Raw genomic sequence first — 57671 nt, 5'->3', positions numbered from 1 at the left:
TGGTCGAACCGCCCGAGTAATAAAGCAGCGCACTGTGGATAAACAGGTCGAACGCCAGTTGCACGGAGTACTCTTGTTCAGTCACTGGCAACGACGTGCGCAACCGAACTGCCGTCACCGCGCACCAGATCGTCGAGAACCCGAGAGTGATCGCCAGTTGCATCCAGGGCAGCGGCAATAAATGAAACAGGTACGCAATACCCACCGAACCAGCCTGAGCAGCCAGTACCAGCGTGCGGATAAAGGTCAGACGCCAGAGATTCTGGCGCGTAGCGGACAACAATTGGACGGGGGCGAGCATGAGCTCTCCTGATGAGTGCTCCAGGCGAATCGATGCGAGTATAACCAAGCAACAACAAAAACTGCGCAAACTGCGGCAAACCACCACAGGTTTCATGAATAATTTACCTTTCGTTTCGGCGATCGATAGCCCGGCAACCCTGAAGCTGCCGGAACCACACCCCTCCACTCACAGTCTTATGGCTTTGCGCCCTGTCGACGTCTGTCGCAGGCCTGTCTGCTATACGCATGCTTCATAACAAGGAGTTTCCAATGTTCAGCCTTCGCCCTACTGCCGCCCTGCTCGCCCTCGGCGCTGCTGCGCTGACCAGCGTTCCAGCGCTGGCAGACACCGTTAACTACAACCAGGTCTCCGTACGTGCCGAGGTCAACCAGGAAGTCTCCCGCGACCTGATGAACGTCACGTTGTACAGCGAAGCGCAGAACACTGACCCTGCCAAACTGGCTGCTGAAGTCACCGAGACCTTGAATAAAGCCCTTGGTCAGGCGCGTCAGGTCAAAGGTGTCACGATTCGCCAGGGCAACCGCAACAGCTACCCGATCTACGATGATAAAGGCCAAAAGATCACCGGCTGGCGCGAACGTGCAGAACTTCGCCTGGAAAGCGCCGACTTCGCGGCCCTGTCCAAATTGACTGGCGAACTACTGGGCGACATGAAAATGGGCGGAATGGACTTCTCGATTTCCAAACCGACACGTAAGGCCAGTGAAGACACGTTGCTGAAAGAAGCCGTGACTGCGTTCCGCGCCCGCGCCCAACTGGTCACCGAAGCTCTGGGTGGTACCGGCTACAAAGTGGTCAATCTGAACTTCAACACGTCTGGTTACCCGCAGCCGTACCTGCGCGCGCCAGCCATGATGATGAAATCCTCAATGGCGGACAGCGCACCGACACCGGATGTTGAAGCCGGCACCAGCGACGTGACCGTTACCGCAGATGGCGTGATTGAGGTCGCTATCCCTTGATGGCCGTTTCTTGATAAGCAAGCGGCAACCCCAGGTTGCCGCAACCTCGCAGGATCATCGTTCTACTCTTACTCCGCTTGAATCCCCCGCCTACAGCAATTGAAAGCCTCTCCTGCTTTTTCGGTCAGGACTCGTCCGTAAACTCCATTCGGCCTCACCCAAAACATTTCTATGCGACGCGGGCCTCTGCGTTTGCACACTTTCAAGGACTCACGGATGAATCCTCAAACTGCCTCACCGAAAAAAAATACCCGCTATATCAACCATCTGATGCATCGCGCTAAAACCGGTAGCAGAAACACAGACGCATTTTTCTCCAGTAAACACCGGCCACGACTGGACAGTACCGTTGCCCTTAGTCTGCTGAACCGTTTGGCCCGCACGCACGCTGCGCCTCACTTCATAATGGAAATGGCGACGATTTTCGGCGTGGACATCCACCCCAGAGTTTATCTGGAACTGCAAAAGGCCCTGATCGCAGAAACCATCCCCCTGCCTCGCTACGAGGTCGTCTCGTCTGGAACCTATCCGGCTGATTACAACAACCGCGACCGGACTATCAGGATTCATGTGGCGGCAATGCAGCACATCGTCAAGCACCCCGACGCCACCTGGGAGCTACTGGCCGTGTTGCTTCATGAATTCGGCCACCACATTGACGAAGTAATCCGCCGGGACCTTGCCCCCCGTCACGCGGCAGACACACCGCCCCTGCACCCGGATTCCGCCGGAGAGGAAGGCGCCCGCTTTGCGTTGCACATGGCAGGGAACGGGCTGCAGGACGAAGACGATCTGATCCTTGGCCTCTACGTGGATGGGGATAAAACCGAACACGTCATCAAAATCAACTACACCTTGGGCATGCGAGCGGTACGGGAAAGGCAGAGCGACATCGTTCGACTGGACGGCGAAACGATGGACCCCGACCGAGAAGCATTTGAAGCAGATGGCAGCGGCAACGGCCTTTTCAGCCACGAACGAATCGAAGCAGGCCTGGAGGCGATCGGCTTTGCCAAAGAAGACCTGCAAGCCATGTATTTCGGTAACTGGCTTCGGGATCACGCGCAATTACTGGATCCCAAGGTTGTCCGGGGTAAAAATCAAAAGAAGGACTTTCCCGCTGTCATGTCGCGCGAAGCACTGACAGCGGTGGTCGATGTGATGGCCGCCAGAAAATTTCACGAGTTAAGGGCCAAAGACAGTTCCAGCTACAAAGTGACCGAGCAGAAGCTGGGGGTCTACCGTCCGAGCCATCACATTGACAACCCGAGAGTCGAAAATCCCACCCCGGCGGATCTCGCTGAACGCGATCCGGAGTTCGAAGCCTGGGTGCTGGAAGATGATCCGCTGCTGGAAGTGGCTAAAGACTCGTCGATGAAGTCCTACATACATCGCTCGGCCGCGAAGATGTGCATAGAGCTATTCGCCGCCATGAAAGAGGGTTACACCCCGGAAGGTTTACGCAAGCTGGGCGGAGCACTGCATATACTTGAAGACTTTTTTGCTCACTCCAATTTTGTTGAATTGAACCTCATTGCCCTGAATCACAAAAACGTCTTGCCCTGGACAGGCCCGGCCGACTGCAAGCACAAACTCCCCGTAGTAACCGGCACATTTGGAGGCACTGACATAATCGCCAGCCTGGCAGGCCCCATCGCCAAACTGCTGGCTCCGGACTCAATATGGGATTTCAACCCGACCAGGCCCGGCGCTCGCTCCGACTCGGAACGGATGCTGTTGATCCTGCTCAGCGAACATGAGGAGGCGTGGCTGCTGGAGACGTTTCAAGACTTCCTTGCCACCCGTGACAAGGCCAGCGCCATTCCCGGCTTCAAGCTGTTTGAGCTCTATAACTGGGTCATTTCCAGCCCGTTACGTTTAGCGGGCAACGCCTACAACACGATCTTTCAGGGAATGCTGCAAATCATCGGCAACAGTATTGACGATATACAGACCCATACCGGGGCCGATCCCCATCAAACTGGATCTACAGATCCCACGCACTCCCAGTTATCCAAAGATCATGCCGATCATCCGCTGCACAAACTGGCGGCGAGCTGCGCGTCGAGCGCTATCAGGGAAGTGGCGGGCGCCATGCTCAACTACTGGAGATTTGGCTCGGGTATCAGGCCGACAGATATCGCATTCAGCTATTTTGTACACCCGGAAGACACCTACCTGCTGGACGATATCTTCCTTGACTGGGCGAGCAAAAACCCCGAGCAGATCAAACGCGCCAGCTCTTTAACCGAGCTCTCACGACTGCATCAGGAACTGCTGGAAGTCACTCACAAACGATTCCAGGCGTTTGCGAAAGAAAGCCTCGACGTGTGGGACTATCTGAAGAAACTCGGTGGCGCCATCGGGCTCAAAGATGTAGCTGACATAAAGCAGCGTCAAAACCTCAAGACGACGGGCAGCAAAGAGGTTTAGACAAAGCGCATCGATCGAGCGGATTCAGGAACGGCGACATACCCCTTGTGAGCGACCCGACAGTGCGACATCCTGCGCTGTCCAACTGCCTGATGAGCGTCAGGCAGCCACTGCCGCAGTCGCGAGGGTTCCATGGGAAAAAACGTATTCAAACCACTGCTCCTGACCACCGCCCTTCTGGCCTGCATGCCCATGGCTCAGGCAGCCAGCACGCTGGTGTACTGCTCCGAAGCCAGCCCGGCAGGTTTTGATCCAAGCCAGTACACCAGCGGAACAGATTTCGATGCCTCGGCTGAAACGGTATTCAACCGCCTGACGCAGTTCAAGCGCGGCGGTACCGAAGTAGAGCCTGGGCTGGCCACAAAATGGGATGTTTCAAGCGACGGCTTGACGTACACCTTCCACCTGCGCCCAGGCGTGAAGTTTCATACCACTGATTACTTCACGCCGACCCGGGACTTCAATGCAGACGATGTGCTGTTCACGTTCCAGCGACTGCTGGACGCCAACCATCCGTTTCGCAAGGCATACCCTTCGGAGTCTCCGTACTTCACTGACATGGGCATGAACACCACGATCAAGAGTGTCGAAAAAGTCGACGACCAGACCGTGAAATTCAACCTGAACAATGTCGACGCGGCGTTCGTGCAGAACCTGGCCATGAGCTTTGCCTCTATCCAGTCGGACGAATACGCGAATCAGTTGCTCAAGCAGGGCAAAGCCGAAGAGCTCAATCAGAAGCCGATCGGCACCGGACCGTTCGTGTTCAAGCGCTACCAGAAAGACGCGCAGATTCGTTACGACGCGAACACGGCGTACTGGAAACCCGAGGATGTGAAGCTCGATCACCTGATCTTTTCCATCAACAGCGATGCGGCTGTGAGAATGCAGAAGCTCAAGGCGGGTGAGTGTCAGGTCAGCGGCTATCCGCGGCCGCAAGACATCGAACTGATGCAGAAAGACCCGAATATCAAAGTAATCAGCCAGCCCGGATTCAACCTCGGCTTCCTGGCCTATAACGTAACGCATCCACCACTGGATCAGCTCAAGGTACGCCAGGCGCTGGACATGGCCATCGATAAACCGGCGATCATCAAAGCGGTTTACCAAAGCGCCGGGCAACTGGCCCAGAACGCTATTCCTCCAGGCCAGTGGAGCTATGACCCGAGCATCAAGGACGCACCGCACGACCCGGTAAAGGCCAAACAGTTGCTCAAGGAAGCAGGTGTTGCACCGGGTACCCAGATCAACCTGTGGGCCATGACCGTGCAACGCGCTTCCAATCCGAACGCCCGCATGTCAGCGCAGATGATTCAGGCCGACTGGGCCAAGGTTGGCATCAAGGCCAACATCGTCAGTTACGAATGGGGCGAGTACATCAAGCGCGCCAAGGCCGGTGAGCACGACGCGATGATCTATGGCTGGACCGGCGACAATGGCGATCCCGACAACTGGCTTGGCGTGCTGTACAGCTGCGCAGCGGTGAAAGGCAGCAACTACGCAAAATGGTGTGATCCTGTCTACGACAAGCTTGTCCAGAAAGCCAAGCTGACCACGGATCGCGACGAGCGCATCAAGCTTTACCAGCAGGCACAGCAGATCCTCAAAGCGCAGGTGCCGATCACTCCGATTGCTAACTCCAAGGTCTTCCAGCCGGTGCGCAAGGAAGTCCAGGACTTCAAGCTAAGCCCCTTCGGCCTCACGCCTTTTTACGGTGTAAGCCTGACCAAATAAACGAACCATTAGAAAAATTGGTAACACTGCCGCGCCAATCGAGTGCATTCAACACAAATGACTGCTCGCGATTGGTGCGCAAAACCTTTCCAGATACGACGCGCAAACGATCAAATGCGTCAAAAATTACACTGATGCGACATTCCTGTACGCTCGTGCCACTCTTTGATACTTCTCTGACACCAACGTCTTGCTTTGGGTATGGCCCCTGCATAAGTATCGGCAAGATCGGCTCACAAGGTCAGATCCTCAAAATTAAAAATGACAACAACTGAGGCCATCATGCTCAAACACGCGGTCATTCCGTTTCTACTCAGTGCAGGCTTGATCACTGCAGCTCCTTTCGCTCAAGCGGCATCGAACCTCGTGTTCTGCTCCGAAGGCAGCCCGGCCGGTTTCGACCCAGGCCAATACACCACTGGCACCGATTTCGATGCATCGTCCGAAACCGTTTTCAACCGACTGACCCAGTTCGAACGTGGCGGTACCGCTGTAGTACCAGGCCTGGCGACCAGCTGGGACGTTTCCCCGGATGGCCTGACTTACACCTTCCACCTGCGTGAAGGCGTCAAGTTCCACACGACGCCGTATTTCAAGCCGACCCGTGAATTCAATGCCGATGACGTGTTGTTCACGTTCAATCGCATGATCGACAAGGACATGCCATTCCGTAAGGCTTATCCGACCGAGTTCCCTTACTTCACCGATATGGCGATGGACACCAACATCACCAAAGTGGAGAAGGTTGACCCTCACACCGTGAAATTCACCTTGGCCACGGTTGACGCTGCGTTCATTCAGAACCTAGCCATGCCGTTCCCATCGATTCAGTCCGCTGAATACGCCGACAAGCTGCTCAAGGAAGGCAAACCCGAACTGATCAACCAGCAGCCAATCGGCACTGGCCCGTTCGTGTTCAAGAGCTACCAGAAAGATTCCAACATCCGTTACACCGGCAACAAGGATTACTGGAAGCCTGAAGACGTCAAAGTCGATAACCTGATCTTCGCCATCACCACCGATGCTTCGGTGCGGATGCAAAAGCTCAAGAAAAATGAATGCCAGATCACCGCCTACCCACGCCCTGCCGACCTTGCTCCACTCAAGGCTGACAAGGACCTGAAGATGCCGGATCAGGCAGGCTTCAACCTGGGTTACATCGCCTACAACACGATGGACAAGATCAAGGGTAGCGATCAGCCAAACCCTCTGGCCATCAAGGAAGTTCGTCAGGCGCTGGACATGGCCGTGAACAAGCAAGGCATCATTGATGCGGTGTATCAGGGCGCAGGCCAACTGGCCGTTAACGCCATGCCGCCAACCCAGTGGTCCTACGACACCACCATCAAAGACGCACCGTTCGACGTTGAAAAAGCCAAGGCTCTGCTCAAGCAGGCCGGCATCAAGGAAGGCACCGAAATCACCCTGTGGGCGATGCCGGTTCAGCGTCCTTACAACCCGAACGCCAAGTTGATGGCCGAGATGCTTCAGTCTGACTGGAAGAAAATCGGCATCAACGTCAAGATCGTCAGCTACGAATGGGGCGAGTACATCAAGCGCGCCAAAGCGGGCGAGAACGGCGCCATGCTGATTGGCTGGAGCGGCGACAACGGTGACCCGGACAACTGGCTCGGCACCCTGTTTGGCTGTGATGCCCTTGAGGGTAACAACTTTGCCAAATGGTGCGACAAGCCGTTCGATACCTTGATCCACCAGGCCAAGGAAACAACGGATCAGGCCAAGCGCACTGAGCTGTATAAGCAGGCACAACACCTCCTCAAAGACGCCGTTCCGATGACGCCTATCGCGCACTCAACGGTTTACCAACCGATGCGCACTAGCGTTCAGGACTTCAAGATCAGCCCGTTTGGTCTGAACTCGTTCTACGGAGTTAGCGTTACCGGCAAGTAAGGGTCAAATAACTGCGCTGTACTACAGCGCAGTTATTTCCTTTTGTCGGATATATAAGGTTTCGTATTTCCCTGTAGGAGCTGCCGAAGGCTGCGAATTGCGGTGCGTCAGATATAACGCCCTCGCAGCCTTCGGCAGCGCCTACAGAGGAATTAGCTAACTACATACAGAAGTTTCCTACGCACTTTTAGGCATCCGGTACTACATACAGTCTTGCCCGACGGACATACCTTCGTGTGCGTGGAGCAAGCTATTTCATTTTGTTACCGATCGGTCACTAAGGCTTCCTGCTTGCAGGCAGTGCTTTGCCTGGCACTTGTTGGGCACTTACTACTCATTTCAAGGATAAGGATCATCATGCGTAAAACCATTGCCATGTCGTCGTTGTTCAGCCTTGGCTTGCTGGCACTGACGCCTGCTGCACAGGCCGCCAGCAATCTGGTGTTTTGCTCGGAAGGAAGCCCGGCCGGTTTCGATATTGCCCAATACACAGCAGGCACCGACAACGATGCCGCTGAACCGATCTACAACCGCCTTACCGAATTCGAACAAGGCAGCACCGCCGTTATTCCGGCACTTGCAACCAAGTGGGATGTTTCCGAAGACGGCCTGATCTACACGTTCCATCTGCGCGAAGGCGTTAAATTCCACACCACGCCTTACTTCAAGCCAACGCGTGAATTCAACGCCGATGACGTGCTGTTCACGTTCAACCGCATGCTCAAGCAGGACCACCCGTTTCGTGTCGCTTACCCGACCGAATTTCCGTACTTCAACGGCATGGGCCTGAATAAGAACATCAAGTCAGTGGAGAAAACCGGTCCGTTGACCGTGGTATTTACCCTGAACAAAGTCGATGCCGCATTCATTCAAAACGTTGCGATGAACTTCGCTTCGATTCTGTCCGCTGAGTACGCAGACCAGTTGATGAAATCCGGCAACCTGCACGACATCAACCAGAAGCCAATCGGCACTGGCGCCTTTGTTTTCCAGCGTTATCAGAAAGACTCGCAGATTCGCTACAAGGGCAACAAAGACTTCTGGGACCCGAGCCGCGTCAAAATCGATAACCTGATTTTCGCCATCAATACCGATGCTTCGGTACGGATGCAGAAACTCAAGGCCAACGAGTGTCAGGTCTCGCTCAACCCACGCCCTGCCGACCTTCAGAAACTCAAGGAAGACAAAGACCTCAAGGTGATTGAACAGGCTGGCTTCAACCTGGGCTACATCTCCTACAACGTACGCCATGAGCCATTGGGCAAACTGGAAGTCCGTCAGGCGCTGGACATGGCCGTCAACAAACAAGCCATCATCAACGCTGTGTATCAGGGCGCCGGTCAACTGGCCGTCAACGCCATGCCGCCGACCCAATGGTCTTACGACGACACCATCAAGGACACGCCGTACAACCCGGAAAAAGCCAAAGAGATGCTGCGCGCAGCGGGCATCAAAGAAGGCACCGAACTGACCCTGTGGGCGATGCCGGTTCAACGCCCCTATAACCCCAACGCCAAGCTGATGGCTGAAATGCTGCAGTCCGACTGGGCCAAGGTAGGCATCAAGGTCAAGATCGTCAGCTACGAGTGGGGGGAATACCTCAAGCGCACCAAGAACGGCGAGCACGATATCTCGCTGATTGGCTGGACAGGTGACAATGGGGACCCGGACAACTGGTTGGGCACGCTTTATAGCTGTGCGGCTATTGGCGGTAACAACTACTCGATGTGGTGTGACGAGAAATACGACGCACTGGTCAAGGCCGCAGTTGCGACTTCCGACCGCGCCCAGCGTACTGACCTCTACAAACAGGCCCAGCAGTACCTGAAACAGCAAGTACCTATCACGCCAATCGCGCACTCCACGGTTAATCAGCCGCTGCGTAAAGAAGTGCAGGGTTTCAAAGTCAGCCCGTTCGGGCGTAATACTTTCACCAACGTAAGCGTCGCCGACTAAGCCAGATAAAACAGGTAACTCGCTGCCCTTGACCAAGGGCGGCGAGTATCACCGTTCCAGAAATTCGTTTTGTTAGCAGATGTATCAAAAAAGAACGGGGCAAAAAAAGCCTCACACCACCAGAGCCAGACCAAAAAAACTGGCAACTATAAAGTAGTAAAGGGAGCTTCAATCGTGAGAAAAGTCAGTACCGCAGCAGTCGCTTTTTCCATTGCTTCTCTGAGCGCAATGGCACAGGCAGAACCGGTCAGCCAGGCATTCGTGCCAACCCAGTTGAGTTCCAAAAGCGCGCAAGGCGAAGCCGGGGGCTTCATCGAAGATTCACACCTGACCGGTACGACTCGTAACTGGTATGCCAACGAACTGCTGCGCCGCGGTGGTACTTTCGGCTACAACGATCACGGCGTTGATAAAACGACCTCGCGTCGCATCAACTGGCAACAAGGCACCATCATCAACTACACCTCTGGTTTCACTCAGGGCGTTGTTGGCTTCTCCACCGAACTGGCGCTGTACAACGCCATTGCGCTAGACCGCGACACTGACGACTTCGCTGGTAAATCCAACCGGACTCTGGCTGACAGCGATGGCGATGCCGTCGGTCAGTGGAGCAAGATGGGTCTAGGCAACGTCAAGGCTCGCATCTCCAACACCACACTGACCATGGGTCGCCAGTCGGTGAACACCCCGGTTATTGCCTTCATCGGCAACCGTGCACTGCCCTCCAGCTTCCAGGGTGTTGCCGTGCAAAGCGACGAGCTCAACAACCTGTCTTTCCAGGCCGGTAGCTTCGACCGTGTGTCGCCACGTATGGAACAAAGCCTGGACAAGTTCCGCTCTGAGTACGGTGATCGCAGCCAGACCGCTGATCGTCTCGATATGTTCGGTGCCGACTACAAGCCGTTCGAAAGCCTGACTACCAGCTTCTACGCCTCCAACCTCGAAGACTTCTGGCACCAGTACTATGTCGGCTTCACCCATGAAATGGGCGACACCGACGTAGTGGGCCTGAGCACCAACCTGAACTACTACAAAACCAAAGATTCGGGCCAGCGCAAACAGGGCCCGATCGACAACGATACCTACAGCCTTTCCTTCACCGGTACGCACAAGGCTCACAGCCTGAGCGTCGCCTATCAGGAAGTCGCCGGTAACGAATACTTCGATTACGCCCACGACACCAACGCGATCTTCCTGGCCAACTCCCTGCTCTCGGACTTCAACGGCCCGAACGAGAAGTCACTGCAGGTTGCTTATGTACTGAACATGGCCGAATACGGCGTGCCCGGCCTGAAATTCAACATCTACCAGGCCCGCGGCTGGGGCATCGACGGTACTCACTACAAAGGCAATACATACGGTGGTATCGACGCAAGCGGCGCTGCGACCGGCGTTCGGGCAATGGACGGCGAAACCCACTACGAGTACGGCATCGGCACTTCATACGCTGTACAGTCCGGCCCACTCAAGGCCACAGCGATCCGCGCGACCTACACCACGCACCGCGCCAGCGAAAATCAGTCTGATGGCAGCATCAACGAATTCCGTCTGGTAACCACCATTCCATTCAACATCCTGTAACTCGCACCATGACTGATCCGGCGCGGGGGCCAACACCGCGCCGGATCAGTCGCACAGGCGTTACATCAACGGAGGGTTCACATTGAAACTGTTATCGCTACGCAACTCGATCGCCCTGGCTCTGTTCAGCGCGGCGCTGAGCGTCTCCGCCAAGCCCCTGGTGGTTTGCACCGAAGCCAGCCCGGAAGGCTTCGATATCGTTCAATACACCACCGCGGTCACGGCTGATGCCACGGCAGAAACCTTCCTCGACAAACTGGTCGCCTTCAAGCCCGGTACCACCGAGACTGAACCCAACCTGGCCGAAAGCTGGGACGTCAGCGACGACGGTCTGACGTACACGTTCCACCTGCGTAAAGGCGTCAAGTTCCAGACCACCGATTACTTCAAACCAAGCCGCGAGATGAACGCCGACGACGTTCTTTGGAGCTTTCAGCGTCAGCTGGACCCGAAGCACGCGTGGCACGACAAATCTCTGACCGGCTATCCGTATTTCGAAAGCATGGGCTTCAATGACCTGCTTAAAAGCATCGAAAAAGTCGACGACCATACCGTCAAGTTCACCTTGACGCGTCCCGAGTCGCCGTTCCTGCGTGACCTGGCCATGCCGTTCACGTCGATCTACTCCGCAGAGTATGCCGATCAACTGCTCAAGGCCGGTAAAACCGCTGAACTGAACAGCAAACCCATCGGCACAGGCCCGTTCATCCTGACTCGCTATGCCAAGGACGCCCAAGTTCGCTATAAAGCCAACCCGGATTACTGGAAGGGTGCAGTGCCCAGCGAAACATTGATTTTTGCGATCACGCTGGACAGCAATGTGCGCCTGCAAAAGCTCAAGGCCAACGAGTGTCAGGTCGCGCTTTATCCAAAACCGGACGACATCGCAACCATCAAGGCAGACCCCAAGCTCAAGATTGAAGAGATGGAAGCCATGATGACCAGCTACATCGCCATCAACACTTCGCACAAGTACTTGAGCGATGTGCGTGTGCGGGAAGCGATCAACCTGGCGTTCGACAAAAAGGCTTATATAAAGGCGCTGTTCGGCGAAGGCAAAGCGACTGAAGGGGTAAACCCGTATCCGCCAACGCTGCTCGGCTACGCTCAAGACATCAAGAACCCCGCACACGATCAGGAAAAAGCCCGGGCACTGCTTAAAGAAGCAGGCGTTCCGGAAGGTCAGGAGTTCAGCCTGTTCCTGCGTAACGGCGGTGCAGTAACTAACCCGAACCCGGCGCTGGGTGCGCAAATGCTGCAAGCGGACCTGGCCAAAATCGGTTTGAAGTTGAACCTGCGCGTCATGGAATGGGGCGAGATGCTTAAACGGGCCAAGGCCGGTGAGCACGACATGGTGTTTGCAGGCTGGGCTGGCGACAATGGCGACCCGGATAACTTCCTTACACCTAACCTGAGTTGCGAAGCAGCGAAGAATGGTGAAAATTACGCCCGCTGGTGTAACAAGGCGTTTGAAGACGCAATCTCCAAGGCCCGTGAAAAGACCGATCCCGCTGAACGGGCTGCGCTTTATGAACAAGCTCAGCAAATATTTGCCAAAGACGTACCTTGGCTGAGTCTTGCTTATCCAAAACTGTTTACTGCAATGCGTAGCAACGTCGAAGGCTATCAAATTAGCCCGCTGACCAATAACAACTTCGCCACTACCAGGGTGAAGTAGAAAAATAATCCGGCGGGCTCTAACCAGGGCCCCGTCGGAGTACGCCTAACCGGCCGATGAGGAACACACCACGATGTTTAGTTTTATCGCCCGCCGAGTGGGGTTGTTAATACCCACGTTTTTCGGCATCACTTTACTGACCTTTGCCCTGATCCGCCTGATTCCGGGCGATCCGGTTGAAGTCATGATGGGTGAACGCCGGGTCGATCCGGAAATGCACGCTCAGGCCATGGAACGTCTGGGGCTGAACAAACCTTTATATGCGCAATACCTGGATTACGTCGGCAAGCTCGCCCAGGGCGACCTTGGCGAATCGTTGCGCACGCGAACCAGTGTGTGGACCGAATTCACCGCACTGTTCCCTGCAACTCTGGAGCTGTCGATTGCGGCGCTGATCTTTGCGGGCATTCTCGGACTGCTGGCCGGTGTCATCGCGGCGCTCAAACGGGGCTCGTTATTCGATCACGGGGTGATGGGCATTTCCCTGGCGGGCTATTCGATGCCGATCTTCTGGTGGGGCCTGATCCTCATCATGTTCTTCTCGGTCACGCTGGGCTGGACGCCGGTCTCCGGCCGTATCGACCTGCTGTATGACATCCCGCCAAAAACCGGCTTCATGCTGATCGACACCTTGCTCAGCGATGAAGAAGGCGCTTTCCTCGACGCCCTGCATCACCTGATTCTGCCTGCCATCGTGCTCGGCACTATTCCGCTTGCAGTGATCGCGCGGATGACCCGTTCGTCGATGCTGGAAGTGCTGCGTGAAGACTACGTGCGGACCGCTCGCGCCAAAGGCCTGTCGCCTGCCCGCGTGGTGTTCGTTCATGGCCTGCGTAACGCGCTGATCCCGGTATTGACCGTGTTCGGCCTGCAAGTCGGCGCCCTGCTCGCCGGAGCGGTACTGACCGAAACGATCTTCTCCTGGCCGGGCATCGGCAAGTGGCTGATCGAGGCCATCGGTGCGCGTGACTACCCTGTGGTGCAAAACGGCATTCTGCTGATCGCCTGCCTGGTGATCCTGGTCAACTTCGTGGTGGACATCCTCTACGGTTTTGCCAACCCACGCATCCGTCACCAGCGCTGAGATCATTACCTATGAGCACACCTACTCCTTCGGTAGCAGTCGATCAAAGCCTGCTTTACCCCTCGCCGTACAAAGAATTCTGGCAAGCCTTTGCGAAAAACAAAGGTGCAGTTGCCGGTCTGATGTTCATGACCCTGATCGTGTTCTGCGCACTGTTCGCCCCATGGGTTGCGCCGCACGACCCGACCCACCAATACCGCGACTTCCTGCTAACCCCACCGTCCTGGCTCGAAGGCGGCCAATGGCAATTCCTGCTGGGCACCGACGAACTGGGCCGTGACCTGCTCTCGCGCCTGATCGAAGGTTCACAACTGTCGCTGCTGATCGGTTTGTCGTCTGTCGTCATGTCGTTGATTCCGGGCATCCTCCTGGGCCTGATCGCCGGGTTCTTCCCACGCATTCTCGGCCCGTTGATCATGCGCCTGATGGACATCATGCTCGCCCTGCCTTCGCTGCTGCTGGCAGTGGCCATTGTCGCAATCCTCGGCCCTGGCCTGATGAACACCGTGATTGCTATCGCCGTCGTTTCGCTGCCTGCGTATGTGCGTCTGACCCGCGCGGCGGTCATGGGCGAACTGAACCGTGATTACGTGACGGCTGCGCGTCTGGCGGGCGCTACCCTGCCGCGCCTGATGTTCATCACCGTGCTGCCTAACTGCATGGCGCCGCTGATCGTTCAGGCCACCCTGAGTTTCTCCTCGGCAATCCTCGACGCCGCGGCGCTGGGCTTCCTCGGTCTGGGCGTACAACCGCCAACGCCTGAATGGGGCACCATGCTCGCTTCTGCGCGGGACTACATCGAACGCGCCTGGTGGGTAGTGAGCCTGCCTGGCTTGACCATTTTGCTCAGCGTGCTGGCAATCAACCTGATGGGCGACGGGCTGCGCGATGCGCTGGACCCGAAACTCAAAAATGCCGCCTGAGGAGATTCGCATGTCACTTTTGGAAATCAAGAATCTCAGCGTCCGCTTCGGCGACACCAGCGCCGTGCCGGTTGTCGATGGCCTGTCGTTGAGCGTCGAGAAAGGCGAAGTCATGGCTATCGTCGGCGAGTCGGGTTCGGGTAAATCCGTGACCATGATGGCGTTGATGGGCCTGATCGATCACCCAGGCGTGATCACCGCCGACTCGCTGAACTTTGACGGTCACGAGTTGCTCAAGCTCAGCTCGCGTCAACGTCGCAAAATCATCGGTAAAGACATGGCGATGGTCTTCCAGGACCCAATGACCGCGCTGAACCCGAGTTACACCGTTGGCTTCCAGATCGAAGAAGTTCTGCGTCAGCACTTGAACCTGTCCGGCAAAGCGGCGCGTCAACGTGCCCTAGAATTGCTCCAGAAAGTTGAAATCCCGGGTGCGGCCTCGCGTCTGAATGCCTATCCGCATCAATTGTCGGGTGGCATGAGCCAGCGCGTGGCGATTGCCATGGCGATTGCTGGCGAACCGAAGCTGCTGATCGCGGACGAACCGACCACTGCACTGGACGTGACGATTCAGGCGCAGATCATGGACCTGCTGCTAAGCCTGCAAAAAGAGCAGGACATGGCACTGGTACTGATTACTCACGACCTGGCGGTTGTGGCTGAAACTGCCCAGCGCGTCTGTGTGATGTACGCAGGCCAGGCCGTTGAAGTGGGTCAGGTACCCGGCTTGTTCGACGTGCCAGCACACCCGTACAGCGAAGCACTGCTGGCGGCGATTCCGGAGCACAGCATGGGCGCCGAACGTCTGGCGACCCTGCCAGGCATGGTTCCGGGCCGTTATGACCGCCCTCAGGGCTGCCTGCTTTCACCGCGCTGCCCTTACGTGCAGGAAAACTGCCGCACCCAGCGCCCGGGCCTTGACCCGAAAGCCCACAGCCTGGCGCGTTGCTTCTATCCCTTGAATCAGGAGGTGGCGTAATGAGCGTCGTTCTTACCGCCCGCGACCTTACCCGTCACTACGAAGTCTCCCGTGGCCTGTTTAAGGGCCACGCGTTGGTGCGCGCCCTGAACGGCGTGTCGTTCGAACTGGAAGCCGGTAAAACCCTGGCTGTGGTTGGCGAGTCCGGCTGTGGCAAGTCGACCCTGGCCCGCGCCTTGACCCTGATTGAAGAGCCCTCTTCCGGTTCGCTGAAAATCGCCGGTCAGGAAGTCACCGGTGCCAGCAAGGAACAACGCAAACAACTGCGCAAAGACGTGCAGATGGTTTTCCAGAGCCCGTATGCGTCGCTCAATCCCCGGCAGAAAATTGGTGATCAGCTCGGCGAACCGTTGCTGATCAATACCAGTCTGTCCGCCAAGGAGCGTCGCGAGAAAGTGCAGGCGATGATGGCTCAGGTCGGTTTGCGTCCTGAACACTATCAGCGTTATCCGCACATGTTCTCCGGTGGTCAGCGTCAGCGTATCGCCCTGGCACGCGCCATGATGCTGCAACCGAAAGTGCTGGTGGCAGACGAACCGACTTCCGCGCTGGACGTATCGATTCAGGCACAGGTGCTGAACCTGTTCATGGACCTGCAGCAGGAATTCAACACGGCTTACGTGTTCATCTCCCACAACCTGTCGGTGGTGCGTCATGTCGCTGACACGGTGTTGGTGATGTATCTGGGTCGTCCGGCGGAAATGGGTCCCAAGGAGGAGATCTACAACCGTCCGCTGCACCCGTACACCCAGGCTTTGCTGTCGGCGACTCCGACGATTCATCCGGACCCGCTGAAGCCGAAGATCAAGATCGTCGGCGAGCTGCCTAACCCGCTCGACCCGCCAAGCGGCTGCGCCTTCCACAAGCGTTGCCCGTACGCGACCGAGCGCTGCTCTACCGAAGAACCGGCCCTGCGTCTGGTCGACAACCGCCAGGTTGCCTGCCATTACGCTGAGCAGTTTGTGGCGGCGTAAATTCAAAGGTTGATGATAGACCTGTAGGAGCCGAGCTTGCTCGCGATGAACGATTACGCGGTGTGGCTTATGGCTGCGTCTCATGCATCGCGGGCAAGCCCGGCTCCCACAGTCACTATCTGAGTCCACGCAGAACCTGTGGGAGCTGAGCTTGCTCGCGATGAACGATGACGCGGTGTGGCTACTGCCTGCGTCTCATGCATCGCGGGCAAGCCCGGCTCCCACAGGTCCTCACTCCGGCCATAAATCTCTAATAAACATCCCTTCGATACCGTCCTTCCTCGATCAACTCTCCCACCGCCTGCTCACCCAGGATTTTGATCAACGCCGCGTCCACTCCCGCCGCCATGCCTTCCAGGCTGCCGCAGATGTAAATAGAGGCACCGTCGGCGAGCCACGCTTTTAACTCGCCAGCGGCCTGAAGCATGCGATCCTGCACATAAATCTTCTCAGCCTGATCACGAGAAAACGCCAGATCCAGCCGCGCCAGTTGCCCTGCTTCCAGCCACGACTGTAATTCGTACCCACAAAGAAAGTCATAGGCCTGATTCCGCTCGCCAAACAACAACCAATTGCGCAACTGCCCCTGCGCGATGCGCGCCTTGAGCAAGCTGCGCAATCCGGCCAGCCCGGTGCCATTACCTAACAGGATCAAAGGACGTGAATCATCCGGCAGGTGGAAGCTACTGTTACGTCTAAACCTCAAACTGACCACTTCATTAAGCTCAACATGCTCCGTCAGCCAACCGGAGCCCAACCCGAGACTGCCATCGGGATGCAGTTCCTGACGCACGATCAATTCCAGCACACCATCCTCGGCGATAGACGCGATGGAGTACTCACGCGGGGCCAACGGCACCAGCGCATCAATCAATGCCTGAGCATGCAGCCCGACAAGATGTGCCCGATGATGAGGCAGTTGGCGACTGGCCAATGCCACTTCGATGGGTTCTTCCAGCCCGCCGATATTCACGTGTGTGCTCACCGCAATACCCAGCCCGGCGAGGAAATCTTCCACGGCTCGCGGGCTGTTGCGTGGCATCACCTCAACCAGATCGCCGGCCTCCCACGTGATCGACGGCGGAGGTGTCAGGCGGAGCAGAAACACTTTCGAACCGCTGCTACCTGGGTTGAGCCATTCGCGCCGTGACAGCGTCCAGTTGTCATAAGTCGGAGCCTGCCAGAGCGCAGCCGATGTATTGCCAGTGAGCTGCGCCAACTGGTGCTGCCAATGCTGCAAGGCCAGTGGGTCTGCGCTGTCCACTTCCACGGACGCGAACAACGACTGGCCGCCCCGCTCTCTCAGCCAGTCCTGCAAGCGATGGGCAAACGCACAGAAATGTTGATACTGCCGATCGCCAAGCCCCAGCACGGCGAAACTGAGTTTATCCAGTGATAGCTCTGCGCCGAGTAGCTTGCGCTCGAAAGCCCGGGCGCTGTCCGGCGCTTCACCGTCGCCGAACGTGCTGACCACAAACAGCGCGTTACGGCTTTGGCACAAATCCTGTTCGGTGACATCAGCCAGGCGCTGAACATTCACCGGCATCCCGGCCGCCTGTAATTGCCCGGCAGTCTGCCAGGCCAACTGTTCGGCAAACCCGCTCTGGCTGGCAAAACCGATCAGCCATGCAGGCCCTTCAATATTACTGGCGACTCCTGCACGGGCATTGCGCACATCACGCTTCTTGCGCCGACGGTCGAGATACAGCAGCCAGCCCGTGATAAAGAACAGCGGCATCATCAGTGATGCGACGGTCATGATGATGCGCCCGGGCATGCCGAAATAACTGCCCACATGCAGGCTGTAATTGCTGACAAGCAACTGCGCACCGAAGCTTTTTTCGCTGTAACGGGACACCGCACTGACGTTGCCTGTCGCAGGATCGAGGGTGATCTGGTTGAGCGCCCGCGGATGTGGCGAATCCTTGAGCAGGTAGAAAATCGTTGCGGGCTGACCGGCCGCGTTAGGCAAACGGATATTGTATGAAGCCAATCCTGGACCTGCCGCCGACTGAATGCTGCTCCAGATAGCGACATAATCCGCCTTGGGGGCTGGCTCGTTTTTACCTGCCGGACGCATGCCACCGCCCCGCCGCTGCTCGCCGATGGGCGCATCGCCGAGCAAGGCGTGCATGCCATTACTGAACCAGTCGTAAGACCAGTTCAAACCGGTGATGGCGAACAGCATATAAAACAGCAGGCACCAGGTGCCAAATACCGAATGCAGGTCCCAGTTGAAGCTGCGTCCCTTTTTGGCCCAGTCCATGGTCAGCCAGATACGCCAGTTCAGAGCCTTGCGCGGCCAGCGCAGATAGAGCCCGGACAGACAGAAAAAAATCAGAATCAGCGTGCAGGCAGCCGTGACCTGCTTGCCGTATTCCCCCATGGCCAGAAAGCGATGCAGCTTCAACACGAAATCAAAAAAACCGGCACCAGCGGCGTCGCCAGTGACTTCGCCGGTGTATGGATTGAAGTTGCGCATCGGCCCACGCCGCTCGCCGGGGGCCGGGGTGAAATAAACCTGTGCAGCTTTGTCGCCGACGGTCTGTACGCGCAGGATGGCCACCGTCAGCCCCGTTTCGGCTTCCAGTTTGCGAACCAGCTCCACCGGTGGCAATGGGGTACCACGCGCCTCAATAATCAGAGCATCCGGGTTGATCCATTCAAGAATCTCATCCTCGAACGAATAAAGAGCGCCGGTTATGCCCATCAACGCCAGCACCAACCCGGCCGTGATGCCGAAGAACCAGTGGACTTGAAACAGAATCTTCTTCAGCACCCTTACGACCTCATGGACCCGCAATGCGGCGCATTATGCGCCTAAAAGGGATGAATTCTCATCTGTATCTGGTTCCTGAAGACGCAAGGGCGATTGTATTCACCCGCTGCCGCGCTGCAGAAGACACATCGTGTAGGAGACAACGTGTAGACAAGGTGACCGTTGAGACAAATGGGGTAAGACGCTTCGCCAAAAACTAAGCGCCTGGATAATACAAAAGGGCGTTGACTCAGGAACTGCAACGGCGAGGTCAATACGAGCGCCAAGAAACTGCCAAAGGTTGAAATATGAAAATTTCAACTCACTACAAATCCAGACTTACTTCCTGTTTTGACCAACCTTCAACCCGCACCTAGCCTAGCGAGTGTGCAGGAGGAAACTGCACACCTGAAAGCACCTACACACTGTCAGTACTCTATTCATTAAAGGATTAATGAAATGACTTATCAAGATGATACGGCTGCGGATGATGACACCCTCGCCGAAGCCGCCAGTAAAGCCCCAGAAGTCTTAATGGACGGGTCCCTCGGCCTACTTCCAGATTCAACTCGTCCCCCTGGATTAACGCTGACAAAAGAACAGATCAAGAGTATCAAGCGCTATGAAATGGCAGGCCTTGCGCTTCCAATAACCCTGGGTGATGTGATTGGCTACCTTGGCTACAACGAAGGTGAAGGTGCGGGCAAATACCTGGAACCAAGGGAGTTTCTGAAAAGCTTCGAGAAAATCAACGCACATGCCCGCACCTGGAACCCATTACGTACCAGGTTGATCGGAATGACCAGCAAGCTGGAGATATTTGCCGATGAAATAGCGAACAATGGTGTCACCATGTCATTGATTTTCAATGACGTGGACGCCCTGAAGAAACTCCCTGCGTACAACATCAAGACACTGGCAGATATTCGCAAGCTTAAAGATGAACTCGGCGATCGCCTCAAGGAATTCAATCTTGACGCAGAGGATAAATCGACCGTCAGCCAATTCAGCATTTTCTTGAACAACATTCTGGACGCGGTGCGGCGTCAACAATCCGAAGCGCACGATATCAAGAAAGACCTTGGTAAATTCAGCGAAGAGTTGGCCCAAAAAGTGCTCCCCGAGATTAAGTTCAAGGTAAGGACGATCAATAACAGCAATCTGGAAACGCTCATAAAAGACCTCAGTACCGACATTGAACAACGGGCTGACCTTATCGAAAAACTCAACGATGCCTACAAAAAAACGGTGAAAGATGCTTTGAGCGCGGCGTCTACAATGAACATTGCTGGCCTCGGCATAGCCATTTACAACGGCATTAACGCAGAGAAAATTCGAAGTGATCTCAAGAAACAACGCGACATACAGAAAAATAAAATCGAAGAAATGCGCACGAAAAACAAAGTTCTCGCCTCATTGCATCGAGTAAGAGCCGACTTATTGGACCTGGACATTATCGTCGTTGATGCAGATATTGCCACCAAAAACCTGGAGAGCGTGTGGCTCAATATTACAAACTACCTCGATGCGTCCGTCGAGGGCGTAGACAGGATTAATGATGCACTCGGTTTGTATGCGTTCTTCCACGAATTTAATTCCGTGATCAACCCTTGGAAAAGAATTGGCCGTGACGCAGTGTTACTGTACGAGGTCTTCGACCAGGCTGATAAAGAATTTCGTGATGAGTACAATTCTAATTTTAATATGCGCGCTCGGAGCCCGATGCCTATGAACACCCCTGTGTATTTTGATGCGCCTGATACGACCATCATTCGAAACTCGAAAGACGCCTGTAATTCGACAATGATAGATGCCAAAGTGTACCACACTGCGACAGACTATTTACCGAATGTCTTTGCCAAGTTCACAGGCCTGAACGAAGGACTGAATGCTGCTCACACTGACTTGTCTGCGTCACTGCAGCGCATCTATGTTTTTCTGGAGATCCCTCTCGAGGAAATCGATAAGTTTCATAAAGATATCAAGGAGCAAGACCTTGATGACGAAGCACTGGAATATATTTCCCAACGCATATCGAAAGCTCGGGATAATGCAATAAGCAAAACGGGCGAATTGACAAAAATACTGGCCGGTCATCTGCGCTCTTTACGCGATACGTTCAACCGTCAGTCAACCCTGAGGTCCCTTGCAGAACTCCAGACCCAGGCGACTGGCCTGCCTTTGGAAATAGACGGGTTTGTAGAACGTAAAGCCGTGTTAAGTGGCGAACTACTTGCCTTGGATAATGGGATCAAGGCGCTCGAAAACAAAGGCCTGGCTGAGATTGGTGAAGAAACCATCTTGAATGCCGAAGCACTCGCAGCGCTTCAACTGGGCGGTCCACCCGCCGCCGCGCTCAAGGTCGCCCTCGATCTATTGCAGAAGTCGCTCGTGGTCCTTGAGGCTTCATTGAACTATCAAGGGCTGCTAAGCCTGCGCACAAGCCTATATACGCGAATAGATGCCGAACAGCAGAAAATCAGAGCTAAAAATGATGACCTCTGGCGGGTCGGACAGCACACCAAGCTCATTGAATCCTTCCACCACTTTGACGATGAGCGGGTGCTTTACGCTCAGGAATACTCGAAAATCGTCAATTCTTTAGAGTCGTTCGTGAATAAGCACACGTCAACTCCAAGCGACGACGATGAATCTGTCCAGCAATGGATTCAGGACGCCAGGGCAGCGATGAATTATTTGCCAACCCTCCGCTAAAGCGACTCAGAAGATAGTCTGAGGGGAGGGCTTTGCTCTCCCTGTTAGTGACTGGTCGTGTCCAGAATCACAAGAATGAGCGAGCAAAACAATGACTTCAATTAATGAAAATGATGTCGCTGGGCTTAATAACTTCAAACTCTATCTTGAACGTTTTCCAGCGTCCATCGACAGCTTCTTGACCAATCTTGCCCTGCCGCTACTGGGTAGCGGCCAACACCCAGCAATGAATGATACCGCTGCACGCGCCAAACGCGATATCCAGTTATGGCCTGATAACGCAAAAGCGCTACGTCTGGTACATCAGGGCGTTACCCCGCTGATCTGCGACACCAATGAGTTGCTTACGCAGGTCACGCTCTACGAAAAACCAGAGGGTACCGACCCTATTCGTGAAAATCTGAATACGTTAGTGCTGCATACGGAGCCATTCAACATGAACGGTAAGCTCGGCATCAGCCCTTCCAGTAAAACCTACGATGTCACGTATTTCCTGTCGCAAAAGCTCATTCACTTTGAAGACTCGCTTTATGATGCGATTCAAGACATGGAACAGATTCAGAAAACTGCCAGTGACGTTATCCCGCGCACTGTTGACTTCATGAAGGTCAAGATTGCAGAGCATGAAGCCCGGCATCGCAAGCCTGATTCCACGTTTGCAGGGCCTGTGCAAAAACAACTGGATCTGGCCAATCGCAGCCTTGACGCCTCACGAGCTGAATATACCTGGGCCTTGGAAGCCGCCGGGAATGTGCTTGGTTACTGCACTCGCTTGCGCGGCATGCTGTACGACTCCAGAACACAGATGATGCTCATCAGTGACAAGAGCAATGTGAGGACCTTCATTCTCCAGATGAATCTGATGGGCTCTCGCCTGACCCAGGCCGAACGCATGATTAATAAAGCTCAAGCGGTGTTGTAAACAGTCAGAATGCTGAGCCTGTGCACGTGCGTACAAAACAAACCTGCGCTCATAAAAAAACCCGCGATCGCTCGCGGGTTTTTGTTATCCAGCTTTAACAGCCGTGACGCTTAAACGTAGAACGATTTCAGCGGCGGGAAGCCATTGAACTCTACGGCGCTGTAGCTGGTGGTGTATGCGCCGGTGGACAGCCAGTACAGGCGGTCACCGATGGCCAGGTTCAGCGGCAGACCATACTTGTAGTTCTCGTACATGATGTCGGCGCTGTCGCAGGTGGGACCGGCGATGACCACTTCTTCCATCTCGCCTTTCTTCTCGGTCCAGATCGGGAACTTGATGGCTTCGTCCATGGTTTCGATCAGGCCGGAGAACTTGCCCACATCCGTGTACACCCAACGCTCTACTGCGGTGCGGGATTTACGCGAGACCAGCACTACTTCGCTGACCAGAATACCGGCGTTGGCGATCAGCGAACGACCCGGCTCCAGAATGATTTCCGGCAGGTCATCACCGAAGTCTTCTTTCAGGTAGCGAATGATTTCTTCAGCGTAGGTTTCCAGGCTGTTGGTGCGGGTGATGTAGTTAGCCGGGAAGCCACCGCCCATGTTGATCAGCTTGAGGACGATGCCGTCTTCTTCTTTGAGACGCTCGAAGATCACTTTGACCTTGGCGATCGCTGCGTCCCAGACGCTGATGTCGCGCTGTTGCGAACCAACGTGGAACGAAAGACCGTAAGGCACCAGACCCAGGTCACGAGCCAGAATCAGCAGATCCATGGCCATGTCGGTCTGGCAGCCAAATTTACGCGACAAAGGCCAGTCAGCCGTGGTCGAGCCTTCGGTCAGGATACGCACATAGACTTTCGAACCCGGTGCAGCCTTGGCGATGTTGCGCAAGTCGGCTTCGGAGTCAGTGGAGAACAGACGCACGCCCTTCTCGTAGAAGTAGCGGATGTCCTTGGACTTCTTGATGGTGTTGCCGTAGCTGATGCGGTCGGGAGTGACACCGCGCTCCATGACCTTGTCCAGCTCATAGATAGAGGCGATGTCGAAGCTCGAGCCTTTATCCTTGAGCAGGTCGATGATTTCGACCGCCGGGTTGGCTTTGACGGCGTAGTACACCTTGGCGAATTCGAAACCTGCGCGCAGGTCATCGTAAGCCTGGCTGATCATCGCGGTATCAATAACCACGAACGGGGTTTCTTGCTTGTCGGCAAACGCCTTCATTTTGTTGAAGGTGTCGCGCTGGAAATAGTCTTCGACCTGGATCGGCATGCGGAAACTCCTACTGGCAAACTGCATTAATCAATGGGTGCAAATGAACGCCCTCCGTATCCCCACTTTGGTTCGCCTACTTCCCAAGGCATGTCCGCCGAAAGCAAAAAAGGCCATCTGGAGGTCGCCTCCCGTGGCCTTGCTGTCTCGTCGTCAGTACTTGAGCCGGATGGATCGTTTCCAGCTTGGACGTTCGGCGCGAACTGTAGGACCTGAGGGGTTAGAGATCAACAAAAAATGTCGCATTTGCAGACGTTTCTGCCGGATCGGCTCGTGTGCCCCATTGTAGTAACGGACCTGTGTGACAGCTTGATGTTCATTCTGGACACGATTTGATCGTGAATATCACATGGCCCTGTAGGAGTGACCGGGGTGGCGATCCACATTGCTCGCGATGGCGTCTGAGCAGGAACATCCTTTTTTATAGATGTACCGCTATCGCGAGCAAGCTCACTCCTACAGGGGCCAGGTTTCCTACAAAAAATGTGACGATTGCGAAGGCTTTGTCCCTATCTCTTGAGTGAAGAGTCCTAGAAACTCAAACCCGCTTGCGCCTGCCATTTCCCGGAACTAGCCTGCGCTCCGCCACTGTAAATCAGTGGTCGGGTGTGAGAGCCCGGTTGCAAAAAAGGGTGCATCAGTCCATCAGATATGGCGGCTGTGTGCAGGCAGACTTCGGTCTGGCCGGTTTCCCTTTGACTGGTCTCTCACCCTGCACATAGCTGCCACCCACTTCCGTGTGAGAGCGACAAGTGATGGCTCCAATCTAAAGGGATACATCATGACGAAAACCACCCTGGAACAAGACCTCCAACGCGCCAGCGACCTACTCCGCTGCGCCGCCGCCACCGCCTACGAATCCAGCGACCAACTCACCGGCCAGAAACGCGACCTTGCGTTTTCCACGGTGCATTTGGTCGAGATTGCGCAGGGCTTGGTTGAGCGATCTTTAATAACAGTCGAGCCGCGATAAAGCGCACACCCACTCTCACAGAGACGGCGCAATCCCGTAGGACTGGCTTTAGCCGGGAGAACGTTGTTCCTGACGAAGGATATCTAGCGAATGTACCGACACTCTCGCGGCTACGCCGCTCCTACGAATGTCCTTACAGGATTGGGCAGCCCCACGCCTTTGCAGCGCGGGGCTTCTACATTAAGCCTGCGCTTCATCCGCCACTCCAAGCGGCAAAAAGACTCGTCTTGCGCCACGAGACAGCAGAAGAGCAAGGATAAGAGATATGGCGATGACGTTTATCAGCGTACAACAAACCGTAACATAAACAGTTACGCCAAAGTCCTTTTTTTCAGAAAATGGGAAATGGTGCTTAGCGCAATAAACTTAACGTTTAAAACCCATAAAATTTATTGCAAGACTTATTACTTATCGAAAGTAAAACCCCAGAACCCTTTCTCGAATTAAACACCAACCCCACAGCACTTAAACAAAAAAGATAGATATTTCAAAATGTAAATTAATCTTGATTTAGGGCTTACGACCGCCTAGCGTTATGGAAGTCCGATATGGACTAACGAAAGCACCGGAGGTATACATATGAATGAAAATACTGAAAGCAAGCTCGAAGACATGGACCTCATTGAGGAAAACGCAAGTCCATTACCCGCTTATAACTCGGTAATACTTACCGACTATGAAGCTGTTGCGGGAAAAACAGCACCGGAGTTTTAAATACCATGGAGGCCCGACGTGGTCGGGCCCGCTCATATCGCGGTAGTCTCTTATGAATTATCAAAAAGTCAGACCTGGAACCTGGGTATTAGATGATCTGGGATTACTATTTTTTCATAATGGAAATGGATGTTTAAAACTTAACAAATCGTGGTATCTGTCTTCATTTTCAGAGCAAGAAATTGCAATTGATATCCTGAAAAAATTTCCTGAATTCTTTGAGCCAGCGACCAATGCGGAAGGGCTTGAAAGCTATGAAAAAAGTAAAATCAGCTTCATCGCGGCACCACGATCCTAGTCAAGGTACCGAATCAGTAAGGATCAAATTAGCGCTGGTTGCTCTTCCCTATGGTGAAGGGCCCCAGAAAGTCATGCCATTAGGACTTCAAAACATCTCTGCATACCTGAACAAAAAAAACTCTGATGTTGACGTCAGAATATTTGACTATTCCGAGTTGCAGCTACTAGATACAGATAGATTATCTGGATTAATAAGTTGGGACCCGACAATGGTTGGTTTCTCAGTCTATAGCAGCAATGTCATGGCCGCAAAGCAGTGGGCGGAACAGGTTAAACTATATCTACCGAGCTCTTTTATATTTTGTGGCGGGCCTCATATCAGCTTAGCCGCGGAAGCTTTCTTAAGGTATACAGGCGAAACATTTCATGTCGCATTGGTGGGCGAAGGAGAATACTCCACGCTATTATTGATCGAAGAGTTCTTAATAAAACAAAAGCAAGATTTACCAAAGAAAACAAAGCAAGGTCAGGCCTATGAATTAAACTTTGAAGCAGTTCCAAATGCTGTTTGGTTAGATAATTATGGCGTATCCCATACGAGTCAAAAATGTAAAAATCAACTTCCCGCAAACGAATGGGAAAATCCGCTTCTTGATTACGCAACCAGTGATATTCAGGGTCTTTATTACACTGACAGACGGGATGGTGTACGCAGGAAAGCCATAGCATTTACGAGTAGCAGAGGCTGTCCGTTGGCCTGTTCGTTCTGCGCTATCGTTGCAGCCGACAAAGACGGGCCCAAATGGCGTGCCGCTGAAGCTAGCACGCTACTGGCATGGCTTGAGGAAGCAGCCCAAACCTACAACTTCGAACATGTCTACATGATGGATGCGAATTTTTTTGTTCGAAAAGACCGAGTATTAGAGTTCTCCGATGGGTTATATCGCCTATTTAAAGGACGTGTCACATGGAGCAGCTCTTCGACTGTCGGCTATCTCTTAAAAGTGCAGGACGCACTTCCTACCTTAGTCACTCAAGGGTTAAGGCTCGTAGAATTGGGCATCGAGTCGGGATCTCAGAGCCAACTAGACTACATGAACAAAAAGGTAACTGTCGAAAAAAACATATCTGCGGTTCGGGCGCTTCAAGAAAACGGTGTTGCGCTGGGACTAGACTTTATAATGTTTTATCACGACCAAACCCCTAGGGAAATACTGGAGAATCTGTTATTCATTCTTCGCGCTGGCCTCACGGAGCACGAATCTTTAGATCACTATTTTAATATCATGATGCTTTACCCCGGTACTCCTGTAAGAGAAACGCTGGAGTTAAGGCTAGGATACACGCTACCTCTGTATGAGCTGCCAGACTCCCGACTTTTCATACAAAACCATGAAGTCTCGCTAATCTACAACTCTTTCATCGATGGTTTTGCCAAAAAATACCTGACTCGATTGGAAGCTGCGATATCAAAAAACCTTCTTAAGATCAGAAGCGGCACCGACGAATACACTCGGGCGTATTACTCGCTTCTCAATGTGTACTTACTTCACCTACCTTTCAAGATTCTGTGGTCACTGTCGCGGAATCCAAGAGTCGCCGATCGCGATTTAGTTTCCTCAGATTACAGATATCTAATTGCTATGAGCTTGGATGAGGAAATGGAGCATACCACGATTGACACGACGGATAACCGTGTGACCACGGGTTCCGGTGGGCGAAGAGGTGAATTAATTGCAAGTACTCGCTGAGGTAGGCGCGATGAACAACGATATCCGAATAGGTACAAGCGGGGGTCAGGACGATCTGAAACTGCTTGTTGATAAACTGGAAAACAACCATTTGGGATGGGAGACTTCGGTCAAACACTTCAGTGTAGGACTTCGTTTTTTTGAGTCCTTCGAGGTTGAATTGGGGGAACGAGCTCTGGCGACTGGATTGTCTCTGGCCGTTCATCCTGTTGACATAAATCTTTCAGCCGACTTGGACAACGGAGAGCTCTCCACATTGAAGGAAAACTTGAGAAACTTTCCATTTATTTATTTGGAAGAAGACCTTGGATTATGGCGTTATAAAAATATATTTCTAGGCGCACACCAGACAGACCCGGGCTTTTCCGAAACATCACTGCACCAAGCAGCGAGCAATGCAGCCTTTGTCCAAGATGAATTGGGAATTCCAGTTATCATAGAAAATCCTCCTGTATACAGTGGTGATATCGGCATGGGCTTTTGGGCATACTATGAACAGGTGTGTGACTCATCAGGCTGTCAAATGGCGTTTGATGTTGGCCACTACCTAGGATACTGCAGGGTTAACAGCATTCCTTGTCGAGTGCCAGATAAAAGCTGCGATATCTGGAAAAGCATTAAAACAGTCCACTTATCAGGGATGAAATATTGGAAATGGAATGGTGCAGCGGTTTGGCTAGACCAACATGCTGATAAATATAATGATGAGATGATCCGCATAGCCCAATCCTGCATAAACAATGTGAAAGATCTACACAATATACTTCTAGAGATGGAAGGAGCCAACAACATCGTTCGCCAACAGAACTTTCTTCTAGTGAAATCATTACTCCAGGAGCCTCACTGATGCGAGAAATGTACGAGCGATTTGAAAGCTTTTATTCATTCAACAATCTCTTGCGCGGCAATCCGGGGAGCGACCGACCCGATAAAAATTTAAGTTTCGACTCAACACGCCGTTTTATAGATATTGTTAGATTTGTAAACCGGCGCTGGCCGTTCTCGATTCCTTTTATTTCTAGCTGTCACGGTCTATCGCTCTGGCGTCCACTATTTGAAAATTTCCCTGCTGATGCTGCCAACTGCACGACCCTTTATGAAGCGTCGGTAACAAGGGCCGCGGCGGTCATCAAACTAATAGATGGTGATTTTTTATCGGAGCTTATTAGTTACGAAGATTTTAGAAACGGGTCCGGTATATTCTCCTATTCGACAGATGCAGTGAGTGGGAAAACGTCAGTCCAGATCCCATATGATCTTGAGTCTTTTTATTTATCGCTTATGTTTTATGGTCGCGCATCGGCGCCTCCGTTTCTATATCGGCAACTTGATATTGAACCTGGGTGCACCTATAGAGTGGCCAGAAAATGAACGTAGATCTTCGTGTAAAACGCGCGGACGCGCTTTACTTTGCGATCGCTATCACTGTAACCATAATCGAGCTTGCGATAATCGCTACCAGCCCACACTTGGGCGCCTTCGCTCTCGAGTACGCGCTTATCACTCAACTCGCCCTATCAATTCTGGTAGAGTTTGGGACAGCCTACATCTTGGTTACGAGGTTTGGGGTGATTCGCGCGACTCATGCAGGCTTCATCTTCAAGGCGATGAGCTGCTGTCTTTTCTTTGCTGGAGTGGCCGTATCAAGTGACTCATTCATTTATGGCTGGTCACTCATTATTATGTCTTTTCTATTCGACTCTATGGGGACAGGCCTTCTAAAGGCAGCATTTAGACCAGCTTATAGTGCGCTGCATTATTCAATGATGGGTAGACCCGCTGATTTTGTGGACAGTCTGATAGGCTTTGGCGCGATTAGATTGGGGCTTCCTTGCCTGCTCTTGTTTCTGGTCGGCGCTGCCCATTTATATGCGACACCCCAAGAAGTATTTTATGTAATGTTCATTCTCGTGTTCGGATGTCGCTGTTTCCAGGTCTTGCTCGCACGAGGTGACCTTCGAACGTTGATACTTGCCCCGACTCAAATTTCAGATTCAGTAAAATCTGGTGCAGTCTCTTTATTAAAAGCATTCAAAAAAGTCCCGGGACTATGGGTATGTTACACCGTGGGCACCGTGTTTGAGTCGGTGATACTCATGTATGGGATCGGCCTGATCTACAAGTACAAAGCAATTGCGCTCTTGCCCGACACGGTCACTTGGATGGGGGCTTCGGCAGCCTCACTGTGGATTTATTTAATTTCATACGCGGGCGCAGGTTACGTTATTCGATACTGGTGTCTTCTAAAAAACAGCAATGTTTTTTTAGTGGCCTGTGCATGCATGACCGGTACAGTGGTCTATCTGCTTATGCTTACCCCAGGTGAGGCGGGATACTTTGCGGGGTTGCTCGGTTTCTGTTTTTTGGCGTCATTATCAGCGCTGCTTTTGGTCAGGCATGCTTCAACGCAGATTTTGCTTATTTTTAATGAGCGGGACAGTGCGAAGATCTTCGTCTGGACGGAGTTGGCCGCAAATTTAGCCCTGATTGTCGTGGTGGGTACGGCGACGACACTGGTAGGTCCTGAAAGCATACTGCGAATTTTCGGCATTTTTTTTGGGCTGTCCACTGCGGTTGCTATCGTCCTTTGTATTAAAGGTCATGTTCAGGTGGCGAAGGCAAGGTCCACCAAACCTGTCGTTTCCTACAAAAAATGTGACGATTACGAATGACCCGTCCCTATCTCTCGTGTGAAGTTTCCTAGAAACTCAAACCCGCTTGCGCCTGCCATTTCCCGGAACTAGCCTGCGCTCCGCCACTGACGATTCGGTGGTCGGGTGTGAGAACTCGGTTGCAATGAGGTGCATCAGCCTGTCAGGCAGATATGGCGGCTGTGTGCAGGCAGACTTAGGTCTGGCCGGACGCTCCTCACCGGTTTCTCACCCTGTTCATAGCTGCCACCCTTGCCGCGTGAGAACGGTAATCGGTGGCTCCAGAATATTGAGGAGCTACATCTTGATAAAAAATCCCCCCACCCTCGAACAAGACCTCCAACGCGCCAGCGACCTCCTGCGCTGCGCAGCCGCCACCGCCTACGAATCCAGCGACCATCTCACCGGCCAGAAACGCGACCTGGCTTTTTCGGTGGTGCATCTGGTCGAGATTGCACAGTGTTTGGTTGAGAGATCGTTAATAACAGTCGAGCCGCGATAAACCGCACACTCACACTGACGTGGGACCGGCTTTAGCCGGGAAGAGGCCAGTACACCCGATAGATTATCTGCGGCAGACATACTGTCTTCCCGGCTAAAGCCGGTCCCACGACGGAATACCTGTAGGCCCATACCAGACCGCAAACCACGTTGCATTGCGTCGTCAGGAGCGTGAGCCAGGAATACATGCATTCACAGGATATCTACACATGGCTACTTCTATTTGTCTGGCATCCGAAATTGAGCAGCGTCTAGATTTTCTGGCGAGCAGCACAGGTCTTACCAAGGCTTTTTTTCTACGCGAAATAATCAGCAACGGCCTGACTGAAGTCGAGGACTATTATCTGGCGGCCGAGGTTCTCAAGCGCGTGCGCAAGGGGCAGGAAACGGTTCACCTAGCTGCTGATGTGAGGAAAGACCTTGGTTTGGACGATTGAATATATGGAACTCCTGCCGGAGCGACCGGGTTGGCGTTCCACCTTGCACGCGATTTAGAGGCCAGATTTCGCACGCTTACCGCGTTATCGTTTTTCGCGGGCAAGCCTCGCTCCCACAGGGGATTGCATTCATGACGTGGGACCGGCTTTAGCCGGGAAGAGGCCAGTACATCCAATAAATTATCTGTGCCAGAAATACTGTCTTCCCGGCTAAAGCCGGTCCCACGACGGTTTACCTGAGGCTCATACCAGACCGCAAACCCCGCGCCATTGCAGCGCGGGGCTTTTACATCAGGCCTGCGCGTCAGCCGCAATCTCAGCCGGCGAAACAATGCTGGTCTTGCCACCACGGGAACGCCCGGAGCTCAGGTATTCCGCAATCGATTCCTGTGTCACTTCGCCCAGGAACACGTTCTCGGCATCCAGCACCGGCAGCCAAGAGCGGTTGAATTCGTACATGCGCGACAGCAGGATGCGCAAGTGTTCGTCGTAGGCCGCGGTGGCGTTGAACTGACGCAGGAACGGCAGGCAGGTGCCGGTCTGGCGATGCAGGTCACGACGGCGCACATAACCCATGGCCTTGTTCTCGGCATCGGTGACGACGATGTAGCGACGGTCGTTTTCGTCCATCACTTCCAGCGCATCGGCCACAGGTGTTTCCGGGCTGACCGATGGTGCGTTGTCCGCAGCATCTTCGGCTTTGACCAACAGCAGACGCTTGAGCGTGCTGTCCTGGCCAACGAAGCTCGACACGAACTCGTCTGCCGGATGCGCCAGCAAGGTGTCCGGGTGGTCGATCTGCAGCAGTTTGCCTGCACGGAAGATCGCGATCTTATCGCCCAGCTTGATGGCTTCGTCGATATCATGGCTGACCATGATCACGGTCTTGTTCAGCGCACGCTGCATTTCGAAGAATTCGTTCTGGATCATCTCGCGGTTGATCGGGTCGACCGCACCGAACGGTTCGTCCATCAGCAGCAAAGGCGCGTCGGCGGCCAGAGCGCGGATCACACCGATACGCTGCTGCTGACCACCGGACAGTTCACGCGGGTAGCGATGCAGGTACTGCTTGGGCTCCAGCTTGATCATGCTCATCAGTTCACGAGCACGGTCGTGGCAACGCTTGGCGTCCCAACCCAACAGCTTGGGCACCACTACGATGTTTTCTTCGATGGTCATGTTCGGGAACAAACCGATCTGCTGAATCACGTAGCCGATGTTGCGACGCAGGGTCACTTCGTCCAGATCAGTGGTGTCTTCGCCGTTGATCAGTACCTTGCCGGAAGTCGGCATGATCAGACGGTTGATCATTTTCAGCGTGGTGGATTTACCGCAACCCGACGGGCCTAGGAAAACGCAGATTTCGCCTTCGTTGACGGTGAGGCTGACCGAATCGACAGCCTTCACTTCTTTGCCGTTGCTTTGGAAAGTCTTGGTGAGGTTTTGAAGTTCGATCATTTCAGTAATCCTTTTGGAGTCAGCGCACGTTGCAGCCATTGCAGGAGAAGGTCAGCGATGATGGCCAGAATACTGACCAGTACCGCGCCGACGATCAGCATCGACATATCGCTGCGGCTGATTGAAGCAAGAATAAGTACACCCAGACCGCCAGCACCGATGGTGGCGGCGATGGTCATGACGCCGATGTTCATCACCACGGCAGTACGCACGCCAGCGAGGATCACCGGCACGGCGATAGGCAGCTCAACCATGCGCAGGCGCTGGCCGAAGGTCATGCCGATGCCTTTGGCGGCTTCGCGAATACCCGGCTCCACGCCTGTCAGTGCCAGATACGTGTTGCGCATGATCGGCAGCAGCGAATACAGGAATACGGCGGTGATCGCAGGCATCGGGCCAAGGCCTTGACCGAACTTGGAGTAGAACGGCAGCAGCAGACCGAACAGGGCAATCGACGGCACGGTCAGCAGCACGGTGGCGCTGGCCTGCAATGGACCGGCGAGTGCCGGGAAGCGGGTCATCAGAACGCCGAGCGGAACACCAACCAGAATCGCCAAGGTAACCGCGATGCCAACCAGCGTGATGTGCTGCAAGGTCAGGTGAATAACCTGATTCCAATCTATCTGGGAGAAAACGCTAAAAAAACTCATGTCGTCTCCTTCCTTAGTTAAGTGGGTGCTGGCGCAGGAAATCTGCGGCAACGGAAGAGGGGCTTTCGTGACCGACGTCGATGCGGGCGTTGAGGTCAATCATGGTCTGGGTGTCCAGCAGATCGGCCAGCGGCTTGAGCAACGTGGCAATTTCCGGGTGCTTGTCCAGATAATCCTTACGGATCACCGGAGCAGCGGTGTAGTCCGGGAAGTACTTCTTGTCGTCTTCCAGCACTTTCAGTTTGAAAGCATTCAGGCGACCGTCTGTGGTGTACACCAGACCGGCGAATACCTGGCCGTTACGCAGTGCGGTGTAGACAAGGCCTGCGTCCATCTGGCGAGTGTTCTCACGGCTGAGATTCATGTCGTAATGCTTGACCATGCCGATCAGACCGTCGGAACGGTTGGCGAACTCGGTGTCCAGCGCTACGAGATGACCCTCTTTGGCTTCGTCTTTGAGGACTTTGGTCAAGTCGGTCATGGTGTTGACCTGCGGATACTTGTCCGCAACTTTCTGCGGCAGCGCCAAGGCGTAGGTGTTGTTGAACTTCGACGGCGAAAGCCATACCAGGCCTATCTTGGCGTCGAGCTCTTTGACCCGTGCGTAGGTTTGCTCGCTGTCGAGTTTTTCATCGATATGGTTGTAATTAACCAGCGACACGCCGGTGTACTCCCAGATCAGATCCAGTTGACCGCTTTCCTGTGCACTACGTGCCAGGCTGCTGCCCAGACCACCCGTGACTTGAACGTCATAGCCCTTTGTACGCAGATACTGCGCAGTCAGTTCGGCTAGCAACGTTTGCTCGGTGAACACACGTGCACCCACGCGCAATACCGGCCCTTCCGTGGCGGCGTTGGCCACCTGGGCGAATCCTGCGAACAGCAAGGCAAAGCCCGCTATTAATGTGCATAACTTTTTCATTGGTATTCCTTTCGCTCAGCGAGTCAGGCCACGTTCCAGCCAGGTACGACTGGCAAGAGTCACCAGACCATCAAGCAGCAACGCCAGCAGAGCGGTACACGCTGCACCCAGCACCAGTTGCGGCTGATTGTTCAAGGCGATGCCCGGGAAGATCAGACTGCCAAGGCTGTTGGCACCGATCAGGAAGGCCAAAGGCGCGGTACCAACGTTGATGGCCAGCGCGACACGCACACCACCGACGATGATCGGTACGGCGTTAGGCAATTCGACTTGCCACAGGACTTGGCGCGGCGTCATGCCGATACCAGTGGCTGCTTCCTTGAGTGAACCCTGAACGTTTTTCAGGCCTTCGTAGGTGTTGCGTACGATGGGCAACAACGAGGCGAGGAACAGCGCGAAGATCGCAGGCCCACTACCAATCCCGAGAATCCCGAGGGCAATGGCCAGAACGGCGAGAGGGGGAACGGTGTTACCAATGTTGAAGATCTGCATGAAGCGTTCGGCACGGCCAACCATGCTTGGTCGACTAAGGGCAATGCCCGCCGGGATCCCGACCACGAGGGCCGCCAACATTGAAACCAGAACCAGAATCAGGTGAGCTTGCAGATAGAACAGCAGGTCATCCTGGTATTGCTTGATAGTACTGATGCCGATCCAGTGGATCAGCAGGGCCAGGAGTGCGATTACAACCGCACCTCCAATCAGCCCCTTGCCATAGCGATTAGCCACAGGCGGACTCCTTATTTCAGTCGGCGAACGCGTTGCCGTGATCGACCCTTGCAGGTGATCAGGAATAACGTTCGCGAAGAGCAGCGGGTGGGTCGCCATTGAGGTTGCCCTCGGCGAAAACACAAGCCATTAGCGCAGCTTCGTCAAGCCAACATGCTGATGAATCAGCCCCTGAAGTTGGCCGTTTTACTGGCCTTGACGGGGGAATGGACGTCTCCACGACCCGAAAGGTTCCCACACAAGATGGTAATTGGCCACCGACCATGTGCTGAACGGTTCGGTTATTGCTATCAGATAGGCTATAATCTGCGCCCTTTTTTGACTCACCTGCCAGGCGATTTCCCATGACCCAACAGGCCGCCGAAGTCGCGAAACGCCGCACTTTCGCCATTATTTCCCACCCGGATGCGGGTAAAACCACCATCACAGAAAAACTGCTGTTGATGGGCAAGGCCATTTCCGTCGCTGGCACGGTGAAATCTCGTAAATCAGATCGTCACGCGACATCCGACTGGATGGAAATGGAGAAGCAACGCGGCATCTCCATCACCACCTCGGTCATGCAGTTCCCGTATCGCGATCACATGATCAACCTGCTCGACACCCCGGGCCACGAAGACTTCTCCGAAGACACCTATCGCACCCTGACCGCCGTCGACTCGGCGCTGATGGTGCTCGATGGCGGTAAAGGGGTTGAGCCACGGACCATCGCCCTGATGGACGTTTGCCGTCTGCGTGATACGCCGATCGTCAGCTTCATCAACAAACTCGACCGCGATATTCGCGACCCGATCGAGTTGCTGGACGAGATCGAAGCTGTCCTGAAGATCAAAGCCGCGCCGATCACCTGGCCGATTGGTTGCTACCGCGACTTCAAGGGTGTCTATCACCTGGCTGACGACTACATCATTGTTTACACCGCCGGTCATGGCCACGAGCGCACTGACGTTCGTATCATCGAGAAGCTGGATTCGGACGAAGCCCGCGCTCACCTGGGCGACGAGTACGACCGTTTCGTTGAACAGCTGGAACTGGTGCAAGGCGCCTGCCACGAGTTCAATCAGGAAGAGTTCATCAACGGTCAGCTGACGCCGGTGTTCTTCGGTACTGCGCTGGGCAACTTTGGTGTCGATCACGTACTTGATGCCGTTGTGAACTGGGCGCCGAAGCCTTTGGCCCGTGTTGCCAATGAGCGTACTGTTGAACCGGTTGAAGAGAAGTTCAGCGGTTTCGTGTTCAAGATCCAGGCGAACATGGACCCGAAGCACCGCGACCGTATCGCGTTCATGCGTATCTGCTCGGGCCGCTACGACAAGGGCATGAAAATGCGCCATGTCCGTTTGGGCAAAGACGTGCGGATCGGCGACGCGCTGACGTTCTTCTCCTCCGAGCGTGAAATGCTTGAAGAGGCCTATGCGGGCGACATCATCGGTTTGCACAACCACGGCACGATCCAGATCGGCGATACCTTCACCGAAGGCGAAAGCCTGGGCTTCACCGGTATCCCACACTTCGCCCCGGAACTGTTCCGCCGCGTGCGTCTAAAGGATCCGCTCAAGTCCAAGCAATTGCGTCAGGGCCTGCAGCAACTCGCTGAAGAAGGCGCCACTCAGGTGTTCTTCCCGCTGCGCAGCAACGACATCATTCTCGGCGCCGTCGGTGTGCTGCAGTTCGATGTGGTGGCAAGCCGCTTGAAGGAAGAATACAAAGTCGAATGCGCATACGAGCCGATCACCGTGTATTCAGCCCGCTGGATCGATTGCGCAGACAAGAAGAAGCTCGAAGAGTTTGAAGTCAAAGCGGTGGAAAACCTGGCGATGGACGGCGGCGGTCACCTGACCTACCTGGCCCCAACACGGGTTAACCTGGCCTTGATGGAAGAGCGCTGGGCGGATGTGAAATTCCGCGCAACGCGTGAGCATCATTAAGTAAAAGATGCGCGGTGGATCTGACACCGCGCCGCTTGAACATTGCATGAATGCCCGGACTGAAACCGGATTTCTGTGGGAGCGAATTCATTCGCGAAGAGGGCAGACCTGAATAAAATCCGGGTCTGACACACCGCTTTCGCGAATGAATTCGCTCCCACAGGGAAATGCGCCACATCCACATCGATAACTACCGCACCACCATCCCCACTCCCCTGCCCGCAGATCAGAGCGGGCGCTGGGCAGATGTGAAATTCCGCGCGACGCGTGAGCATCATTAAGTAAAAGATGCGCGGTGTATCTGACACCGCGCCGCTTGAACATTGCATGAATGCCCGGACTGAAACCGGATTTTCTGTGGGAGCGAATTCATTCGCCAAGAGGGCAGACCTGAATAGAATCCGGGTCTGACACACCGCTTTCGCGAATGAATTCGCTCCCACAGGGAAATGCGCCACATCCACATCGATAACTACCGCCCCCCCCACTCCCCTGCCCGCAGATCAGAGCGGGCGCTGGGCGGATGTGAAATTCCGCGCTACGCGTGAGCATCATTAAGTAAAAGATGCGCGGTTCTGACACCGCGCCGCGCCGCTTGAACATTGCATGAATGCCGGACTGAAACCGGATTTTCTGTGGGAGCGAATTCATTCGCGAAGAGGGCAGACCTGAATAAAATTCGGGTCTGACACACCGCTTTCGCGAATGAATTCGCTCCCACAGGGAAATGCGCCACATCCACATCGATAACTACCGCACCACCATCCCCACTCCCCTGCCCCGCGGATCCGAGGCTGTTTCCAGCTTCGTGCCGTCCACTTTGATTGCCTGCACGTTACCCATCTCCCAGCCCTGATCTTCGAGCGTGTAACCCATGGCTTTCAGCTCATCGGCAACCTTGCCAGTCAAAGGCGCGTGGGAATCGTAATAGATCGTATCCTTGGGCAATAACTGGTGATGCACGCGTTGCGCACCCACGGCTTCCTTGAGCGGGAGTTTGTAGTCGTAGATGTTATTCAGCACCTGAAAGATCGAGGTGAAGATCCGCGAGCCGCCGGGCGTGCCCAATACCAGCGTTACCTGACCGTCACGCGTCACCAGGCTCGGGCTCATCGACGACAGCATGCGCTTGCCCGGCTCGATGGCATTGGCGCTACCGCCCACTACGCCAAACGCATTAGCGACCCCCGGCTTGGAGCTGAAGTCGTCCATCTCATCGTTGAGCAAGAAACCCCCGCCCTTCACCACCACGCCACTGCCGTAATCCCAGTTCAACGTATAGGTATTGCTGACCGCGTTGCCCTGCTTGTCGACGATCGAGAAGTGCGTGGTCTGATGCGGTTCCAGCCCCGGTTTGACGTTTTCGGTTGGAGAGATGGCGGTCGGATTGATCTCATTCGCGCGCTTGGCCAGATAACTCGGGTCGATCAATTCTGCAACGGGGGCCTTGGTGAAGTTCGGGTCGCCCAGGTAATCAGCCCGGTCAGCGAACACGCGCTTTTCGATTTCCGCCAGCAGGTGAATGTACTTGGCGGAATTCAACGCCACGCCTTTGAAGTCATCAGCTCGCTGCTCTTTGATGCCTATCAGTTGCGCCAGCGCGACTCCACCTGAGCTGGGCAAAGGCGCGGTGTACAAGGTGTTGCCCTGCCAGTTGACGTGCAGCGGCTTGCGCCAAAGCGCTTTGTAATCAGCAAGATCCTGTTTGGTCACCAGACCTTTGTCATGCTCCATTTGCTTGACCAATAGATCAGCGGTCTCACCCTTATAGAACTCATCCGCACCCTTGTTGGCGATGCGTTCCAGGGTCTTGGCCAGCTCAGGCTGACGCAAGGTTTCACCAACTTTCATGCTGCCAAAGTAATCGTTGAAATTGGTGGTGCCCTTGAACAGCTCCAGGGCTTCCTGACGGTACATGTATTGTTTTTCAGCCACTTTGAAGCCGTTCTGCGCATAGCCAATCGCGGGGGTCAGCAACTCAGCCCATTTCAGCTTGCCGAATTTTTGATGCGCTTCCCACAGCCCCATAACCGTACCCGGCACGCCGACTGCGCGGGCACCGACCAGGCTCATGTTTTCGATCACCTCGCCTTTTTCGTTGAGGTACATGTTACGGCTGGCCGTTTTGGGCGCCGTCTCACGGTAATCGAGGAAGTACGGTTTGCCATTCATGAACAAGGTCATGAAGCCACCGCCACCAATGTTGCCCGCCTCGGGGTAGGTAACGGCCAGCGTGAATGCGGTAGCGACCGCGGCGTCCACCGCATTGCCGCCTTTGCGCAGCACATCGGCGGCTACTTTTGCGCCGTACTCATCAGGCGACGCTACCGCGCCGCCCTCAAGCGTGACTGCGAATACTGAAGATGAACTGAAGATTGCCACTGACAAAGCCAGTGTCTTGAACATAACCACTCGCATGAGGCTTCCTTAATGTGAAGGTCAGACGAGGTTGATTAATGACCAGTGAGGCCGTAAACGCAAATTTTAGACCTGTAGGAGCTGCCGAAGGCTGCGATGGTGGTGTGTCAGAATGAATGCTTCGCAGCCTTCGGCAGCTCCTACAGAGAATGCACTCACAGTCTTGTTGAATCGTCGCGGTCTAGTCGCAAGAGGCCAACTAAACCACATACCCCGCCATCTTCTCCTGAATGAAATCCAGGAAGCATTGAATCCTGAGCGCCAGCTGTGAGTTGCGGTAATACACCGCATGGATCGGCTGGCGATGACCGCTGTTGGCGTTGGGCAGAATGACTTTGAGGCGACCGAGGCGGATGTCTTCGTGGGTCATGAAGTGCGAAAGACAGACGATGCCCTCTCCCGCCAATGCCAGATGGCGCAGGGTCTCGCCGCTGGACGCAGAAATAGCGGGCTGGATCAGTAAACGATCACCTTCGGTATGGCGCAGCGGCCAATGGTTGAGGGTTTCGGTGTGGGTGAAACCCAGCAGTACGTGGTTGCTCAATGACGCTACGGTTTTGGGCTGACCATGGCGCTCAAGATAAGCCGGGCTGGCCAGAATATTCAGTGGGCTACTGCCCAGAAAACGGGCATGCAGCGTTGAATCTGCGAGGTTGCCGATCCGGATGGCGACGTCTGTATTTTGTTCCAGCAGATCGATGATCAGGTCGTTGGTGTTGAGTTCCAGCTGGATCTCCGGATAACGCTGACGAAACTCGGCCACGTAAGGTACGACCGAATGGAACATGAACGGCGATGCCGCGTTGATCCGCAAACGCCCGGCCGGGGTCTGGTGACGCAATGACAGGCGCTCTTCGAGGTCTTCCATTTGCGCCAGGATCTGTCGGGCCTGCTCGAGGAAGTACTTGCCCTCTTCCGTCAGGTCCATGCGCCGCGTGGTGCGGTTGATCAGGGTGGTTTCCAGCTTGGCTTCGAGGCGCGACAGCGTACGGCTGATGGCCGATGGCGTCTGTCCGATCTGCTCGGCCGCGGCAGAAATTGAACCGCTTTCGATGACTGAAACAAATACCTGTAATTCGTCAGACCGGGCTTTCATCCATGTACTCCGCTCGAAAATACGCGGGATATTAGCGCTATTTTTGAGCAGGGGTTGAAAACCAATACTGAAGCGCCGGAGCTGTGGAAGATTCTATGCTGGCCTGCAAACACAATTCGCTCCCACAGGGGCTGTGTCGCCTCTCAAACCTGCGATTGAACCCCAAACACCTGCGCCAGATGCGCTTCGTAACGCTTCACGTCGTTCTCGATATTCGGCATCTTCATGACATCCACCGCCAGGAAAGTCGGCAAAGCGGTCATGTCGAGGAACTCGTTGGCTTTGTGGAACGGGAAATACACCGCATCCACACCCTTGCCTTCAAAGAAATCAGTCGGGTCTTCGAACGCTTGCTGTGGCGCGTTCCAGGTAGCGGAAATCATGTACTGCTTGCCCTTGAGCAAGCCTCCACTGCCGTATTTCTGCGACGCATCGGAACGGGTACGACCATCGTTGGCGTACAGCGAACCGTGGCCTTCGGTGAAGACTTCGTCGATGTACTTCTTGACGGTCCAAGGAGCGCCCATCCACCAGCCTGGCATCTGATAAATGATCACATCAGCCCACAGGTACTTCTGCACTTCATCAATGATGTTGTAACCCCCGTCAATGAAGGTTTCTTTGACGTCGAACCCGGAGCGATCCAGATACGCCACCGCCGCTTCATGCAGGGTGGCGTTGTAACGACCATCGGAGTGAGCGAATTGTTTGCCGCCGTTCAATAACAGAATCTTTTTCATGTGTTACCCCATCAAGTAAAAGGGAGGGTCATTAAATTTGATGGGCGAAAGATACAGGCTGAGGTCTGTGAGAATAAGGCCGGCAAGGTCAAATAACTTTTGATCCACAAGCACGAATAAGCCTCACATTATTGAAACCGCTAGCCGAGCAACAGATGTAAACCCAACGCTCCCATACCGATAAAGAACACGCGTTTGAACACCTTCGCGCTGATCCGTTGACGCAGCCACTGCCCGAACCACATACCCAGCAGCGCAGGGATCAACGCCAGAACCGAAGCGCCCAGCTCGCCGCCGCCCAGTGCGCCATTCCAGAACAGACCACCGGCCAACGCTAGCGTGGAAACCGTGAAAGAAAGACCCAACGCCTGCACCAGTGCGTCACGTTCCAGCCCCAATGCCTGCAAGTAAGGCACGGCGGGAATCACAAACACCCCGGTGGCCGAGGTGATCACGCCAGTGACAAAACCGCACGCCGGGCCTAGCCAGACTTCATGGCGTGGCGCAATACGCAGGGTCGGTAAAAACAGGCCGCTCAAGGCATAAAGCAATAAGGCCGCGCCTAACGCCCGGGTCATCAATGGGCCGCTGCTGATGCCGATGACCATGGACCCCAAGACCGTGCCCAGAGCGATCATCAGCAACATGGGCCAAAGCCGCTTGAGCAGCGGGATCAGATGACCGCCAGTTATCAGTTGCCAGACATTGGTCACGGTCGAAGGAATGATCAGCAATGCGGCTGCCTGCGCCGGAAGCATAACCATCCCGAGCAACCCCATGGCCACGGTCGGCAAGCCAAGGCCGATCACGCCCTTCACGGTTCCGGCGAGCAAAAAAGCCCCCATCACCAGCCCTGATAAGGCCCAACCGAGTGTTTGATAGTGCTCGATAATGTCGTTCATGGCCGTATATTGGCAGCGCAGACCGTATTGGAAAATTCGCCATATACTGAGCCAGCCTCAGGCAGAGACATAGGCTGTTTTTGCTTGCTGCTGTCTGAATTCCTTGTGCAACTCTCATCAACCAAAATGTAATTCCCTGATCTGGAATACTTTTCTGTAGGAGCTCACGAGCACCGCGAGGCAGCGATGGCGTACTGCCTGACACACCGCTATCGCGGCCTCGCGGTGCTCGTGCGCTCCTACAGAGTCCATGTTTGCTGCACGACCGCGTGGTGTCAGGGACACCGGGGCGACTTCTACAGAAAATGTATTTCAATGCGGTGGTCTGCATTGTTTTGAGATGAGCCACACCGGACAAACCCACATGCACTTCGATTTGATTGATCTACGCCTGTTCCTGAATGTGCTGGAAAGCGGCAACATCACCGCCGGAGCGGCACGCAGTCATCTGTCGCTGGCATCGGCGAGTGCGCGAATTCGGGGGATTGAGACCTCGCTGAACATTCCGCTGCTTGAACGCGGTCGGCGCGGCGTGACGCCAACGGCTGCTGGCAAGGCGCTTGTGCAGCACGCACGGCTGATTCTGCAACAGGTCGAGCGCATGCAGTTTGATCTCGCGGACTATGCCAAGGGATTCAAGGGACAAGTGCGCCTGCTGTGCAACAGCTCAACCCTCAGCGAGCATCTGCCAGAGCTGCTGGCGGACTTCCTGGTCAGCCATCCGCACATCGACATTGAAGTTGAAGAGCATTCCAGCCTGCGCATCATTCATGCGTTGCGCAATGGCACGGCCGACATCGGGATTATTTCCGACGCAGTCGACGCCAGTGACCTGCAGACCCGGCCGTTTCGAGCGGATCCATTGAGCCTGATCATGCCGCTCGATCACACGTTGCAGCGCGAGCCAAAACTGCATTTCAACCAGGCGCTGGATTATGAATTCGTCGGTCTGTCGGCCAACAGTGCCCTGGCCCTGCACCTGGAAGCACAAGCGTTGCATCTTGGTAAACGACTGCGCATCAGGGTGCGAGCTGAAGGCTTTGACGCAGCGATCCGGATGGTCAGCCATGGCGCGGGATTGAGCATAGTGCCGCAAGCCGCGGTGCAACGCTGGCAAGGGCCGCACACCTTCAAAAGTGTGCCATTGAGCGACGCATGGGCCGACCGGCAATTGCTCCTGTGCGCGGTGGATTTCGCTGCATTGCCGGGGTATGCGGCGGTATTGCTGGCAGCGTTGAGCATGAAAGGCGAACAGGCCCCGAATTGAAGCGCACTTCAGGCAGGAGGTGCTGCCCCACGGAAAACACTGGATCTGTAGGTGCTCGTGCGCTCCTACAGTTCTTTGTAGCAGGCACAATCGGGGCTTTTTTCTTCAACCGTCAGCAGTCCCCAATCCCCCTACTATCCTGATTGCAGCAATAGCTAACGGCACATCAGGAAAACCATGAAAATACTCGTCACAGGCGCAACAGGTTTTATCGGTAAAGCATTGCTGCACAGGCTTGCTACAGAGCCTCAATACCAGGTGACAGGTTCGACCCGCCAGCAAAATCCTGAGCCGTCGGTGGCACCACTGATTGAAGTAGGCACCGCAAATGCCGCGACCGACTGGTCAGCCGCCCTGCAAGGCGTTGATGCGGTTATCCATGTTGCAGCCCATCTCGCCACCCGCGGCAGTACGCTGGAAGAACTCAGAAGCACCAATGTCGACGGCACGCTGGCCCTGGCGCAGCAAGCATTGTCTGCGGGCACGCAACGTTTCATTTTCATCAGCTCGGTCGGCGTCAATGGCTCGACAACCCGCCATGCCCCTTTCAACGAAATATCCCTGCCCGTTCCGACGGATGATTACGCACGGTCAAAACTCGAAGCGGAGCAAGCGCTGCAAAAGCTGTTACACGGCACAGCCATGGACCTGGTGATCATCCGTCCACCACTGGTCTACGCGGGCCATGCGCCGAGGAATTTTTCGAAGTTGATGCAGTGGGTTCGCTCCGGGGTGCCCATGCCGTTTGCTGCCATTCATAACCGGCGCAGCATAATTGCCTTAGAGAATCTGGTGGATTTCATCGCGCTGTGTGTCAGACACCCTGCCGCTGCCAACGAACTGTTCCTGATTTCGGACGGCGCTGACCTCTCGACCGCTGAATTGGTGAAGCACCTGGCCAATGGAATGGGCTGCTCAGCCCGGCTGGTGCCTGTGCCTGCGTCGTTATTGCGTCGCGGGGCAAGGCTGTTGGGCAAAGGCCCTATGTATTCCACGCTGTGTGCATCGCTGGTGGTTGATTCGGATAAAGCGCGTCGCCTGCTCGGCTGGACCCCGCCCCTGGCGACCATTGATGCGCTGATCAAAAGCGGTCGTGATTACCGCACATTGAACACTTGAACACGCGCCCATAAAAAACCCGCTCCGGAGGATGAATCCGGGGCGGGCCATATTTCGATGGGGATCGAAATTTATTACAGGATGCTGATCGGGTATTCGATGATCAGACGAGTGTCGTCGACTTTCGAGTTGAAGTCCGAAGCGCCACTGCGATAGGTCGCATTACGCACACGGAAGCTCAGGTCCTTGGCCGGGCCAGACTGGACGACGTACTTGGCTTCGATATCACGCTCCCAAGCGTTGATATTGTCGCGGGTCGCGGTGGTCGCATCGGAACCCATGACATAACGCGTCATGAAGCTCAGGCCCGGCACGCCGTAGAGCGCCATGTTCAAGTCATAGCGTGCCTGCCAGGACTTCTCGTTTTCATGGTTGAAGTCAGAGAATTGAACCGAGTTGCCGACGAAGATGGTGCTGTTACCGTCAACACCGTAATCGTAGTTGTTGGTGCCATTCACCACCTGACGGCCAACCAGGAAGGTGTGCGCACCGAGGGTGTAGGACGCCGTCAGACTCCAGATAGTGCTGTCGTAAACGCCCCGCTCTTCAGCGCCGATGCTTTTGGTGTCGTAACCGTTAAGGTCGAACTTCACGACGTCCTGTGGCGACAACGCCAAAGCGTAAGTCAGGCTGCCGTAGTATTTGCGCCATACGTCTTCAACGTTCGAGTAGTAAGCACTGGCCGACAGGTTCTTGTTGAACTTGTACAAACCGCCACCGAAGTTGATGACATCCAGGCCACCGCTGTCGTGGTTGCTCGAGTTACGGCTTTTCAGCGAGGTGAAGTGACCACCTTGCAGGGTCAAATTGTCAATTTCGTTACTGGTGACCAACAGACCTTGAGCCGTTTCCGGCAACAGACGGCTGTCAGACGTCGCGAAGACCGGGTTGTTGACGATCTGGTCGCCAAACTTCAACACGGTTTTGGAAACGCGCATTTTGACCGCAGCGCCAGCATATCCGTAGCCGTCTTTGGCATGGGTGCCGCCATCTTCCTGCTCAAGCAAACCGGTACCGCGGCCAGTGCGACCATCGCCAGTATCCAGCTTCAGACCGTACATGCCGATCGCATCCAGACCAAAACCGATGGTGCCTTGAGTGAAGCCGGATTCAAAGTTGCCGATGAAGCCTTGCGCCCACTCTTCGCCGGTGTCGCCTGAGTTGCGAGCACGCTGGTCGCGGTTCATGTACATGTTGCGCGCCTTGACGTTCAACTTGGCGCCTTCCAGAAAACCCGTAGCGTCTGCCTGCGAATCAGCAAAAACCGGCTGCACAGATCCCGCTGCCACTGCCAGGGCAATGACACTTAGCTTGCTAACATTCATTACTGCGCTCCGTTGGTTATCGCATCCGCCTGCCTTCGTTGGGCGAGCGGATATTTATTGGCAGATTCAGAAGGGGTTGTTTCCTTTGCCAATACATTCGCGATGGCATTTCTTATAGATCAAGCCGTTGTTCCCACACACAACCAGTCCCGGCTTCTTCTCCCCAAGAAGCCCCCAACCCAGGTCTGGCTTGTTACTACTCTCCCTAGTAGCCCTGTTCCGGGTTGACCTGATTCGCCAAGGGTAAATCCGCATCAAGGCGTTTCAGGTTTCCAAGAATCTGTTCAGCTATCACTTCGTAGGAAGCGGATGAAGCAATGTGCGGCGTCACGCATATCTGCGGATGGCGCCAGAATGAGTCGTCCGTGGGTAATGGTTCCTGCTCGAATACATCCAGCAAAGCGCCACGCAATTGACCGCTGTCCAGCGCGGCTAACAAGTCGTCGCGACGCAGGTGTTCGCCACGACCGCAGTTGATGATGACCGAGCCTTTCGTCATGGGCGCGAAGGTCTCGTTATTCAGAATGCCAACTGTCTCTGTGGTAAGAGGCAATAAACAGACCAAGATGTCCAGATCCTGCAAAAACTCATTGAATTCAGCCAATTGAAAGGTTTTTACGCCCTCAACCTGCTGCGCACGACGGGCCCAGCCGCGGGTATCGAAACCCAGCCCGGCCAGTTGCACCGCAACGGCGCGCCCCAGCTCGCCAAGCCCCATAACGCCCACTCGGGTTTGCTTGGCCGGTTGCTGCCCGGGTCGATGCCAGACCACGCGGGCCTGATTTTTCAGCATCTGATCAAAGCCACGATGATAGTGCAGCACACCCCATAGAACGTATTCGATCATGCCCAGTCGATGGTCCGGATCAATGATGCGACAGACCGGAACATGCGCTGGCCGACTTGGATCCTTGAAGATCTGATCAGCACCGGCAGCAATGGAATGAATAAGACGCAGCTTGGGAAACATTCCCAGATCGCCTGGCGACGGGTTCCAACAGAGTGCAACTTCAGCGCCCTGCGCACCGGCTTCGCCCGGCCGCAGAATCGTCAGTGACGGGTCCAGCGCCAAGAGTTTTTCACGAACACGCCCCAGGCCACCTCCTGTGCCAAGCAACACCAGAGGCTTCATGAGCAATACTCGTCACGCTGGCTGGCAATCAGTTCCAATGCCGCCTGCCAGGCCAGTTCGGTGATGCCTTCGCTGTCGTCGGCTTCGAACTGTTGCGCGGTGTGCTCGCAGATGTGTGGGTCTGGCTGTACCAGCTCGACGCCACCGGCCAGCGCGTGAACCTGCGCCTGACAGGCTCGCTCCAGGAAGTAGATATTGGCGAACGCTTCGGCCGTGGAACCACCGGCGACCAACAGGCCGTGATTGCGCAGGATCATCGCGTTGTTGCTGCCCAGGTCGGCCACCAGACGCTCACGCTCTGCGACATCAACCGCGATACCTTCGTAGGTGTGATAACTCAGACGGTTGTAGAACTTCAATGCGTGCTGACTCAACGGCAGCAACCCTGCCCGTTGCGCCGACACGGCGATACCTGCCGCGGTGTGGGTATGAATCACACAGTGCGCATCGGGGCGCGCCGCATGAATCGCAGAATGGATAACGAAGCCCGCACGGTTGACGCGGTGCTCAGGGTAAAACTCGTCGACGACGTTACCCTCGCTATCGATCTTCACCAGCGTGCTGGCACTCATGCGTTCGAAAAGGGTGCCATAGCGATTGATCAGGAAGTGTCCGCTGTCGCCCGGCAGCCGCAGGGAAATGTGCGTATCGATCAGGTCGGTCATGCGGTAGTGAGCCAGCAAACGGTAGAGCGCAGCGAGTTCGCAGCGGGCGTTGCGTTCGGTCTCGGGCATGTGCAGCGGTAGCCGATCGTGGCTGGCGGGAGCGGACATCGTGGGTTCCATCAAAAGGTCATGGCGCAATTTGTGCAGCCTTTTTAAGAGCAAAGGGCAAAGCAGTTCAATTCGCCATTGCTTATATTCATTATTTTTTTCACCAATAAAGGCTGTGCAGTGACTCAATCGACAAGCCCGGTAGCCATTCCTCGTCCGTCTTCGCGGCCGTTGGGCGAGCGGCTGGACTGGAATCTGTTGCGTACCTTTCAAGTCGTCGCGCAAGAGCTGAGCATCAGCCGCGCCGCCGCAAGGCTGCACCTGTCCCAGCCCGCCGTCAGTCAAGCGATCAAGCGTCTTGAAGAGCAACTGGGAGCTGCGCTGATCGAACGTCGCGGGCCGCGCTTTCTGTTGACTCAGTCGGGCATTGAAACGCTGCGCGTAGCAGCGGAAGTGCAGAGCCATTTCACCCAGCTGGACGCGGCACTGGAGCGCAGCAGCGATCAGGTCGTAGGCAAAGTGCGGATGCTGACGGTGAGCGGGATTCGCTGCCCCGCCTACGATAAGTTTCTGTCGCAATTGCACCGCGACTATCCCGGCATCACCCTGGAAATAGACGTGCAATCCAGCGACGCAATCCTTAGCTCGCTGTCCCAGAAAACCGCCAGCTTCGGCCTGGCAGTCAACCGCACAGCGCCCGCCTGGCTTGGCCAGCAATGCATGACTCAGGAGCACTACGCGTTCTATTGCAGCGACGAGCATCCTTTATACGGGCGCGACGATTTGACCCTCGCCGACCTGCGCAACGAGCAACTGATTATTTTCACCGGGGATCTGCTGGGGGGCACGCTGTCGTCGCTGGCCGAGTTTCGTGACCTGCACAAGCTCACCGGACAAATCGTCGCTTCGTCCGCCAATACACAGGAAGTCTTACGTCTGGTACTGGCGGGATTTGGCATCGCATGCCTGCCGCAACACATCTGCCAGAACGAATTGGCAACCGGCCGTTTGTGGCGCTTGCCGCCTGAAGAAGGTGTGGGTTCTGTGGATATCAACTTGCTGTGGAATCTGGAGCAACGCCTGACCAAAGCCGAATCAGTATTCCTTCAACGCCTGCGCGAGACGGCCACTGATGGCCAATCCGCACCTTGATGTTCCGTTCCGGTGCGCGACAACCGGGTACTTCCGTAACATGCACCAGTAGCGCGCACTAGTTGTTGCCTTATTAGCTCTGGTTATTAGCGCTGGAACTTTCCTGCATTATTTCGAGGAAAACATCCAACAAAGGGTTGCGTGGAACCTGCTGCTTGTACAACAGTTTAAACGGTGTGGCTATGGAGAATTTATGCCTCTTTATAGAGCGCATATCCCCACGCTCGACATAACTTCTGGCCCAATGAACGGGTAAATAACCCAGATAACGGCCGGTCTTTATCATGATCGCCACGGCCTCAACCTGAGTGGCCACAGCTGTCACTTCGCGCTGGCTCATCAGTGTCGACTTGCCCGCATGGACGGCATAAGCGTGCTCGACGAACTCTGCTTCCGACAGGCACTTCTCATCGACACTTTCGTCACTCATGGCGAAAAATGGATGGCTGTTCGAGCAGTAAAGTTCTGACACTTCGTCATACAGCGGGATCACCTGAAAGTCATCTTTACCGCTATACACGGGCACAATACCGGCTGCAAAACGGCCTTTGAGAATACCTTGTTCGATCTCGTCCAACGGTGCCACATTGAGCCGCACCTTTGCCTTTGGAGCCTTTAGCTGCAAGGCTTTCAGGGCATCCACCAAGGGGGAGTCGGGATCTGAAACGGTGTTATCGATGACGGCGATATTCAAATCGCCGAGCAACTCGCCACGCACATTACCGAGGCGGTCACGAAAGTTATCCAGCGCCATGAACAGGTCAAGGCTGGCGTCGTAGATAATCTTGCCTTGTTCGGTCAGGCAGAACTTTTCCCGCCCTCGCGTACATAAGCGCATGCCCAGTCGAATTTCAAGATCCGATATCTGCTTACTGATTGCCGCCAGGCTGATATTCAGTTCTACCTGTGCAGCGGTAAATCCTCCCGCTTCAACCACTGCCCTAAAAACCTTGAAGAGTTTCAAGTCCATGGCGCTGGCCATTGACATCGCCGCTTCACCACTTCTTTTTGGCAGGTTTCCAGTTTCAGTAAGTTGACTTGCCATTTAAAACATTTCCCCGCGCGTTGGTTTTTTCTAGCATCCCTCTCAATTGATCAATTCAACGTTAAGTGTAAGTCCACTTATTCCTTGCTCGCCCCGCGATCTTCACATCGCAGTTCGTATCGCACAACACGCTGTTGTTCAGGGTGGAGCAATCAACGTGCCAACGGAGAATCTACATGTCTGACGCCACTGATCGCCTTTGGGGCGCACGTTTCAAGACCGGCCCTGCCGAAGCCATGGCCAACCTGTCCCGTTCCCCACGCGCCTACTTTCGCCTGACGCCGTACGACATCGCCGGCTCCAAGGCGCATGCCAACGAGCTGAACCGCGCCGGACTGCTGGATGCCGACGAAACCGCACGCATCATCGAAGCCTTGCGCACCATCGACGTGGACTTCGCCGCGGGCAACATCGAACCGATTGCCGCCGACGAAGACGTACACACCTTCATCGAACGCCTGCTCACCGAACGCCTTGGCACGCTGGGCGGCAAACTGCGCGCAGGTCGTTCGCGCAACGACCAGTCGGCTAATGACATGCGGCTGTTCCTGCGTGATCAGGTGCGGGTCATGACCCTGGCAATTCTCGAATTGCAGAAGGCGTTGGTCTCGCAAGCCGAGCAGCACATCAACACCATCGCGCCGGGCTTTACTCACTTGCAACAAGCGCAACCGATCGTGTTCGCCCATCACCTGATGGCGCACGCTCAGGCGATTCATCGTGACATCCAGCGCCTGCAGGATTGGGACAAACGCTTCAACCTGTCGCCACTCGGCGCGGCCGCTCTGGCAGGCTCGGCCATCGCTCGCGATCCGCAGCGCTCGGGGGCAGAAATGGGCTACAGCGGCCCCTGCGAAAACTCCATCGACGCCGTCGCCAGCCGCGACCACGTCGCGGAATTCCTGTTCTGCAGCAGCATGCTCGGCATCAACATTTCGCGACTGGCCGAAGAGTTCTGCCTGTGGACTTCCCGCCAGTTCCGCTGGATCGAACTGGACGACGGTTACGCCACCGGCAGCTCGATCATGCCGCAGAAAAAAAACCCGGATATCGCCGAACTGGCCCGCGGGAAATCAGGCCGGCTGATCGGCAGCCTGACCGGCATTCTGGCCGTGCTCAAGGCTCAGCCGCTGTCTTACAACCGCGATTTGAGCGAAGACAAACACGCCATTCTCGACAGCCTGGAAACCGTGCACCTGGTGCTGCCTGCTTTCGCGGGCATGGTCCAGACCATGAAGGTGCGCGTTGACGAATTGCTGCGTCAGGCACCACTGGGCTTCACCCTCGCCACTGAAGTTGCCGACTGGCTGGCCGTGCGCGGCGTACCGTTCAAGGAAGCGCACGAGATCACCGGCAAGCTGGTGCAGCTCTGCGAAGAAAACAATATCGGCCTGGAAGAACTCAGCACCCAACAACTGGCCGCAACCGACTCACGCCTGACGCCAGAAGTGCTCGACGCACTGACGCTGGAAGCGGCACTGGCGGCGCGCAGCGGCTGGGGCGGAACGTCGCCGGTACGGGTGGCCGAGCAGATCGAGCGGTTCAAAGCGCAACTGGTCGCACAGGAAAAATGGGCACTCGACTACGCGGGTCCGCGCGGCTGATTCAACGGAGAGCATTCCATGTCAAAGCCTCAAGCTTCAGCGAGCGCCGAGCGCGCTTCACTCGCGGCCAAGTACGACATTTCGACCTACAAGGTTGTGCCACGTCGTTACTACGGTCGTTATGCCTCAGCGACACTGATCGTGGTGCTGTTGATCGGGCTGGTTCATGCCTTCATCAACGGCAATATCGAATGGGGTTTCGTGCGGCAATTTCTGACCGCCGAATCGATCATGTTCGGCCTGTTGAACACCATCATCATGTCCATCCTGGCCATGGCGCTGGGGGTGGTGCTCGGGGTGATCGTGGCGGTGATGCGCATGTCGCAGAACCCGCTGCTGCGCTATGTGGCTCAGGGTTACACCTGGCTGTTTCGCGGTACACCGCTGATCCTGCAATTGCTGCTGTGGTTCAACCTGGCGTTGATCTTCCCGACTCTGGGCATTCCCGGTTTGTTCGAGTTCAAGACTGTTGAAGTGATCACGCCGTTTGCCGCCGCACTGCTGGGGCTGGGTATCAATCAGGGCGCGTACACGGCCGAAGTGGTGCGTGCCGGTCTGCTGTCAGTGGACAGCGGCCAGTACGAAGCTGCCAAGTCCATCGGCATGCCGCGTCTGCAAGCATTGCGCCGGATCATCCTGCCTCAGGCCATGCGGATCATCATCCCGCCGGTCAGCAACGAGTTCATCGGCATGGTGAAAATGACCAGTCTGGCCAGCGTCATTCAGTATTCGGAGCTGCTGCACAACGCACAGAACATTTACTACGCCAACGCCCGCGTCATGGAGCTGCTGATCGTGGCTGGCATCTGGTATCTGGCGGTCGTGACCATCCTGACCCTGGGTCAGAGCCGACTGGAAAAACGCTTCGCCCGCGGCGCTGGCAAACGTAACTGAGCCCCAGGAGGCGCAATCATGTTGAACATCGTCAAAGCAGTAGACGTCAACAAGTTCTTCGGCGACTTCCAGGCGCTCAAGAACGTGAATCTGGAAATCCCTCACGGCGAAGTGCTGTGCATCATCGGCCCGTCAGGCTCGGGCAAAAGCACGTTGCTGCGGTGCATCAACCAGCTGGAAAAGGTCGATGCAGGCGGCTTGTGGGTGGATGACGAAATCCTCGGCTACCGCACCGACGGCCATAAGCTGGTGGAGCTGAGCGACGTACAGATCGCAAAGCAACGGCTCAAGACCGGCATGGTGTTTCAGCGCTTCAACCTGTTCGCGCACATGACCGTGCTGGAAAACATCATCGAAGGGCCGTCGCAGGTGCTGCGTCAACCCGTTGAAGATTGCCGGGAACTGGCCATGGAACTGCTCAAGCGCGTAGGCCTGGAAGCCAAGGCCAATGCTTATCCCATCGAGCTTTCAGGTGGTCAGCAACAACGTGTTGCCATCGCTCGGGCCTTGGCCATGCGTCCCAAGCTGATGCTGTTCGATGAGCCGACGTCGGCCCTCGATCCCGAGCTGGTCGGCGAAGTGCTGTCGGTCATGCGTGACCTGGCCAAGAGCGGCATGACCATGATTGTGGTCACTCACGAACTGGGGTTTGCCCGGGAAGTGGCCAACCGCGTGGTGTTCATGGATGCGGGGCAAATCATAGAGACGGGGGCACCCGAAGACGTGCTGATGAACCCGCGCAACCCACGCACCCAGGATTTTATTGCTGCCGTTTTGAACTGAACTCAAACCCTTGCTGAGGATGTCCGATTTGAAAACTTTCGCGCTTACCGCTACCGCCGTACTGTCCGCCCTGATTTCGGTTTCGAGCTGGGCAGCCGACACTCACGTGTTGCCAAAATCCATCAAGGACAAGGGCTACATTACCGCCGGTATCGCTCCGAACTATCCGCCGATGGACTTCAAGGATCCTGCAACCGGCAAACTGACCGGCGTCGATTACGACCTGGGCACCGAGATCGCCAAGCGTCTGGGTGTCGAGATCAAGTGGCAGGAAACCGCTTTCGAACAAATGGTCAGCGGTCTGGCAACCAACCGTATCGACATCGTGCTGTCGGGCATGACCGACACGCCTGAGCGCCAGCAGACTGTAGACTTCGTTGACTACTTCAGCACCGGCCCGCAGTTCTACACACTCGAATCCCAGAAGGATTTGAAGACCACTGCCGACATGTGCGGCAAGAAAATCGGCACCAGCCGTCGCACCACATTCCCGGTGGAAATCGCCAAGTGGAGTGAAGTGAACTGTGTTGCTATCGGTAAACCGGCCATCACTGTCGTTGGCACCGAAGGCAGCGCCGATGCCCGTGCGCAACTGCGCCAGTCGCGACTGGACGCCGCCGTGCAAGGCAGCGAAACCCTGCCGTACATTCAGGGCCAGGAGCCAGGCGTGTTCAAGGTCATCGGTGAGCCATTGTCGCGTCAGTTGACCGGCCTGGGCGTTGCCAAGCACAACGCCGAGTTGAGCACCGCGATCATCGCCACCCTCAACGACATGATCAAAGACGGCACTTACGAGCAGATCCTCGGCAAGTGGCAGCTCAAGAATGGCGCAGTCGAACAAGCTGTCTTGAACGGCGCCAAGTAAGCGCGATTGCACTCGCCCAGGGACCGGGCGGGTGATATTCACACAGGCGGAGACTCCCCATGTTTGCCTCTAACGATCTGCGCTGGCCAAACAACGCCCGCGCCAGCGTCGCCCTGGCCTTCGATCTGGATGGCCCGACCGGTGCAGCCATGCTCGACGGCTCGATCTGGCAGAAACCGGAATACTTCACCTTCGGCAGCTACGGCCCCTATCGCGCACTGCCACGTCTGCTGGACATGCTCAAAGCCCACGCGACACCGGCGACCTTTTTCGTCCCGTCCTGGGTCGTGGAGAACTGGCCCAGACAATGCCAGGCAATCATCGAACACGGCCACGAAGTGGCTTATCACGGCTATCGTCATGAATCGTTTTTCGCCCTGGACCTGCAAGCCCAGCGCGGCGTCATGAAGATCAGCGCCGACATTTTCAAGCGCTATCTGGGCATCACTGCCACAGGTTTCCGGACGCCTTCGGGGGATTGGCACAAAGAAACACCCTCCTTGCTCATGGACTGCGGCGTGACCTACTCCAGCAGCATGCGCGGCGATGACCGCCCGTACTTCATCGAAGTGCCCGGTCAGCCAAACGGACTGGTGGAAATCCCCGGCCGCTGGGAACTGGATGACTACGCCTCGCTGGCCTACACCCGTGCGCCGAATTACCCGGCCGGGCTCGACCGCATCGCCAGTTACGACCAGACGCTGGACAATTGGTGTCGCGAGTTCGACGGCACCTATCGCGAAGGTCTGTGCATGACCACGCTGTTCCATCCCAAGATCAGCGGCAAGCCGGGGCGCATCGGCATTCTTGAGAGATTTCTGGAGCACATGCACAGTCACCCGGACGTCTGGTTTGCCACCTGTAACGATGTCGCCAACTTCTGGCTCAAGGAGCATCGGCATGACTGAATCCAGATCCGTCTGGCCCGCGCCTTATCGTTGCGCAGTGGTCATCACCTTTGATTACAACGATATTCACGGCATCCTGACCCAGGTCCCGGCGATTGCCGGGCGCGATAAAAGTCTGTCGGTCTGGCGCTACGGCACCACACGCGGCGTGCAGCGGGTGCTGCAGATTCTCGCGGATCAGAACCTGCCATCGACCTGGTGCATCCCCGGTATCGTCGCCGAGGAGAACCCACAAGTGATTCAGGCCATTCATGCAGCAGGCCACGAAATCGCCTGCGCGGGCTATCGCCATGAAGACTTTTCGCAACTCGATCTTGCCGGGCAACACGCTTCTCTGAAGCAAGGCTGCCAGGTGATTGCCGAGATGACAGGTCAGCGTCCCAGCGGATTTCGTGCGCCCGCAGGCAGTTATGCGCCGGGCTTCGTTGATGCAATGCGTGCAGAAGGTATCGCATGGTCCTCCTCGTGGTCTGGCGATGATCTGCCCTATTTGCATCCAGCGACGCAGGTTGACTCGGCACCATTGGTTGAACTGCCGCTGCATTGCGAACTGGAGGACGAGCCGTACTTCGCCTTCAACCTGGCGCCTGCGGTGCCGGTCAGCCAGGCGCGCATTGGCTCCAGCGCCGAGGTGCTGAAAAACTGGCAGCATGACTTCAATGGCTTCCACCGTTTCGGCCTGTGCTACGTGTTGCGCCTGCATCCCGAAACCCTCGGCACCGTCGGCCGAAGTGGTTTGTTGCTGGAGCTGCTGAGCTGGCTCAAGGCGCAGCCGGAGGTGTGGTTTGCCACCGCTGAGGAAGTTGCGGATTGGTGGAGTGGCAATCACGGTGCAGTGCCTGAGGATCACCCGGCGGCAGTGTTTGAGCGGCACAACAAAGTCCAAAAAGCCTGAGATTTACATCGGCATATATCGAACCTGTAGGAGTGAGCTTGCTCGCGATAGCGTCAATTCAGGCGATAAATTCGCCGACCAAAAAACCGAATCGCGAGCAAGCTCACTCCTACAGTCCCAGTGTTTGCTTCGCGACAGCGCGGTGTCATGGCACCCGAGCCTACCCAAATCGCGGTAACGTCCAATTTATGAGCCTCTCTTTATGACCAACGCCGTCGCAACCCTCAGCCAGTTCATCTGCCGCACCTCATTCGATGAGCTGCCCGAAGCGCTGGTCGTCAAAGCCAAGCAGCATCTGCTCGACACCCTGGGCGCAGCGCTGGCCGGGTCGCAAGCTCCGCTGACCCAGAATGCGCTGCGCGCTATGAATGCCAGCGAGGCTGAAGGCGCATCGGTGATCTGGGGTGCCGACTATGGGTTGTCAGCGCGAAACGCAGCGCTGATCAATGGCATCGCCGCCCACGCGCTGGAGCTGGATGACGCTGGTGGCTGCGATCACTCCGGCGCGGTCGTCGTCCCGGCCATGCTCGCGGTATTGCCCTTGTGCGAGCCAATGCCCGATGGCCAGGAACTGCTCACGGCCATGGTGCTCGGTTACGACGTGGCGCGCCGGGTGCTGGAGGCCTGTGGAGGGTATTCCCCACATAACGAAGCAGGCTGGCATTCCACCGGCACCTGCGGAGTATTTGGCGCGGCTGCGGCCTGTGCTCGATTGCTCAAACTTGATGAACAGCAGACGGGCTCGGCACTGGGTCTGGCGGCCAGCATGAGTGGCGGCTTGTGGGCGTTCATCCACGACGGCGCTGACAGCAAAAAGCTCCATGCCGGACGCCCCGCCGAAGGTGGTGTGCTGGCTGCGTTGCTGGCGCGTGAAGGCATTACCGGGCCGACACAGGTGTTCGACGACGTATGGGGCGGATTTCTGCGCACACTCGCCCGCGACACGGCCCAGCCTCGGGCGCTGACCGATGATCTGGGCGTGGTCTGGAAACTGGCGCGTTGCTCGATCAAACCCTATGCGGCGTGCCGGGGTACTCACTCGGCCATTGATGCCATTGGCCAACTGTTGAACGAAATGCAGATCAACGCCGATCACGTCGCGTCCATTCAGGTCAACGCCAGCGCCTTTCTGGTGGACATGTGCGCGGGCATCGACACGAAGACCCTGGCCGCTGCGCAAATGAGCTTGCCCTATGCCCTCGCAGTGCGCTGCTTGCTGGGTCACGCGGGGCTGGATGCGTACGAAGAGATAAACCGCACGTCACCTGCCGTGCTGGGCTTCATGCAGAAGATACAGATGCAGGTCGATGAGTCCCTCGCACCGCTGGATGAGCCGTATGTCACGCTTGTCAGCGAAGATGGACGCAGCGCCACCCTGCAAATAAAAACCCCATTGGGCGGCCCGCTGAACCCGATCGGCGACGGCGAACTCTGGGCGAAATACAGCTCGCTGGCCAACCGCGCCCTGCCCGCCATGCAGTCCGAACATCTGGGCGAACTGTGCATGAACCTGCAGCACATCACTGATCTGCAGGAGATGCTGGACCTGTTGCGCAGCCCCTAAGCGCAAAGGCTAAGCCCAAAAATGTGACGCTGAAATGCAATCCAATGTGGGAGCAGAGCTTGCTCGCGATAAGGCTGGACGCGGTTCACTTTAGATCGCATCCAGCC

Annotated in this window: 48 protein-coding genes (1 of these 48 running past the window's edge); 33 read left to right on the top strand and 15 right to left on the bottom strand. The window is 55.4% G+C overall.

Annotated features, from left to right (window positions below; genetic code table 11):
* Positions 1-301, bottom strand: the 5' portion of a protein-coding gene (locus KDX30_RS16325) for an ATP-binding protein (protein WP_027901130.1). The gene continues 959 nt to the left of window position 1, outside the view; 301 of the gene's 1260 nt are visible here — the first part of the coding sequence; its start codon is at positions 299-301; its stop codon lies beyond the left edge, outside the window.
* A 251-nt stretch (positions 302-552) separates the two neighbouring features.
* Here KDX30_RS16325 and KDX30_RS16320 point away from each other — a divergent pair, with 251 nt between their 5' ends.
* The 11 genes from KDX30_RS16320 to KDX30_RS16270 all read left to right on the top strand — a co-directional run bounded on the left by KDX30_RS16320 (position 553) and on the right by KDX30_RS16270 (position 16519).
* Entirely contained in the window at positions 553-1266 is a 714-nt protein-coding gene (locus KDX30_RS16320) for an SIMPL domain-containing protein (RefSeq protein WP_027901131.1), read from the top strand.
* A gap of 216 nt (positions 1267-1482) precedes the next feature.
* Positions 1483-3699 (top strand): HET-C-related protein, encoded by a 2217-nt coding sequence (locus tag KDX30_RS16315; RefSeq protein ID WP_231676921.1) that lies wholly within the window; start codon positions 1483-1485, stop codon positions 3697-3699.
* Positions 3700-3831: 132 nt separating this feature from the next.
* Entirely contained in the window at positions 3832-5433 is a 1602-nt protein-coding gene (locus KDX30_RS16310; RefSeq protein WP_231676920.1) for an ABC transporter substrate-binding protein, read from the top strand.
* A gap of 282 nt (positions 5434-5715) precedes the next feature.
* Complete coding sequence (locus KDX30_RS16305) at positions 5716-7344, top strand: ABC transporter substrate-binding protein (RefSeq protein WP_231676919.1); 1629 nt, start codon at positions 5716-5718, stop codon at positions 7342-7344.
* Between the two features lie 357 nt (positions 7345-7701).
* Positions 7702-9300 carry an ABC transporter substrate-binding protein gene (locus KDX30_RS16300; RefSeq protein WP_231676918.1) on the top strand — a complete coding sequence of 533 codons (1599 nt, stop codon included), beginning with the start codon at positions 7702-7704 and terminating at the stop codon, positions 9298-9300.
* 174 nt (positions 9301-9474) lie between these two features.
* A complete protein-coding gene (locus tag KDX30_RS16295) occupies positions 9475-10881 on the top strand; it encodes an OprD family porin (RefSeq protein ID WP_231676917.1) in 1407 nt (468 codons plus the stop codon).
* 82 nt (positions 10882-10963) lie between these two features.
* The gene (locus tag KDX30_RS16290) at positions 10964-12559 is read left to right on the top strand and encodes an ABC transporter substrate-binding protein (RefSeq protein WP_231676916.1); all 1596 of its coding nucleotides are present in this window, start codon (positions 10964-10966) and stop codon (positions 12557-12559) included.
* 73 nt (positions 12560-12632) lie between these two features.
* Positions 12633-13643 carry an ABC transporter permease subunit gene (locus tag KDX30_RS16285; RefSeq protein WP_027901137.1) on the top strand — a complete coding sequence of 337 codons (1011 nt, stop codon included), beginning with the start codon at positions 12633-12635 and terminating at the stop codon, positions 13641-13643.
* A gap of 11 nt (positions 13644-13654) precedes the next feature.
* Positions 13655-14566 (top strand): ABC transporter permease subunit, encoded by a 912-nt coding sequence (locus KDX30_RS16280; protein ID WP_122395561.1) that lies wholly within the window; start codon positions 13655-13657, stop codon positions 14564-14566.
* 10 nt (positions 14567-14576) lie between these two features.
* A complete protein-coding gene (locus KDX30_RS16275) occupies positions 14577-15545 on the top strand; it encodes an ABC transporter ATP-binding protein (protein WP_122805348.1) in 969 nt (322 codons plus the stop codon).
* Positions 15545-16519: a peptide ABC transporter ATP-binding protein gene (locus KDX30_RS16270; RefSeq protein WP_027901140.1), complete on the top strand. Its 975-nt coding sequence runs from the start codon at positions 15545-15547 to the stop codon at positions 16517-16519. Before KDX30_RS16275 ends, KDX30_RS16270 begins: the two co-directional genes overlap by 1 nt.
* A 250-nt stretch (positions 16520-16769) precedes the next feature.
* On the opposite strand, the gene KDX30_RS16265 is transcribed toward KDX30_RS16270, so the two are convergent.
* Positions 16770-19295 (bottom strand): PepSY domain-containing protein, encoded by a 2526-nt coding sequence (locus KDX30_RS16265; RefSeq protein ID WP_231676931.1) that lies wholly within the window; start codon positions 19293-19295, stop codon positions 16770-16772.
* Between the two features lie 441 nt (positions 19296-19736).
* On the opposite strand from KDX30_RS16265, the gene KDX30_RS16260 reads away from it, so the two are divergent.
* Together KDX30_RS16260 and KDX30_RS16255 are read left to right on the top strand one after the other, a co-directional pair.
* Positions 19737-21992 (top strand): alpha-xenorhabdolysin family binary toxin subunit A, encoded by a 2256-nt coding sequence (locus KDX30_RS16260; RefSeq protein ID WP_231676915.1) that lies wholly within the window; start codon positions 19737-19739, stop codon positions 21990-21992.
* A gap of 91 nt (positions 21993-22083) precedes the next feature.
* The gene (locus KDX30_RS16255) at positions 22084-22914 is read left to right on the top strand and encodes a hypothetical protein (protein ID WP_231676914.1); all 831 of its coding nucleotides are present in this window, start codon (positions 22084-22086) and stop codon (positions 22912-22914) included.
* A gap of 110 nt (positions 22915-23024) precedes the next feature.
* Here KDX30_RS16255 and KDX30_RS16250 read toward each other — a convergent pair whose 3' ends face one another.
* A complete protein-coding gene (locus tag KDX30_RS16250) occupies positions 23025-24188 on the bottom strand; it encodes a type III PLP-dependent enzyme (protein WP_231676913.1) in 1164 nt (387 codons plus the stop codon).
* Between the two features lie 781 nt (positions 24189-24969).
* Between KDX30_RS16250 and KDX30_RS16245 the strand changes: the two genes are divergently transcribed.
* From KDX30_RS16245 to relB, 9 genes are all read left to right on the top strand, one after another.
* On the top strand, positions 24970-25161 hold the full coding sequence (locus KDX30_RS16245; RefSeq protein ID WP_231676912.1) for a DUF6124 family protein: 192 nt from the start codon (positions 24970-24972) through the stop codon (positions 25159-25161).
* A 579-nt stretch (positions 25162-25740) separates the two neighbouring features.
* Positions 25741-25875, top strand: a complete 135-nt coding sequence (locus tag KDX30_RS29510) for a hypothetical protein (RefSeq protein ID WP_263268726.1) — start codon at positions 25741-25743, stop codon at positions 25873-25875.
* A gap of 52 nt (positions 25876-25927) precedes the next feature.
* On the top strand, positions 25928-26173 hold the full coding sequence (locus tag KDX30_RS16240) for a hypothetical protein (protein ID WP_231676911.1): 246 nt from the start codon (positions 25928-25930) through the stop codon (positions 26171-26173).
* Positions 26130-27866 carry a B12-binding domain-containing radical SAM protein gene (locus KDX30_RS16235; RefSeq protein ID WP_231676910.1) on the top strand — a complete coding sequence of 579 codons (1737 nt, stop codon included), beginning with the start codon at positions 26130-26132 and terminating at the stop codon, positions 27864-27866. The genes KDX30_RS16240 and KDX30_RS16235 overlap by 44 nt, the downstream gene beginning before the upstream one ends.
* Positions 27867-27876: 10 nt before the next feature.
* On the top strand, positions 27877-28713 hold the full coding sequence (locus KDX30_RS16230; RefSeq protein WP_231676909.1) for a multinuclear nonheme iron-dependent oxidase: 837 nt from the start codon (positions 27877-27879) through the stop codon (positions 28711-28713).
* Entirely contained in the window at positions 28713-29237 is a 525-nt protein-coding gene (locus tag KDX30_RS16225) for a hypothetical protein (RefSeq protein ID WP_231676908.1), read from the top strand. The genes KDX30_RS16230 and KDX30_RS16225 overlap by 1 nt, the downstream gene beginning before the upstream one ends.
* Positions 29234-30538, top strand: coding sequence for a hypothetical protein (locus tag KDX30_RS16220; RefSeq protein WP_231676907.1), 1305 nt, complete (start codon positions 29234-29236; stop codon positions 30536-30538). The genes KDX30_RS16225 and KDX30_RS16220 overlap by 4 nt, the downstream gene beginning before the upstream one ends.
* Positions 30539-30662: 124 nt before the next feature.
* Entirely contained in the window at positions 30663-31019 is a 357-nt protein-coding gene (locus KDX30_RS29820) for a DUF6124 family protein (RefSeq protein ID WP_406643916.1), read from the top strand.
* 208 nt (positions 31020-31227) lie between these two features.
* Positions 31228-31455 carry a type II toxin-antitoxin system RelB family antitoxin gene (gene relB / locus KDX30_RS16210; RefSeq protein WP_231676906.1) on the top strand — a complete coding sequence of 76 codons (228 nt, stop codon included), beginning with the start codon at positions 31228-31230 and terminating at the stop codon, positions 31453-31455.
* A gap of 291 nt (positions 31456-31746) precedes the next feature.
* On the opposite strand, the gene KDX30_RS16205 is transcribed toward relB, so the two are convergent.
* Genes KDX30_RS16205 through KDX30_RS16190 form a run of 4 tightly spaced genes read right to left on the bottom strand, consistent with a single transcriptional unit; the run spans position 31747 to position 35214 of the window.
* Positions 31747-32913, bottom strand: coding sequence for an osmoprotectant ABC transporter ATP-binding protein OsmV (locus KDX30_RS16205; RefSeq protein WP_027898180.1), 1167 nt, complete (start codon positions 32911-32913; stop codon positions 31747-31749).
* Positions 32910-33563, bottom strand: a complete 654-nt coding sequence (locus tag KDX30_RS16200) for an ABC transporter permease (protein ID WP_099269048.1) — start codon at positions 33561-33563, stop codon at positions 32910-32912. The genes KDX30_RS16205 and KDX30_RS16200 overlap by 4 nt, the downstream gene beginning before the upstream one ends.
* Before the next feature lie 13 nt (positions 33564-33576).
* Entirely contained in the window at positions 33577-34485 is a 909-nt protein-coding gene (locus KDX30_RS16195; protein WP_099269047.1) for a glycine betaine ABC transporter substrate-binding protein, read from the bottom strand.
* Between the two features lie 15 nt (positions 34486-34500).
* Positions 34501-35214: an ABC transporter permease gene (locus KDX30_RS16190; RefSeq protein WP_027898183.1), complete on the bottom strand. Its 714-nt coding sequence runs from the start codon at positions 35212-35214 to the stop codon at positions 34501-34503.
* Between the two features lie 344 nt (positions 35215-35558).
* On the opposite strand from KDX30_RS16190, the gene KDX30_RS16185 reads away from it, so the two are divergent.
* On the top strand, positions 35559-37142 hold the full coding sequence (locus KDX30_RS16185; RefSeq protein WP_027898184.1) for a peptide chain release factor 3: 1584 nt from the start codon (positions 35559-35561) through the stop codon (positions 37140-37142).
* Between the two features lie 750 nt (positions 37143-37892).
* Here KDX30_RS16185 and ggt read toward each other — a convergent pair.
* From ggt to KDX30_RS16165, 4 genes are all read right to left on the bottom strand, one after another.
* The gene (ggt, locus tag KDX30_RS16180) at positions 37893-39560 is read right to left on the bottom strand and encodes a gamma-glutamyltransferase (RefSeq protein ID WP_231676905.1); all 1668 of its coding nucleotides are present in this window, start codon (positions 39558-39560) and stop codon (positions 37893-37895) included.
* A 199-nt stretch (positions 39561-39759) separates the two neighbouring features.
* The gene (locus tag KDX30_RS16175; RefSeq protein ID WP_231676904.1) at positions 39760-40656 is read right to left on the bottom strand and encodes a LysR family transcriptional regulator; all 897 of its coding nucleotides are present in this window, start codon (positions 40654-40656) and stop codon (positions 39760-39762) included.
* 143 nt (positions 40657-40799) lie between these two features.
* A complete protein-coding gene (locus tag KDX30_RS16170; protein ID WP_231676903.1) occupies positions 40800-41396 on the bottom strand; it encodes an NAD(P)H-dependent oxidoreductase in 597 nt (198 codons plus the stop codon).
* Positions 41397-41536: 140 nt separating this feature from the next.
* On the bottom strand, positions 41537-42298 hold the full coding sequence (locus KDX30_RS16165) for a sulfite exporter TauE/SafE family protein (protein WP_231676902.1): 762 nt from the start codon (positions 42296-42298) through the stop codon (positions 41537-41539).
* A gap of 364 nt (positions 42299-42662) precedes the next feature.
* Between KDX30_RS16165 and KDX30_RS16160 the strand changes: the two genes are divergently transcribed.
* Together KDX30_RS16160 and KDX30_RS16155 are read left to right on the top strand one after the other, a co-directional pair.
* Complete coding sequence (locus KDX30_RS16160) at positions 42663-43565, top strand: LysR family transcriptional regulator (protein WP_231676901.1); 903 nt, start codon at positions 42663-42665, stop codon at positions 43563-43565.
* Positions 43566-43742: 177 nt separating this feature from the next.
* Positions 43743-44684, top strand: coding sequence for an NAD-dependent epimerase/dehydratase family protein (locus KDX30_RS16155; protein ID WP_231676900.1), 942 nt, complete (start codon positions 43743-43745; stop codon positions 44682-44684).
* A gap of 74 nt (positions 44685-44758) precedes the next feature.
* Here the strand turns inward: KDX30_RS16155 and KDX30_RS16150 are convergent, their stop codons facing one another.
* From KDX30_RS16150 to KDX30_RS16140, 3 genes are all read right to left on the bottom strand, one after another.
* Positions 44759-46009, bottom strand: a complete 1251-nt coding sequence (locus KDX30_RS16150) for an OprD family porin (protein WP_099269039.1) — start codon at positions 46007-46009, stop codon at positions 44759-44761.
* A gap of 205 nt (positions 46010-46214) precedes the next feature.
* Positions 46215-47141, bottom strand: coding sequence for a 2-hydroxyacid dehydrogenase (locus KDX30_RS16145; RefSeq protein WP_231676899.1), 927 nt, complete (start codon positions 47139-47141; stop codon positions 46215-46217).
* On the bottom strand, positions 47138-47914 hold the full coding sequence (locus KDX30_RS16140) for a class II aldolase/adducin family protein (RefSeq protein WP_231676898.1): 777 nt from the start codon (positions 47912-47914) through the stop codon (positions 47138-47140). The genes KDX30_RS16145 and KDX30_RS16140 overlap by 4 nt, the downstream gene beginning before the upstream one ends.
* Before the next feature lie 120 nt (positions 47915-48034).
* On the opposite strand from KDX30_RS16140, the gene KDX30_RS16135 reads away from it, so the two are divergent.
* A complete protein-coding gene (locus KDX30_RS16135) occupies positions 48035-49006 on the top strand; it encodes a LysR family transcriptional regulator (protein WP_231676897.1) in 972 nt (323 codons plus the stop codon).
* A 73-nt stretch (positions 49007-49079) separates the two neighbouring features.
* Here the strand turns inward: KDX30_RS16135 and KDX30_RS16130 are convergent, their stop codons facing one another.
* On the bottom strand, positions 49080-50051 hold the full coding sequence (locus KDX30_RS16130) for a LysR family transcriptional regulator (protein ID WP_231676896.1): 972 nt from the start codon (positions 50049-50051) through the stop codon (positions 49080-49082).
* Between the two features lie 176 nt (positions 50052-50227).
* On the opposite strand from KDX30_RS16130, the gene argH reads away from it, so the two are divergent.
* From argH to KDX30_RS16095, 7 genes are all read left to right on the top strand, one after another.
* Positions 50228-51655, top strand: a complete 1428-nt coding sequence (gene argH / locus KDX30_RS16125; RefSeq protein WP_231676895.1) for an argininosuccinate lyase — start codon at positions 50228-50230, stop codon at positions 51653-51655.
* A gap of 18 nt (positions 51656-51673) precedes the next feature.
* Positions 51674-52549 carry an amino acid ABC transporter permease gene (locus tag KDX30_RS16120; protein WP_099269033.1) on the top strand — a complete coding sequence of 292 codons (876 nt, stop codon included), beginning with the start codon at positions 51674-51676 and terminating at the stop codon, positions 52547-52549.
* 18 nt (positions 52550-52567) lie between these two features.
* Positions 52568-53332 carry an amino acid ABC transporter ATP-binding protein gene (locus tag KDX30_RS16115; protein ID WP_231676894.1) on the top strand — a complete coding sequence of 255 codons (765 nt, stop codon included), beginning with the start codon at positions 52568-52570 and terminating at the stop codon, positions 53330-53332.
* Between the two features lie 28 nt (positions 53333-53360).
* Positions 53361-54197 (top strand): ABC transporter substrate-binding protein, encoded by an 837-nt coding sequence (locus tag KDX30_RS16110; protein ID WP_027901630.1) that lies wholly within the window; start codon positions 53361-53363, stop codon positions 54195-54197.
* Positions 54198-54256: 59 nt separating this feature from the next.
* A complete protein-coding gene (locus tag KDX30_RS16105) occupies positions 54257-55105 on the top strand; it encodes a polysaccharide deacetylase family protein (protein WP_231676893.1) in 849 nt (282 codons plus the stop codon).
* The gene (locus tag KDX30_RS16100) at positions 55098-56000 is read left to right on the top strand and encodes a polysaccharide deacetylase family protein (RefSeq protein ID WP_231676892.1); all 903 of its coding nucleotides are present in this window, start codon (positions 55098-55100) and stop codon (positions 55998-56000) included. Before KDX30_RS16105 ends, KDX30_RS16100 begins: the two co-directional genes overlap by 8 nt.
* Positions 56001-56202: 202 nt before the next feature.
* Positions 56203-57564 (top strand): MmgE/PrpD family protein, encoded by a 1362-nt coding sequence (locus tag KDX30_RS16095; protein ID WP_231676891.1) that lies wholly within the window; start codon positions 56203-56205, stop codon positions 57562-57564.
* The last annotated feature ends 107 nt before the right edge of the window (positions 57565-57671 follow it).

Source organism: Pseudomonas quasicaspiana, from assembly GCF_021147825.1.
Taxonomy (GTDB): domain Bacteria; phylum Pseudomonadota; class Gammaproteobacteria; order Pseudomonadales; family Pseudomonadaceae; genus Aquipseudomonas; species Aquipseudomonas quasicaspiana.
Note: the sequence above shows the minus strand (reverse complement) of the source record. Positions and strands in the feature narration are given on the sequence as shown.

Bases quoted from the DNA above. Each gene is read 5' to 3' on its own strand.
- KDX30_RS16185 (WP_027898184.1), top strand. From the start codon at position 35,559: ATGACCCAACAGGCCGCCGAAGTCGCGAAACGCCGCACTTTCGCCATT.
- KDX30_RS16240 (WP_231676911.1), top strand. From the start codon at position 25,928: ATGAATTATCAAAAAGTCAGACCTGGAACCTGGGTATTAGATGATCTG.
- KDX30_RS29510 (WP_263268726.1), top strand. From the start codon at position 25,741: ATGAATGAAAATACTGAAAGCAAGCTCGAAGACATGGACCTCATTGAG.
- KDX30_RS16120 (WP_099269033.1), top strand. From the start codon at position 51,674: ATGTCAAAGCCTCAAGCTTCAGCGAGCGCCGAGCGCGCTTCACTCGCG.
- KDX30_RS16260 (WP_231676915.1), top strand. From the start codon at position 19,737: ATGACTTATCAAGATGATACGGCTGCGGATGATGACACCCTCGCCGAA.
- KDX30_RS16225 (WP_231676908.1), top strand. From the start codon at position 28,713: ATGCGAGAAATGTACGAGCGATTTGAAAGCTTTTATTCATTCAACAAT.
- KDX30_RS16285 (WP_027901137.1), top strand. From the start codon at position 12,633: ATGTTTAGTTTTATCGCCCGCCGAGTGGGGTTGTTAATACCCACGTTT.
- KDX30_RS16130 (WP_231676896.1), bottom strand. From the start codon at position 50,051: ATGGCAAGTCAACTTACTGAAACTGGAAACCTGCCAAAAAGAAGTGGT.
- KDX30_RS16160 (WP_231676901.1), top strand. From the start codon at position 42,663: ATGCACTTCGATTTGATTGATCTACGCCTGTTCCTGAATGTGCTGGAA.
- KDX30_RS16195 (WP_099269047.1), bottom strand. From the start codon at position 34,485: ATGAAAAAGTTATGCACATTAATAGCGGGCTTTGCCTTGCTGTTCGCA.
- ggt (WP_231676905.1), bottom strand. From the start codon at position 39,560: ATGCGAGTGGTTATGTTCAAGACACTGGCTTTGTCAGTGGCAATCTTC.
- argH (WP_231676895.1), top strand. From the start codon at position 50,228: ATGTCTGACGCCACTGATCGCCTTTGGGGCGCACGTTTCAAGACCGGC.
- KDX30_RS16170 (WP_231676903.1), bottom strand. From the start codon at position 41,396: ATGAAAAAGATTCTGTTATTGAACGGCGGCAAACAATTCGCTCACTCC.
- KDX30_RS16150 (WP_099269039.1), bottom strand. From the start codon at position 46,009: ATGAATGTTAGCAAGCTAAGTGTCATTGCCCTGGCAGTGGCAGCGGGA.
- KDX30_RS16205 (WP_027898180.1), bottom strand. From the start codon at position 32,913: ATGATCGAACTTCAAAACCTCACCAAGACTTTCCAAAGCAACGGCAAA.
- KDX30_RS16105 (WP_231676893.1), top strand. From the start codon at position 54,257: ATGTTTGCCTCTAACGATCTGCGCTGGCCAAACAACGCCCGCGCCAGC.
- KDX30_RS29820 (WP_406643916.1), top strand. From the start codon at position 30,663: ATGAGGTGCATCAGCCTGTCAGGCAGATATGGCGGCTGTGTGCAGGCA.
- KDX30_RS16255 (WP_231676914.1), top strand. From the start codon at position 22,084: ATGACTTCAATTAATGAAAATGATGTCGCTGGGCTTAATAACTTCAAA.
- KDX30_RS16235 (WP_231676910.1), top strand. From the start codon at position 26,130: ATGAAAAAAGTAAAATCAGCTTCATCGCGGCACCACGATCCTAGTCAA.
- KDX30_RS16275 (WP_122805348.1), top strand. From the start codon at position 14,577: ATGTCACTTTTGGAAATCAAGAATCTCAGCGTCCGCTTCGGCGACACC.
- KDX30_RS16315 (WP_231676921.1), top strand. From the start codon at position 1,483: ATGAATCCTCAAACTGCCTCACCGAAAAAAAATACCCGCTATATCAAC.
- KDX30_RS16270 (WP_027901140.1), top strand. From the start codon at position 15,545: ATGAGCGTCGTTCTTACCGCCCGCGACCTTACCCGTCACTACGAAGTC.
- KDX30_RS16220 (WP_231676907.1), top strand. From the start codon at position 29,234: ATGAACGTAGATCTTCGTGTAAAACGCGCGGACGCGCTTTACTTTGCG.
- KDX30_RS16095 (WP_231676891.1), top strand. From the start codon at position 56,203: ATGACCAACGCCGTCGCAACCCTCAGCCAGTTCATCTGCCGCACCTCA.
- KDX30_RS16200 (WP_099269048.1), bottom strand. From the start codon at position 33,563: ATGAGTTTTTTTAGCGTTTTCTCCCAGATAGATTGGAATCAGGTTATT.
- KDX30_RS16100 (WP_231676892.1), top strand. From the start codon at position 55,098: ATGACTGAATCCAGATCCGTCTGGCCCGCGCCTTATCGTTGCGCAGTG.
- relB (WP_231676906.1), top strand. From the start codon at position 31,228: ATGGCTACTTCTATTTGTCTGGCATCCGAAATTGAGCAGCGTCTAGAT.
- KDX30_RS16230 (WP_231676909.1), top strand. From the start codon at position 27,877: ATGAACAACGATATCCGAATAGGTACAAGCGGGGGTCAGGACGATCTG.
- KDX30_RS16115 (WP_231676894.1), top strand. From the start codon at position 52,568: ATGTTGAACATCGTCAAAGCAGTAGACGTCAACAAGTTCTTCGGCGAC.
- KDX30_RS16245 (WP_231676912.1), top strand. From the start codon at position 24,970: ATGACGAAAACCACCCTGGAACAAGACCTCCAACGCGCCAGCGACCTA.
- KDX30_RS16175 (WP_231676904.1), bottom strand. From the start codon at position 40,656: ATGAAAGCCCGGTCTGACGAATTACAGGTATTTGTTTCAGTCATCGAA.
- KDX30_RS16310 (WP_231676920.1), top strand. From the start codon at position 3,832: ATGGGAAAAAACGTATTCAAACCACTGCTCCTGACCACCGCCCTTCTG.
- KDX30_RS16320 (WP_027901131.1), top strand. From the start codon at position 553: ATGTTCAGCCTTCGCCCTACTGCCGCCCTGCTCGCCCTCGGCGCTGCT.
- KDX30_RS16145 (WP_231676899.1), bottom strand. From the start codon at position 47,141: ATGAAGCCTCTGGTGTTGCTTGGCACAGGAGGTGGCCTGGGGCGTGTT.
- KDX30_RS16155 (WP_231676900.1), top strand. From the start codon at position 43,743: ATGAAAATACTCGTCACAGGCGCAACAGGTTTTATCGGTAAAGCATTG.
- KDX30_RS16165 (WP_231676902.1), bottom strand. From the start codon at position 42,298: ATGAACGACATTATCGAGCACTATCAAACACTCGGTTGGGCCTTATCA.
- KDX30_RS16280 (WP_122395561.1), top strand. From the start codon at position 13,655: ATGAGCACACCTACTCCTTCGGTAGCAGTCGATCAAAGCCTGCTTTAC.
- KDX30_RS16250 (WP_231676913.1), bottom strand. From the start codon at position 24,188: ATGCCGATCCAGGTCGAAGACTATTTCCAGCGCGACACCTTCAACAAA.
- KDX30_RS16300 (WP_231676918.1), top strand. From the start codon at position 7,702: ATGCGTAAAACCATTGCCATGTCGTCGTTGTTCAGCCTTGGCTTGCTG.
- KDX30_RS16305 (WP_231676919.1), top strand. From the start codon at position 5,716: ATGCTCAAACACGCGGTCATTCCGTTTCTACTCAGTGCAGGCTTGATC.
- KDX30_RS16140 (WP_231676898.1), bottom strand. From the start codon at position 47,914: ATGTCCGCTCCCGCCAGCCACGATCGGCTACCGCTGCACATGCCCGAG.